Annotated in this window: 56 protein-coding genes and 1 pseudogene; 24 read left to right on the top strand and 33 right to left on the bottom strand. The window is 70.0% G+C overall.

Translation table 11 applies throughout. The features are described from left to right. Positions 1-50: 50 nt before the first annotated feature. Both IEY81_RS20840 and IEY81_RS20835 read right to left on the bottom strand, forming a co-directional pair. A complete protein-coding gene (locus tag IEY81_RS20840; protein WP_189120414.1) occupies positions 51-1,145 on the bottom strand; it encodes a sensor histidine kinase in 1,095 nt (364 codons plus the stop codon). After that, positions 1,138-1,845 carry a response regulator transcription factor gene (locus IEY81_RS20835; RefSeq protein WP_189120413.1) on the bottom strand — a complete coding sequence of 236 codons (708 nt, stop codon included), beginning with the start codon at positions 1,843-1,845 and terminating at the stop codon, positions 1,138-1,140. The genes IEY81_RS20840 and IEY81_RS20835 overlap by 8 nt, the downstream gene beginning before the upstream one ends. Positions 1,846-1,987: 142 nt before the next feature. Between IEY81_RS20835 and IEY81_RS20830 the strand changes: the two genes are divergently transcribed. From IEY81_RS20830 to IEY81_RS20820, 3 genes are read left to right on the top strand one after another with little or no spacing between them, the layout of a single operon-like run. After that, positions 1,988-2,689: a hypothetical protein gene (locus IEY81_RS20830; protein WP_189120412.1), complete on the top strand. Its 702-nt coding sequence runs from the start codon at positions 1,988-1,990 to the stop codon at positions 2,687-2,689. A 4-nt stretch (positions 2,690-2,693) separates the two neighbouring features. Further along, positions 2,694-3,857 (top strand): lipid II:glycine glycyltransferase FemX, encoded by a 1,164-nt coding sequence (locus tag IEY81_RS20825; protein ID WP_189120411.1) that lies wholly within the window; start codon positions 2,694-2,696, stop codon positions 3,855-3,857. Next, the gene (locus IEY81_RS20820) at positions 3,854-4,552 is read left to right on the top strand and encodes a VanZ family protein (protein WP_189120410.1); all 699 of its coding nucleotides are present in this window, start codon (positions 3,854-3,856) and stop codon (positions 4,550-4,552) included. Before IEY81_RS20825 ends, IEY81_RS20820 begins: the two co-directional genes overlap by 4 nt. Here the strand turns inward: IEY81_RS20820 and IEY81_RS20815 are convergent. Together IEY81_RS20815 and IEY81_RS20810 are read right to left on the bottom strand one after the other, a co-directional pair. Continuing rightward, entirely contained in the window at positions 4,462-5,598 is a 1,137-nt protein-coding gene (locus tag IEY81_RS20815; RefSeq protein ID WP_189120409.1) for a hypothetical protein, read from the bottom strand. The two genes, IEY81_RS20820 and IEY81_RS20815, sit on opposite strands and share 91 nt — an antisense overlap. A 254-nt stretch (positions 5,599-5,852) precedes the next feature. Beyond that, positions 5,853-6,275, bottom strand: coding sequence for a hypothetical protein (locus IEY81_RS20810; protein ID WP_189120408.1), 423 nt, complete (start codon positions 6,273-6,275; stop codon positions 5,853-5,855). Positions 6,276-6,583: 308 nt separating this feature from the next. Between IEY81_RS20810 and IEY81_RS20805 the strand changes: the two genes are divergently transcribed. After that, a complete protein-coding gene (locus IEY81_RS20805) occupies positions 6,584-7,129 on the top strand; it encodes a hypothetical protein (RefSeq protein ID WP_189120407.1) in 546 nt (181 codons plus the stop codon). 190 nt (positions 7,130-7,319) lie between these two features. On the opposite strand, the gene IEY81_RS20800 is transcribed toward IEY81_RS20805, so the two are convergent. Continuing rightward, positions 7,320-8,660, bottom strand: a complete 1,341-nt coding sequence (locus IEY81_RS20800; RefSeq protein WP_189120406.1) for a UDP-N-acetylmuramoyl-tripeptide--D-alanyl-D-alanine ligase — start codon at positions 8,658-8,660, stop codon at positions 7,320-7,322. Between the two features lie 208 nt (positions 8,661-8,868). Here IEY81_RS20800 and IEY81_RS20795 point away from each other — a divergent pair, with 208 nt between their 5' ends. Genes IEY81_RS20795 through vanX form a run of 3 tightly spaced genes read left to right on the top strand, consistent with a single transcriptional unit; the run spans position 8,869 to position 11,493 of the window. Then, complete coding sequence (locus tag IEY81_RS20795; RefSeq protein ID WP_229788042.1) at positions 8,869-9,849, top strand: D-isomer specific 2-hydroxyacid dehydrogenase family protein; 981 nt, start codon at positions 8,869-8,871, stop codon at positions 9,847-9,849. Further along, a complete protein-coding gene (vanA, locus tag IEY81_RS20790; protein ID WP_189120404.1) occupies positions 9,842-10,882 on the top strand; it encodes a D-alanine--(R)-lactate ligase in 1,041 nt (346 codons plus the stop codon). The genes IEY81_RS20795 and vanA overlap by 8 nt, the downstream gene beginning before the upstream one ends. After that, positions 10,879-11,493, top strand: coding sequence for a D-Ala-D-Ala dipeptidase VanX (gene vanX, locus IEY81_RS20785; RefSeq protein WP_189120403.1), 615 nt, complete (start codon positions 10,879-10,881; stop codon positions 11,491-11,493). Before vanA ends, vanX begins: the two co-directional genes overlap by 4 nt. Positions 11,494-11,509: 16 nt before the next feature. Here vanX and IEY81_RS20780 read toward each other — a convergent pair whose 3' ends face one another. Next, positions 11,510-12,502: a hypothetical protein gene (locus tag IEY81_RS20780; protein WP_189120402.1), complete on the bottom strand. Its 993-nt coding sequence runs from the start codon at positions 12,500-12,502 to the stop codon at positions 11,510-11,512. Between the two features lie 110 nt (positions 12,503-12,612). Between IEY81_RS20780 and IEY81_RS20775 the strand changes: the two genes are divergently transcribed. Then, complete coding sequence (locus IEY81_RS20775; RefSeq protein ID WP_189120401.1) at positions 12,613-13,242, top strand: TetR/AcrR family transcriptional regulator; 630 nt, start codon at positions 12,613-12,615, stop codon at positions 13,240-13,242. Here the strand turns inward: IEY81_RS20775 and IEY81_RS20770 are convergent. The 6 genes from IEY81_RS20770 to IEY81_RS20745 are packed head-to-tail and all read right to left on the bottom strand — an operon-like array spanning position 13,185 to position 18,458. Beyond that, positions 13,185-13,703, bottom strand: a complete 519-nt coding sequence (locus IEY81_RS20770) for a class III extradiol ring-cleavage dioxygenase family protein (protein WP_229788039.1) — start codon at positions 13,701-13,703, stop codon at positions 13,185-13,187. The two genes, IEY81_RS20775 and IEY81_RS20770, sit on opposite strands and share 58 nt — an antisense overlap. 5 nt (positions 13,704-13,708) lie before the next feature. Continuing rightward, positions 13,709-14,569, bottom strand: coding sequence for a dihydropteroate synthase (gene folP / locus IEY81_RS20765; protein WP_189120399.1), 861 nt, complete (start codon positions 14,567-14,569; stop codon positions 13,709-13,711). Continuing rightward, a complete protein-coding gene (locus IEY81_RS20760; RefSeq protein ID WP_189120398.1) occupies positions 14,569-15,483 on the bottom strand; it encodes a glucosyl-3-phosphoglycerate synthase in 915 nt (304 codons plus the stop codon). Before IEY81_RS20760 ends, folP begins: the two co-directional genes overlap by 1 nt. 34 nt (positions 15,484-15,517) lie before the next feature. Then, a complete protein-coding gene (locus IEY81_RS20755; RefSeq protein WP_189120397.1) occupies positions 15,518-16,030 on the bottom strand; it encodes a DUF3830 family protein in 513 nt (170 codons plus the stop codon). Further along, the gene (locus IEY81_RS20750; protein ID WP_189120396.1) at positions 16,027-17,466 is read right to left on the bottom strand and encodes an amidase; all 1,440 of its coding nucleotides are present in this window, start codon (positions 17,464-17,466) and stop codon (positions 16,027-16,029) included. Before IEY81_RS20750 ends, IEY81_RS20755 begins: the two co-directional genes overlap by 4 nt. After that, entirely contained in the window at positions 17,463-18,458 is a 996-nt protein-coding gene (locus tag IEY81_RS20745) for a D-2-hydroxyacid dehydrogenase (RefSeq protein WP_229788038.1), read from the bottom strand. Before IEY81_RS20745 ends, IEY81_RS20750 begins: the two co-directional genes overlap by 4 nt. Before the next feature lie 95 nt (positions 18,459-18,553). On the opposite strand from IEY81_RS20745, the gene IEY81_RS20740 reads away from it, so the two are divergent. From IEY81_RS20740 to IEY81_RS20725, 4 genes are all read left to right on the top strand, one after another. Further along, positions 18,554-19,264, top strand: coding sequence for a maleate cis-trans isomerase family protein (locus IEY81_RS20740; protein WP_189120394.1), 711 nt, complete (start codon positions 18,554-18,556; stop codon positions 19,262-19,264). Then, the gene (locus IEY81_RS20735; protein WP_189120393.1) at positions 19,261-19,980 is read left to right on the top strand and encodes a maleate cis-trans isomerase family protein; all 720 of its coding nucleotides are present in this window, start codon (positions 19,261-19,263) and stop codon (positions 19,978-19,980) included. The genes IEY81_RS20740 and IEY81_RS20735 overlap by 4 nt, the downstream gene beginning before the upstream one ends. A 169-nt stretch (positions 19,981-20,149) precedes the next feature. Then, a complete protein-coding gene (locus tag IEY81_RS20730) occupies positions 20,150-21,520 on the top strand; it encodes an MFS transporter (RefSeq protein WP_189120392.1) in 1,371 nt (456 codons plus the stop codon). Between the two features lie 140 nt (positions 21,521-21,660). After that, positions 21,661-22,317, top strand: a complete 657-nt coding sequence (locus IEY81_RS20725) for a GntR family transcriptional regulator (RefSeq protein WP_189120391.1) — start codon at positions 21,661-21,663, stop codon at positions 22,315-22,317. A gap of 13 nt (positions 22,318-22,330) precedes the next feature. Here IEY81_RS20725 and IEY81_RS20720 read toward each other — a convergent pair whose 3' ends face one another. Then, on the bottom strand, positions 22,331-23,797 hold the full coding sequence (locus IEY81_RS20720) for an NAD-dependent succinate-semialdehyde dehydrogenase (protein WP_189120390.1): 1,467 nt from the start codon (positions 23,795-23,797) through the stop codon (positions 22,331-22,333). Positions 23,798-23,906: 109 nt separating this feature from the next. On the opposite strand from IEY81_RS20720, the gene IEY81_RS20715 reads away from it, so the two are divergent. Genes IEY81_RS20715 through IEY81_RS20705 form a run of 3 tightly spaced genes read left to right on the top strand, consistent with a single transcriptional unit; the run spans position 23,907 to position 26,044 of the window. After that, the gene (locus IEY81_RS20715) at positions 23,907-25,160 is read left to right on the top strand and encodes an aspartate aminotransferase family protein (protein WP_189120389.1); all 1,254 of its coding nucleotides are present in this window, start codon (positions 23,907-23,909) and stop codon (positions 25,158-25,160) included. A gap of 5 nt (positions 25,161-25,165) precedes the next feature. Continuing rightward, positions 25,166-25,357, top strand: a complete 192-nt coding sequence (locus IEY81_RS20710) for a hypothetical protein (RefSeq protein ID WP_189120388.1) — start codon at positions 25,166-25,168, stop codon at positions 25,355-25,357. A gap of 42 nt (positions 25,358-25,399) precedes the next feature. Next, on the top strand, positions 25,400-26,044 hold the full coding sequence (locus IEY81_RS20705) for a GNAT family N-acetyltransferase (RefSeq protein ID WP_189120387.1): 645 nt from the start codon (positions 25,400-25,402) through the stop codon (positions 26,042-26,044). Between the two features lie 5 nt (positions 26,045-26,049). Here IEY81_RS20705 and IEY81_RS20700 read toward each other — a convergent pair whose 3' ends face one another. Both IEY81_RS20700 and IEY81_RS20695 read right to left on the bottom strand, forming a co-directional pair. After that, positions 26,050-26,802: a DoxX family protein gene (locus IEY81_RS20700; protein ID WP_189120386.1), complete on the bottom strand. Its 753-nt coding sequence runs from the start codon at positions 26,800-26,802 to the stop codon at positions 26,050-26,052. Between the two features lie 47 nt (positions 26,803-26,849). Further along, entirely contained in the window at positions 26,850-27,959 is a 1,110-nt protein-coding gene (locus IEY81_RS20695; RefSeq protein WP_189120385.1) for an FAD-dependent oxidoreductase, read from the bottom strand. Between the two features lie 110 nt (positions 27,960-28,069). On the opposite strand from IEY81_RS20695, the gene IEY81_RS20690 reads away from it, so the two are divergent. Continuing rightward, positions 28,070-29,353: an endo-1,4-beta-xylanase gene (locus IEY81_RS20690; protein WP_229788037.1), complete on the top strand. Its 1,284-nt coding sequence runs from the start codon at positions 28,070-28,072 to the stop codon at positions 29,351-29,353. 3 nt (positions 29,354-29,356) lie between these two features. Here IEY81_RS20690 and IEY81_RS20685 read toward each other — a convergent pair whose 3' ends face one another. Next, positions 29,357-30,073 carry a polysaccharide deacetylase family protein gene (locus IEY81_RS20685; RefSeq protein WP_189120384.1) on the bottom strand — a complete coding sequence of 239 codons (717 nt, stop codon included), beginning with the start codon at positions 30,071-30,073 and terminating at the stop codon, positions 29,357-29,359. A 288-nt stretch (positions 30,074-30,361) separates the two neighbouring features. Between IEY81_RS20685 and IEY81_RS20680 the strand changes: the two genes are divergently transcribed. The 4 genes from IEY81_RS20680 to IEY81_RS20665 all read left to right on the top strand — a co-directional run bounded on the left by IEY81_RS20680 (position 30,362) and on the right by IEY81_RS20665 (position 33,416). Continuing rightward, positions 30,362-30,793, top strand: coding sequence for a hypothetical protein (locus IEY81_RS20680; RefSeq protein ID WP_189120383.1), 432 nt, complete (start codon positions 30,362-30,364; stop codon positions 30,791-30,793). Further along, positions 30,790-31,179 carry a nuclear transport factor 2 family protein gene (locus IEY81_RS20675; protein ID WP_189120382.1) on the top strand — a complete coding sequence of 130 codons (390 nt, stop codon included), beginning with the start codon at positions 30,790-30,792 and terminating at the stop codon, positions 31,177-31,179. Before IEY81_RS20680 ends, IEY81_RS20675 begins: the two co-directional genes overlap by 4 nt. Before the next feature lie 81 nt (positions 31,180-31,260). Next, entirely contained in the window at positions 31,261-32,469 is a 1,209-nt protein-coding gene (locus IEY81_RS20670; protein WP_189120381.1) for an NAD(P)/FAD-dependent oxidoreductase, read from the top strand. Further along, entirely contained in the window at positions 32,466-33,416 is a 951-nt protein-coding gene (locus tag IEY81_RS20665; protein ID WP_189120380.1) for a sigma-70 family RNA polymerase sigma factor, read from the top strand. Before IEY81_RS20670 ends, IEY81_RS20665 begins: the two co-directional genes overlap by 4 nt. Before the next feature lie 7 nt (positions 33,417-33,423). Here the strand turns inward: IEY81_RS20665 and IEY81_RS20660 are convergent, their stop codons facing one another. The 9 genes and pseudogenes from IEY81_RS20660 to IEY81_RS20625 form a co-directional block, all read right to left on the bottom strand. Then, positions 33,424-34,410, bottom strand: coding sequence for a glycine betaine ABC transporter substrate-binding protein (locus IEY81_RS20660; protein WP_189120379.1), 987 nt, complete (start codon positions 34,408-34,410; stop codon positions 33,424-33,426). Continuing rightward, positions 34,410-35,204, bottom strand: a complete 795-nt coding sequence (locus IEY81_RS20655; protein WP_229788036.1) for an ABC transporter permease — start codon at positions 35,202-35,204, stop codon at positions 34,410-34,412. Before IEY81_RS20655 ends, IEY81_RS20660 begins: the two co-directional genes overlap by 1 nt. Next, the gene (locus IEY81_RS20650) at positions 35,201-36,397 is read right to left on the bottom strand and encodes an ABC transporter ATP-binding protein (protein WP_189120378.1); all 1,197 of its coding nucleotides are present in this window, start codon (positions 36,395-36,397) and stop codon (positions 35,201-35,203) included. Before IEY81_RS20650 ends, IEY81_RS20655 begins: the two co-directional genes overlap by 4 nt. Continuing rightward, the gene (locus IEY81_RS20645; protein ID WP_189120377.1) at positions 36,397-37,038 is read right to left on the bottom strand and encodes an ABC transporter permease; all 642 of its coding nucleotides are present in this window, start codon (positions 37,036-37,038) and stop codon (positions 36,397-36,399) included. The genes IEY81_RS20650 and IEY81_RS20645 overlap by 1 nt, the downstream gene beginning before the upstream one ends. A gap of 104 nt (positions 37,039-37,142) precedes the next feature. Then, the gene (locus IEY81_RS20640; protein ID WP_229788035.1) at positions 37,143-38,387 is read right to left on the bottom strand and encodes an extracellular catalytic domain type 1 short-chain-length polyhydroxyalkanoate depolymerase; all 1,245 of its coding nucleotides are present in this window, start codon (positions 38,385-38,387) and stop codon (positions 37,143-37,145) included. Positions 38,388-38,727: 340 nt separating this feature from the next. Beyond that, positions 38,728-39,111 (bottom strand): DUF6508 domain-containing protein, encoded by a 384-nt coding sequence (locus IEY81_RS24360; protein ID WP_229788041.1) that lies wholly within the window; start codon positions 39,109-39,111, stop codon positions 38,728-38,730. A gap of 60 nt (positions 39,112-39,171) precedes the next feature. Further along, positions 39,172-39,660 (bottom strand): annotated as a pseudogene (locus IEY81_RS24355) (O-acetyl-ADP-ribose deacetylase); the annotation flags it as partial. Positions 39,661-39,669: 9 nt separating this feature from the next. Then, complete coding sequence (locus IEY81_RS20630; protein ID WP_189120374.1) at positions 39,670-40,293, bottom strand: hypothetical protein; 624 nt, start codon at positions 40,291-40,293, stop codon at positions 39,670-39,672. A gap of 78 nt (positions 40,294-40,371) precedes the next feature. Next, on the bottom strand, positions 40,372-41,574 hold the full coding sequence (locus IEY81_RS20625) for an MFS transporter (protein WP_189120373.1): 1,203 nt from the start codon (positions 41,572-41,574) through the stop codon (positions 40,372-40,374). Between the two features lie 47 nt (positions 41,575-41,621). On the opposite strand from IEY81_RS20625, the gene IEY81_RS20620 reads away from it, so the two are divergent. From IEY81_RS20620 to IEY81_RS20610, 3 genes are all read left to right on the top strand, one after another. Beyond that, a complete protein-coding gene (locus tag IEY81_RS20620) occupies positions 41,622-42,278 on the top strand; it encodes a FadR/GntR family transcriptional regulator (RefSeq protein WP_189120372.1) in 657 nt (218 codons plus the stop codon). Positions 42,279-42,337: 59 nt separating this feature from the next. Beyond that, positions 42,338-44,032: a dihydroxy-acid dehydratase gene (ilvD, locus tag IEY81_RS20615; RefSeq protein ID WP_189120371.1), complete on the top strand. Its 1,695-nt coding sequence runs from the start codon at positions 42,338-42,340 to the stop codon at positions 44,030-44,032. A 200-nt stretch (positions 44,033-44,232) separates the two neighbouring features. Next, positions 44,233-44,670, top strand: coding sequence for an NUDIX hydrolase (locus tag IEY81_RS20610; RefSeq protein ID WP_229788034.1), 438 nt, complete (start codon positions 44,233-44,235; stop codon positions 44,668-44,670). A gap of 23 nt (positions 44,671-44,693) precedes the next feature. On the opposite strand, the gene IEY81_RS20605 is transcribed toward IEY81_RS20610, so the two are convergent. Both IEY81_RS20605 and IEY81_RS20600 read right to left on the bottom strand, forming a co-directional pair. Then, positions 44,694-45,071, bottom strand: a complete 378-nt coding sequence (locus IEY81_RS20605; RefSeq protein WP_189120369.1) for a nitroreductase/quinone reductase family protein — start codon at positions 45,069-45,071, stop codon at positions 44,694-44,696. Continuing rightward, positions 45,061-45,528 (bottom strand): nitroreductase family deazaflavin-dependent oxidoreductase, encoded by a 468-nt coding sequence (locus tag IEY81_RS20600; RefSeq protein WP_189120416.1) that lies wholly within the window; start codon positions 45,526-45,528, stop codon positions 45,061-45,063. The genes IEY81_RS20605 and IEY81_RS20600 overlap by 11 nt, the downstream gene beginning before the upstream one ends. A 52-nt stretch (positions 45,529-45,580) precedes the next feature. On the opposite strand from IEY81_RS20600, the gene IEY81_RS20595 reads away from it, so the two are divergent. Then, positions 45,581-45,964, top strand: coding sequence for an MmcQ/YjbR family DNA-binding protein (locus IEY81_RS20595; protein ID WP_189120368.1), 384 nt, complete (start codon positions 45,581-45,583; stop codon positions 45,962-45,964). A 20-nt stretch (positions 45,965-45,984) separates the two neighbouring features. On the opposite strand, the gene IEY81_RS20590 is transcribed toward IEY81_RS20595, so the two are convergent. From IEY81_RS20590 to IEY81_RS24350, 6 genes are all read right to left on the bottom strand, one after another. After that, positions 45,985-47,349, bottom strand: a complete 1,365-nt coding sequence (locus IEY81_RS20590) for an NAD(P)-binding protein (RefSeq protein WP_189120367.1) — start codon at positions 47,347-47,349, stop codon at positions 45,985-45,987. A 90-nt stretch (positions 47,350-47,439) separates the two neighbouring features. Further along, complete coding sequence (locus IEY81_RS20585) at positions 47,440-48,654, bottom strand: 2Fe-2S iron-sulfur cluster-binding protein (protein ID WP_189120366.1); 1,215 nt, start codon at positions 48,652-48,654, stop codon at positions 47,440-47,442. Continuing rightward, positions 48,651-49,559: an FAD binding domain-containing protein gene (locus IEY81_RS20580; protein WP_189120365.1), complete on the bottom strand. Its 909-nt coding sequence runs from the start codon at positions 49,557-49,559 to the stop codon at positions 48,651-48,653. Before IEY81_RS20580 ends, IEY81_RS20585 begins: the two co-directional genes overlap by 4 nt. A gap of 4 nt (positions 49,560-49,563) precedes the next feature. Next, positions 49,564-50,343, bottom strand: a complete 780-nt coding sequence (locus IEY81_RS20575) for an enoyl-CoA hydratase/isomerase family protein (RefSeq protein WP_189120364.1) — start codon at positions 50,341-50,343, stop codon at positions 49,564-49,566. Between the two features lies 1 nt (position 50,344). Continuing rightward, positions 50,345-52,747, bottom strand: coding sequence for a xanthine dehydrogenase family protein molybdopterin-binding subunit (locus IEY81_RS20570; protein WP_189120363.1), 2,403 nt, complete (start codon positions 52,745-52,747; stop codon positions 50,345-50,347). Then, a partial coding sequence (locus IEY81_RS24350; RefSeq protein ID WP_229788033.1) for an AMP-binding enzyme occupies positions 52,744-53,382 on the bottom strand: 639 nt, incomplete at its 5' end. The genes IEY81_RS20570 and IEY81_RS24350, both read right to left, overlap by 4 nt.

The raw sequence follows: 53,382 nt of genomic DNA, 5'->3' as shown, positions 1-53,382 counted from the left end.
AGGACTCCCACCGATCAGCCGACTGTCACCAACCTGATGGCCGAGTACAGCTAGTCGCGCACCCGAGGCAGCTCGACGGAGATCCGCAGCCCGCCGCCGGGCCGGGAGAGGACGGCGAGGTTGCCGTCGTGGGCGCGGGTGATGCTCTTGACGATCGCCAGCCCCAGACCGACCCCGACCTGGTCGCCGTGGATGCGCTGGGTGCCGCGCTGGAACGGCTCGGTCAGCGTGGCGACGAGCTCACGCGAGAGCTCCTCACCCGTGTTGGCGACGGTGAGGACCACGCTCTTCTCGTTGGCGCCGATGGTGACGCTCACGGAGCCGTCCTCGGGCAGGTTGTGGACGATCGCGTTGTGGATCAGGTTGGTCACGACCTGGAGCAGCAGGGCGGGTGAGCCGGTGACCGAGGCCTGGTCGCCGGAGGTCTCGATCCGCACGCCGCGCTGCTCGGCCAGCGGCAGCAGCGTCTCGACCGCTTCCTCGACGACCAGGGAGAGGTCGACCGGCTCCCGGACGAACGAGCGCTGGTCGGCGCGGCTGAGCACGAGCAGCGCCTCGGTGAGGTCGATCGCGCGGGAGTTGATCAGCCGCAACCGCTCGATGAGCTCGTCGACGTCCCGGTTCGGGTCCTTGCTGGCGACGTCGAGGAGGGTCTGGGTGATGGCCAGCGGGGTGCGCAGCTCGTGGGAGGCGTTGGCCGCGAACCGCTGCTGCTCGGCCACCTGCGCCTCGAGCTTGGCGAGCATGTTGTCGAAGCCGTCGGCCAGCTCCCGGAACTCGTCACCGCGGCCCTCGAGCTCGATCCGGTGGGAGAGCGACCCGGTCGCGGCCGTGCGCGTGGCCTCGGTGATCTTCGTCAGCGGCGCCAGCATCCGGCCGGCGAGGATCCAGCCACCGTCGAGGCCGAAGACCAGCAGGAAGCCGAGGACGGCCGCCGCCTTCGGGGCGAAGGCCTCGATGAGGTCGGAGCGGTTGGGGACGAAGGGGCCGGGGCGCCCGGGCGCCGTGTACCAGACCCCGTCCGGGACGTACCGGAGCAGGAAGACCCACACCACCGCCAGCAGCAGGACGCCGACCAGCATGATCACGCCGGCGTAGCTGAGGGTGAGCTTGAGACGTACGCTCAGGCCGGGCTGCCTAGCCACGGCCACCGCCGCTCGGGGCAGCCGGCTCCGCGTCCGGGGAGCCCACGTCGATGCGATAGCCGACACCCGGCACGGTCGCGATGATCGGCGGCTCACCGAGGCGCTTGCGCAGAGCCGAGACGGTGATGCGCACGGCGTTGGTGAACGGGTCGGCGTTCTCGTCCCACGCCCGCTCCAGCAGCTCCTCCGCGCTGACCACCCCGCCCTCGGCGCTGGCCAGCACCTCCAGCACGGCGAACTGCTTGCGGGTCAGCGCGACGTAGCGGCCGTCGCGGTAGACCTCCCGCCGGAACGGGTCGATCCGCAGCCCGGCGATCTCCCGCACCGGCGGCCGGTTGTAGGCCCGGCGCCGGTCGAGCGCGCGCAGCCGGAGCACCAGCTCGCGCAGGTCGAACGGCTTGGTCAGGTAGTCGTCGGCGCCCAGCTCGAACCCGGAGGCCTTGTCGTCGAGCCGGTCGGCGGCGGTCAGCATCAGGATCGGCATGCCGGTGCCGGAGGCGACGATGCGCTTGGCGACCTCGTCGCCCGACGGCCCGGGGATGTCACGGTCGAGCACCGCGATGTCGTAGGCGTTGACGCTCAGCAGCTCCAGTGCGGTGTCGCCGTCACCGGCGACGTCGGCGGCTATCGCCTCCAGCCGCAGCCCGTCCCGGATCGCTCCGGCCATCAACGGCTCGTCCTCGACCACCAGCACCCGCATGCGTCTGATCCTAGGTCTGGGACATATCGCAGGCGTATCGATGAGTTCCGGCGGGCCCGAAGCCGCTGTTCGGAGTTGGTCGACGCCGCTACCATCGCGCCCCATCGGCACACGTCCGCCCCCACATGACAGAAGGATCACCGTGGCCGCCTCCCCCACCGGTCAGGAAGACATGGGCTCGATCGCCCCGGCCAAGACCGAGATCGCCGTCGCGGTCCTCGGCTTCGCGCTCTCCTACGCGCTGGTCGCGATCGCGATGACCAGCTCGCGCGACCCCGCCCTGATCGCGCTCACCGGCCTGGCGGGCTCGGCCACGATCGGCTCGGTCGCCGCGACGGTCGCGGTCAGCGTACGCATCCGGGAGCTCGCCGCACTCGGCATCCGCCGCGCGGGGATGAAGCAGGTGCTGACCGGCGCGGTGGTCGCGACCGTCATCTACGTGCTCGGGGCCGCCGCCGGGCTCGTCCCGGTCGCCGTGGCCGGGAGCGCGTTCCGGCCGGACGCGGCGTTCGAGGCGGCTGCCACCGGTGGCTGGGTCTCGCTGTCGCTCACCTTTCTGACCGGCGCGATCCTCACCCCGCTCGGCGGGGAGCCGGCGCTGCGGAGCGACGACCACCGCAACTCGATCCTGCGGCGCCGGCCGGAGTGGTTCCTGATGATCCTCGCCGTCTCGTTCCTCGTCTCGGCCCTCCGCGGCAGCCCGCTGGTCCCGATGGCCTTCGCGGTCGGGATCCTCACCGCGCTGCTCGTGCGCTGGTGCGTGGCCGTCGCCGCTCGCGGTCCGCATATCGTCCGCATATCCAAAATGGCATACACGCTGACGACGCAGGCTCGGGTTGACTGACCTGGTGAGCTTCACCGTCCGTCCGATCAGTCCCGCCGAGCACCTCGACCACGTCCGTTCGCGGCGGTCGGTCAGCTTCCTGCAGACCCCGGCCTGGGGCGGGGTGAAGACCGAGTGGCGCAGCGAGTCGCTGGGCTGGTTCGCCGGCGAGCGCCTGGTCGGGGCCGCTCTCGTGCTCCACCGGCCGGTGCCGCGGCTGGGGCAGTCCCTGGCGTACCTGCCGTGGGGGCCCGACATCGACTGGGCCGGCGGGCTCACCGTCTGGTTCCCGCCGATGGTCTCCTACCTCCGCTCGCAGGGCGCGTTCGCGATCCGGGTCGCTCCCCCGGTGCCCACCGACACGTGGGACGCAGCGCAGGTGAAGGCCGGCATCGCCGACCCGGACGTCGTGCGGCTCACCGATGTCACCGGTTCTGCTCAGAAGGTGGGCACCGAGGTGACCCGCTATCTCCGCGACGCCGGCTGGATCCCGCAGAGCCCCGAGGACGGGTTCGGCGCGGGGCAGCCGCAGTTCACCTACGAGATCCCGCTGCGCCACCCCGACGGCACCGCCCGCTCCGAGGACGACGTGCTCAAGGGCATGAACCAGCTCTGGCGGCGCAACATCAAGAAGGCGGCCAAGGCCGGCGTCGAGGTCACCACCTCGACCGGCGGCGAGGACCTGAAGGCCTTCCACGACCTCTACGTGCACACCGCCGAGCGCGACCACTTCACGCCGCGCCCGCTGGCCTACTTCGAGAAGATGTTCGCGACGCTGTCGACCGAGGACCACCCGGCGACCGGCGAGCAGCGGATCCGGCTCTACCTCGCGCGCCACGAGGGCGACCTGGTCGCCGCGACGATCTACGTCCGCGTCGGCACCCACGCCTGGTACGTCTACGGTGCCTCCTCCACCGAGAAGCGGGACGTACGCGGCTCCAACGCGCTCCAGTGGGCGATGATCCGCGACTCCTTGACCGCCGGCTGCGACGTCTACGACCTGCGCGGGATCACCCCGACCCTGTCGGCCGACGACCCGCACGTCGGGCTGATCCAGTTCAAGGTCGGCACCGGCGGCCGGGCGGTCAAGTACGTCGGCGAGTGGGACCTCCCGCTGCGCCCCCTCGTCTACCGCGCCTTCGACCTCTACATGCGGCGACGCAGCCGCCAGAGCGGGTCGAGTCGATGATCTTCAACAGCACGGGCTCGCTCACCGAGACCGGGATCGTGATCCTCACGGTGCTGGCTCTGCCGGCGGCGGTGCTGGCCATGGCGGTGCTCACCCTGGTGCGCCGCGGCCTCGGCGTCGCGTGGCGGCCGGCGCTGCGTACGTCTGTGGCCGAGGTCGCCATCGTCTACGGCACCGTGCCCGGGGTGATGCTGACGATGGTGCCGGGGTACGCGGACAGCCCCACCGCCGGGGCGGTCAGCCTGGAGCCCTTCGCCGACCTGCCGTCCATGGGCCCCGTCAACATCGTCGGCAACCTGATGATCTTCGCCGCGCTGGGGTTCTTCGGGCCGATCCGGTTCGAAGCCCTGCGGTCGGTCTGGCGGGTGCTGATCCTCGCCGCCGTGGGCTCGGTGGCGATCGAGACGCTGCAGTACGGCCTGCTGCTCGCCCGGGTCTCCTCGATCGACGACGTCATCCTCAACGCCGGTGGCGCTGCGGTCGCTGCCCTGCTGTCGTGGCCGTGGTGGCGCCGGCGTGCTGCATCGTCACCGGCATCGCCGGCTGAGCATGCGAGCGGCCTGGCTCGGTCGCTGTGCCCGCACCAGACCGCTCGCCGCGCTGACTACTCCTCAGGGCTGCTGCGGAGCGCTCGCTTCTGCTCCTCGTCGAAGCGCTTCTGCGCGAGCAGACGCTCGTACTCCTCGTCGCTGTAGTCCGAGGAGTAGTCGGCCATCAGGTCGACCTCCGGGTCACCGTTCTTCTGGTCCTTGCCCCGGCCACGGTTGCCCGCACCGGCACCGCGCATCTGGCCGCGGCTGCCCGCCCCCGCAGCACCGCGACCTCCCGCAACGCGCCCGCCGGCGCCGCCCATCCCGCGGGCACCTGTGCGCGCGCCCTGAGCGGGTGCTCCGGCACGCGAGGCGCCAGCCGCCGTACGCGCCGTGGCAGCCCTCGCACTGCTGGCCGCGCCGGCCCTGCTCGCCGCCGTCGCCGCTCCGGCTCCGAACTTCGCCTTCAGCGCCGCCACGGCACCCGCCGCGAGCCCGGCGCCACCGAGACCGATCCCGAGCGCTGCTCCACCACCGGTGCCGCCGGCGAGCGGCGCCAGCCCCTCGGCGGTCTCGATGCTGGCGTAGCTCGTCGCCGGCGCCGGCGAACCGTCGGCGTTGACCCACTCCCCGGCAGCGTCGTCCCACTCCGGGATGTTCTCCGCGTGTGCCTGCTTGATGATCTCCATCTGCTCGGCCCGGATCTCGTGACCGTAGCCGTCGGCGTAGAGCGTGCCAGGATTCACCGAGTCGTACTTCGCCTGCGCCGCCCGCACCGCGCTGCGCGATCCCAGGCTCGCGTAACCGCCCGACGCCGCCCCAGCGCCGGCCCCGCCGCCAGCGCCACCGCCGCCTCCCGACGACGTCGACGGAAGCTCGGTGATCGCCCGCACCTTCGGCTCGGCCTGGTGATTGCCGTCGTCGATCTGCTGGCAGTGGAAGGCCGCATCGCGCTCCGCGTCCGCGATCGCCTTGGCCTCCTTCGCATGCTCGGCCTTCGCGTCGTCGAACGCCTTCTCGCGCTTCGTCTTCTCGTCCCCGCTGTAACCCTCGGTCGTGTACTTCGGGTCGGACGCGCTCGGGGCCGGGCCGTGTGACATCGGCAGCTTGAGCTCATGCAGGTCGTAGCTCTTCTGCGCCTCGTCATAGCGCTGGGCGACACGCGCCATCGCGACGCGCGCGGCCTTGATGGTTTCCGCTTTCTCCAGCATCTGCTCAGACGCCGTGCTGTAAGAGCTGGCTGCGGATTGAGCCGTGTATGACGACTCCGCGAACGCGTCGCTGCAGGCTTTGGCGAGCGCCTTGAACTGCTGAGCAGAAGACCGAAAGACTCGCTCAGACGCACGCCAGTCGGTGAGGTATGCGTCGATGTCGGTCGCCTCAGCCGCAAGCAGATATTGCTGCAGGCGAATCATGTTCGGACCCTTGACTCGCCCGACGCCACCACCAGCGTCCAGCGCCCCCATCAGGCACCACCCTCTTCGGAAGCCCCCATGATCTCGATACGCGATTGCATCTCCTGGAGCAGCGCGGGCGGGATCGGGAGGAAGGGAATCGGCACAGGCATGGCGTCGGGGCGATCATCCTTGCCCACGTTCATCGAGAACGGCTGGCTGACCATTGCCACCCCGGCAGCCATCGCTCTGCCCCAGGCACCGGCCTCTTCATCAGCTCCGGTCATCTCTTTGGCAGCCCGATCCGTGCCGTCGTAGAACTTGATCAGCGAATCCGAAAGGTGCGACAGCGTCGTGTTGATCCGCTCGCTGGCCAGATCCAGCTGCGCTTTGAGCGACTCGCCGCTCGCACCCTGCCCAAGAAGACCCGGACGCGGCGTATCCACCCTCAGCTTGTCGACATCGACCTTCATGTCAACCAGCATGTTCTTCATACTGTCGACAACCTCTTGGTCGACCTTGGTCTCTTTCCCGCTCCCCACGGAGGCCCCCCTCGCTGGCATTGCGTTGAGACGTCACCGAGCGCACCGAAAGAGAAGTGGCCCGGGACCCACCAACCTTCTGGCGAACATTTTGCATTGCGGCTTGTCCAGTGTCCACGGCATAGGCCCGTCTGAACTCCTGCGTTGCGTCTTTCTGGATCCACTTCTGGCTCGCTACGCTCGCCATCATGCCGACGACTCGGGCACGGGCCCGCCGCTGCGTTATGTCCTCTGTTGCTACCGCCTTCGCCTTCGGTGCGATGCTGACCATGAGCGCTTGTGGCTCGACCGATGATCCTGGCGGTAGCGACACGTCCACCACGTCCAGCCCTTCCAATGAGCCGACGGCGAGTGCCCCTGATCCGAAGGCTGGGTGGCACGTAGCAGAAGACGACGGCGGTCGGTTCTTCGTCCCTCCCGAATGGGACGTGGAAGAGGGCGACACCGGGCTCGAGCTGCAAGCTCCCCGCCAGCGCGAAGGCGGCGTCCGAGTCGGCGGAGGCAGTCTTGGCTCGAGCCCAACCATCGACTCAAGCGATGCCATCGACGACGCCGGCGACACAGCGTTGGAGTTCCACAGAAATGGAAGCGCGAAGGTCGAGCGTCTTCCCGATGTCACCTTTGGCGGCGTCAGGTTCTACCACGTGCGCGGCGAAGACTCAGCGCAGTGGCTCGATGACTACGGAACGGTCGACAACGGTCAGTTGACCACTGTTCTCTGGACGTTCAACCGTGAAATGGTCGATCGCGGACAGACCGACGAGTTGATCGATCAGGTGATGTCGACTTTCGAGCCGACCTCTTGATGACGCTCATCGAATACACATCGTCCGAAGCGAGATCCATGGTCAACCGTTGCCGTAGCGGGCCGGTCGCGACCTCTTTCGTTGAACCACGTGTGGACGGCGGTGGGGCGAACGTGAACGTGACGACCAGCGCGATCGAGCTCTGAACGGGCGGGTCTCGACAAGCTCGACCACCGGTGGCGTGGCGACCTCACAAGCTGGCGGCGACCTGGTCGAGCCGAGCCCCGCGCGAGGCCTTGACCAGCACGACGTCACCGGGTGCGAGGTTGCTGCGGAGCCAGTCGATGGCGGCGGCGTTATCGGCAAGGGCGACGGCGCGGTCGCCCGCGCCGTCGGCGATGGCGGCGGCGGTGTGGCCGACGGTGACGACGAGGTCGGCGCGGGTGGCTGCGTACGCTCCGATCTCGTGGTGGGCGGCGGGGCCGGCGGAGCCGAGCTCGAGCATCTCGCCGAGGACGGCGATGTGGCGCTCGGCGTCGATGGCGGCGAGGGCGTCGAGGCCGGCGCGGGTGGACTCGGGGTTGGCGTTGTAGGAGTCGTCGAGGAGGGTGGCGCCGTTGTCGAGGGCGCGCAGCTCCATGCGCCATTTCGAGATCGACGCATGGCGCAGGTCGGTCGCGGCCTGCTCGAGGGGTACGCCGGCGGCGACGCCGACGGCAGCGGCCGCCGCAGCGTTCAAGGCCCAGTGCGCGCCGATGAGCGGTAGGTCGACGGCCGCTGTCTCCCCGTCGTGCGAGAGCATGAACGACGGGCGACCGAGGCGGTCGAGGGTCAGGTCGCGGACGCGTACGTCGGCCGGATCGCCGACTCCGAAGCCCAGCACCGGACCGTCGGAGAGGGAGCCCATCGCCAGCACCTGAGCGTCGTCCGCGTGCAGGACGGCGACACCGCCGGGCACCAGGCCGCGGACGATCTCGCTCTTGGCGGTGGCGATCGCCTCACGCGAGCCGAACTCCCCGAGATGCGCGCGACCGACGTTGGTCACCACGGAGATGTCGGGCTCCACCAAGCCGGTCAGGTCGGCGATGTCGCCGATGTGGCGGGCGCCCATCTCCAGGACGAGGAACCTGGTCGTGGTGTCGGCACGCAGCATGGTGAGAGGTACGCCGAGCTCGTTGTTGAACGAGCCGGAGGTGGCGACGGTCGGCGCAGTGGTCGACAGCACCGTCTCGATCATGTCCTTGGTGCTGGTCTTGCCCTGAGATCCGGTCACCGCGACCACGGTCAGGTGGTCGCGCAGCAGCGTGATCACGTGGGCGGCCAGACGCTGCAGTGCTTCCTGCGCGTCCTCGACCACGACGGTCGGCAGAGCGGTAGGGCGGGAGCCGAGCACGGCGACGGCGCCGGCCTCGGCGGCCTGGGATGCGTACTCGTGGCCGTCGGTGTGCTCGCCGGCGAAGGCGACGAACAGGCCGCCGGGGCCGGCCCGGCGCCCGTCGATCACGGCCGGGGCGCTCACCGTCACCGAGCCGTCGCCGACAACCTTTCCGCCGACCAACGAGGCGATCTCGTCCAAACTGAGGGGAATCATCCCATCAGGGTTCGATATCGCGCGTTGTCACCGCGTATTCGCTAATCGATATACGGACGATAGCTCTGTCCGGGATCTGTGATCCACATATTGCCGGCATATCGGAAATCGCATACGGGCCGACAACCGCTCATCGGGTTTGCTGAGCGAGATGATGTACCACGAGCCGACCCTGACGGCACCCACAGGGCCGAAGGAGAACACCGTGATCTCGCCGACCGTCGAGATCACCGTCTTCGGCTGCGCCCCTGATGAGGAGCTGGTTTTCGAAACCCTGGCGCCGTCGCTCGGCGTCTCGCTGACCACCACCCCGGAGGCACTGTCGGAGGAGAACGCCGACCTCGCCCGGGGCACCCGGTGTGTCAGCGTCAGCCACAGGACGCCGATATCCAACGCTGCCCTTCTCGCCCTTCAGCGCATCGGTGTCCGATATGTCTCGACGCGAAGCATCGGGTTCAACCACATCGATGTCGACTTCGCAGAAAGCCTCGGGATAACGGTCGGAAACGTCTCCTATTCACCCGACTCGGTTGCCGACTTCACGCTGATGCTGATGCTCATGTCCGTGCGCGCGGCGAAGTCGACGGTCCGGCGCACCGATGAGCACGACTACCGTCCGGCTGCAGCTCGCGGCCGCGAGCTGCGCGACCTCACGGTGGGCGTCGTCGGCACCGGCCGGATCGGCATGGCGGTCATCGACCGGTTGCAGGGTTTCGGATGCGAGATCCTCGCCTACGACGTACGCCCCCGTCCCGCCTCCGCGGCGGTCGAGCTCGTCGACCTGGACACACTGGTCGAGCGCAGCGACATCGTCACTCTTCACGCGCCGCTCAGCGAGGAGTCCCACCACCTGCTGGACCGGCGACGCATCGACCGCATGCGCCCCGGCGCGTACGTCATCAACACCGGCCGCGGCGGGCTCATCGAGACCCCGGCGCTGATCTCGGCGCTCGAGGCGGGCCGGCTGGGTGGTGCGGCCCTGGACGTCATCGAGGGCGAGGAGGGGATCTTCTACTCCGACCTCCGCGGGCGCGAGCTGCCCAACAGCTGGCTGGCACGGCTGCAGGAGATGCCGAACGTGCTGGTCAGCCCGCACATCGCCTACTTCACCGACCATGCCCTCCAGGACACGGTCGAGAACTCCATCGTGAACTGTCGTGAATACGAAAGCAGGTTGCAGCATGTCTAAGCTCAAGGTCGGCATCATCTTCGGTGGTGTCTTCGAGGAGCACCCGGTCTCGGTGAAGTCGGCACAGGAGGTTGCCAAGCACCTCGACACCGACGCGTACGAGCCCTACTGGATCGGCATCACCAAGAGCGGCGACTGGCGACTGTGCGACGGCCCTGCGGCCAGCTGGGAGGACGGTGCCCACCGTCCCGTCGTGCTCTCCCCCGACCGCAGCGTCCACGGTCTGCTCGTCCTGGACGAGGGCAGCTACCAGACCATCCGGCTCGACGTCGTGCTCCCCGTCCTGCACGGCAAGCTCGGCGAGGACGGCGCGATCCAGGGCCTCTTCGAGCTCTCCGGGATCCCCTACGTCGGCTGCGACGTGCAGAGCTCTGCCCTGTGCATGGACAAGTCGCTCGCCTACACCGTCGTCGGCGAGGCCGGGATCCCGACACCGAACTTCTGGATCCTCGGCCCCGGCGACTCGGTCGACGCCGACGTACTCCCCTATCCGGTCTTCGTGAAGCCTGCCCGTTCTGGGTCGTCCTTCGGCGTCAGCAAGGTGACCTCGGCCGCCGAGCTGGACGACGCGGTCGCCACGGCACGGCAGTACGACGAGAAGGTGCTGATCGAGGAGGGCGTGGTCGCCGAGGAGATCGGCTGCGCGATCCTGGGCAACGGCGACGCGCTCGTCACCGGCGAGGTCGACCACGTGGCCCTCTCCCACGGCTTCTTCAAGATCCACCAGGAGGACGCTCCGGAGACCGGTTCAGAGAACGCGACCTTCATCGTGCCCGCCGACATCCCGACCGCGGCCCAGGAGCTGGTCAAGACCGAGGCCCAGCGGGTCTACCGCGCGCTCGGCTGCCGCGGCCTCGCCCGCGTCGACATGTTCCTGAAGGCCGACGGCACCGTCGTGCTCAACGAGGTCAACACCCTGCCCGGGCTCACCTCCTACAGTCGCTACCCTCGGATGATGGCTGCTGCCGGCATCACGATGACCGACTTCCTCGACCGCGCCCTCGCGCTCGCCATGGCGGAGAGCGCCGCATGAGGGACGGTTTCGGCTTCCTCGACGAGCTGGCACCCGGCATCCGCTGGGACTCCAAGTACGCCACCTGGGACAACTTCACCGGCAAGCCGGTCGACGGCTACCTGGTGAACCGCATCGTCGGCACCCAGGAGCTCTGCACCGCGCTGGCCCAGGCACGGGACAAGGCCGCGAACCTCGGCCTCGGCCTCCTGCTCTGGGACGGCTACCGCCCGCAGCGCGCCGTCGACGCGTTCCTGCGCTGGGCCCAGGAGCCCGAGCCAGCGGACGACGCCCGCAAACGCATCCACTATCCCGCGATCACACGACCGGAGATGTTCGAGAAGGGGTACGTCGCGGCCCGGTCGGGCCACAGTCGCGGCAGCACCGTCGACCTGACCCTCTTCGACCTGGGCTCCGGGGAGCTGCTGGACATGGGCGGAGACCACGACCTGATGGACGTGGTCTCCCACCACGGCGCCTCCGGGATCTCCGCGACCGCCACCCGCAACCGGGCTCAGCTGTGCTCGGTGATGGAGTCGTGCGGCTTCAGCCGCTACGACAACGAGTGGTGGCACTACTCGCTGCTCGACGAGCCCTATCCCGACACCTACTTCGACTTCCCGATCGCCTGACCCCAGTCTCGAGGGCTCAGACCGCTGCCGCGTCCTCGAGGTCGCGCTCGGCGGGCGTCGACGCCGCCTCGCTCCCGCTCTCCCGGTGCGGGAGCAGGGTCAGCAGCAGTCCGACGCCCGCCCAGCAGGCGAGCACGATCAGCGGCGTGACGGTCGCAGCCCCGTCGAAGAAGGCGAAGCCGCGCAGCGCCGAGCCTGCAGCGCCCGGAGGCATCAGCTGGCCGAGCCAGCCGAACGGCACCATCTCCGGGGCCGAGGTGATCCCGGACAGCGGGTTGCCGACCAGGAGAACCAGCAGCGCGACGACGCCGATGCCCGCCGGGCCGATGAGGTGGCGCAGGCCGACGATCGGCAGCGCCACCGCGAGGATCCCGAGCGCCACCACACCGGCGTTGGCCAGGTAGCTGCCCTCGAGCGCACCGAGCCAGCCCTGCACGACCCCGGTCATCGCCAGGCCGCCGCCGACGGCGATCAGGAAGGCGGCCGCCACCCGGTCGCGGGTGCGTCGCAGCGCCATCGAGGTGATCGCACCGACCATGATGCCGCCGATCACCAGCGGCAGGGCCGAGGCGCCGAAGACGATCCCCCGCGGGTCGTCCTCCGGGCTCGCGACCGCGTCGGTCACGGTGGGTGGAGCGCCCGTCTCGGCGGCCATGGCGGTAGCCATCTGGGTGAGCTGCTGCGCGACGTTGGCGCTGGCCGCGGAGGCGACCAGGACCTCTGCGCCCTCGGGGCCGGCGACGATCGCTCCGTACGCCTCGCGGTCCTCGATCGCCTCGACGGCCGCGTCTCGGTCCGCGGCAGTGGAGACGTCGAAGGCGTCCTCCCCCGCTCTCGCGGCGAGCTGGGCCTCGATCTGGGTGACGGCCGCCTCGGGGCCGGCCACGACCAACGGCAGCGAGCGGGGCTCGAGCTCGCTGGTCGGCCAGGCGAAGGCGGAGATGAGCAGGGTGAGCAAGGTGATCAGGCCGAGACTGACGCCGATCACGGCTCTCGATGACTTGGGCATGTCAGATCCTCATTAAAAACGAATGTTCATTCTCTTTAGGGGAACTCTCCTCCTCCATCGGCGATTTATCAAGAACGAATATTCGTTTTCTTTTGAGGTATGCTTCCGTCATGCCGAAGATCAGCGAGGAGCACCGGGCCGAGAAGCGCCAGCAGATCATCGCGGCGACGCTGCGCTGCGTGGAGCGCGACGGCTTCCACAAGACGACGATGGCGGCCGTCGTGAAGGAGTCCGGCCTCTCTGCCGGCTCGGTCTACACCTACTTCCGAGGCAAGAGCGACATCATCCGCGCGATCGCCGAGTCCGGACTGACCGCCGTCGCCGAGGCGATCACGTCCTTCACCCCCGACCCCGACTCCGGGGACGCCGCTCCCCCGCCGGAGCGTGCGATCGAGGCCGCGACCCAACACCTCCTCGACCTCTCCGAGGAGCTCGGCGTCGACCTCCCCAGGATCGCGCTGCAGACCTGGGCCGAGGCCGCTCGCGACCCCGAGGTACGCGACCTGATGGCTCCCGAGGCGCGCCGCATCCGGGCGGCCTGGCGCACCTACGCCGAGGGCGCCGTCGCCGCCGGCCGCTTCCACCCGGACGCCGACCCCGAGCGGATCGCGATCGTCCTCACCGGCCTGCTGCCCGGCTTCATCCTGCAGCGCATCATCGTCGGCGACGTCTCCCCGAAGATCTACGGAGCCGGGCTCAGCGACCTGCTGGCAGCGCCGTCCCAGCGGGCGACCCAGTAGCGCACCCCATAGGGGTCGTCGTCGTAGTCGACCGCCACGGTCGTGGCACCGCGGAGCAGCTCAGAGGCTTCCACGACGGGAGCGACGTCAGCCCACAGCTCCTCGGCTGTCTGGAGGTCGAGGCCCGCGAGCGCGTCAGGATCCGGCGCCGTCAGCGAGGCGCCGAGCACCTCGTCGTAGCCGGCTGCGCGCGGATCGAGATGACCCGGCGCCTTCTCGCTGCGGCAGGCGGAGCCGTTGGCGACGATCAGGTACGCCGCCTCGCCGCTGGTCACCGGCGCCGTGCCGACCTCGGCCAGCAGCGAGGCGGCGACCCGGGTGCCCTGTGCACTCGCGACGACGCGTACGTCCTCACCCAGCCAGGCGACCGCCGCCAGGCAGGCGGCGCGGAGCTCCTCGACCGGGTCCTCGAGCGAGGCGTACTCCGGCAGCAGCGCCAGGCAGCCCGGAACCATCGCCATCCGTGTCACTGGATCCCCCTGATCGCTCGCGCCGGACGTCGTCGTCCGGCGATCGTCCAGACCATGTCGACCGTCTGGCGGGTCTCAGGCACCTGGTGGACGCGGTAGATGCGGGCGCCGGCCAGCGCGCAGACCGAGGTCGCCGCCAGCGTGCCGAGCAGCCGCTCCCCCACCGGCACGTCGAGGGTCTCGCCGACGAAGTCCTTGTTGGAGAGGGAGACCAGAACCGGCCAGCCCGTCGCGACCATCTCGCCGAGCCGGCGGGTGATCTCGAGGGAGTGGAAGGTGTTCTTCCCGAAGTCGTGGGCCGGGTCGATCACGATCGAGTCCTTCGCGACGCCGGCGTCGAGCGCACGCTGGGCGTAGCCCAGGGTGGAGTCGATCGCGTCGCGCACCACGTCGTCGTACTCGATCCGGTAGGGCCGGGTGCGCGGCGTCACGCCACCGGTGTGGGTGCACACGATCGCGGCACCGTGCTCGGCCGCGACATCGACCAGCTCCGGGTCGGCTCCTCCCCAGGCGTCGTTGATGACGTCGGCGCCGGCCGCACAGACCGCGTCGCCCACCTCGGCTCGCCAGGTGTCCACGGAGATCACCAGCGCGGGGAACTCCTCCCGCACCCGGGCGACGAAGTCGACCACGCGTGCCTTCTCCTCCGCAACGTCGATCTCGGCGCCGGGCGCGGCCTTGATCCCGCCGATGTCGACGATCTCCGCGCCCTGCGAGGCGACCAGACGTACGCGCTCGAAGGCCGCGTCCTCGGCCCACGTCGCTCCCTTGTCGAAGAACGAGTCCGGGGTGCGGTTGACGATCGCCATCATCAGCGCTTCGTCATCACCGAATTCGTGTCCACCGAGGCGCAGCATCAGGCGATGATACCGCTCGCGGCCTCGCGCACGGGCGGCCGCTCCAGGAGGCTCACGCTCCGCTCGACGACCTCGGTCGAGCCCTCGCTCGGGATGTACTGCCGCAGTCCGACGTCGTCACTCGCCGGGCCGGTGCCGAGGCGGCGCGACATCATGCCGACGATCTGGGTCGCCATCAGACCGAGGTCGAAGAGGTCCTGGTGGCTGTGGTCGCGGCGGCCGAGGTCGACCTGGGCGATCGCGTCCATGCCGCGAGTGTCCAGGGTGTCGACGAGGGCTGCGAGCTCGACGCCGTAGCCGGTCGGCACCTGCAGCCGCTCGAACAGCGATCGCCGGATCGACCACTCCCCCGCCAGGGGCTGGATCAGGTCGCGCAAGGGTGGGCGATGGAGGGCGAGCAACGGGCGCGCGACGAGCTCGGTGACCCGGCCACCGTCGAGCCCGTGCTCTCCTGGACGGCGGTAGAAGCCCTTGACCAGCTCGATCGTCGGATTGTTGACAAGGGGGCCGAGCAGACCGCGTACGAAGTGGGTGTCCCAGTCGGTCAGGTCGGCGTCCATGAAGACGATGAGCTCACCGGTGGTCACGAACTGCGACTTCCACATCGCCTCGCCCTTGCCCGGGTAGGAGCCGAGGTCGGGCCGGATCGCTGCCGAGGCGTAGACGGCGGCACCCGCGTCGGAGGCGATCTGCGCGGTGTCGTCGGATGAGTCGGAGTCGATCACGACCAGCTCGTCGACCAGCGTGGCCGTCTCCATCAGGCTCGTACGCAGCTTGCTGACCAGGTCGCCGACGGTCGCTGCCTCGTTGCGTGCCGGCACCACGAGGCTGACCCGCTGGCCCTGCTTGGCCGCGACGAGACCGGCGAGCGACCAGTCGTCCCAGTGATGGGTGTTGCGCTCGAACCACGACATGCCCAAACCCTAGACCCGGGCGGCACGACGGCTGCTACGGCGCATCCTCGTGGGAGCGGGCGAAGGTGAGGACCTCGTCGGTGGCGCCGTTCATCCACACGTCCTGGCAGGCCTGCGCCATCTCCTCGAGACCCTCGACCACGGTGCCGAAGACGTTGCCGGGCACCCAGCCCTGGTCGCCGTTGACGAGCAGGTTGTTGCGGCCGTAGAAGAGCGCCAGATCGACGATCTCAGTCATCTCGCCCGGGCCCCGGTCCTCCGGGTAGCCGTAGGAGGGGTTGCCGAGGTCGTCGGCGGAGAACGCGAAGTAGCACAGGTCGCCGGGGATCGGGGTGACCGTCGTGTTCTCCTTGCCGGGCTCCTTCGCGGCGAAGGCAGGCACCAGGTTGTAGATCTCGTTGCGGGCGTACTTGCCGTGGAAGACCTGGCCACTCAGCGGCAGCGCGTCCCAGACCGCGCCGGCGGTGCGGGGCGCCTCGTCGTCGAGGAGACGGGCCAGGCAGGAGACCCCGCGGCGTTCCAGGGTGACGGTGATGTAGCGGCTCATCGGGCTCCTCGAGGATTGTCGACAGGACGTACGAACAGCTCGCCGCTGGCCCGCTCGTAGGCGCGCGCCGCGCGCAGCACGCGGGCGTCGTCGTGGCGGGCGCCGACGACCTGGAGACCCACCGGCAGCCCGGCCGCGGTGGTGCCGCACGGTACGCTCGCCGCCGGCTGCTGGGTCATGTTGAACGGGTAGGTGTAGGGGGTCCAGCTCGGCCACCACTGCGAGGGCCAGCCCTGCGGCGCCTGCAGCCCGCGCTCGAAGGCGGTGATCGGCATGGTCGGGGTGACCAGCAGGTCGTACGTCTCGTGGAACCGCCCCATCCGGCGGCCGAGGTCCATCCGGACCGCGGTGGCGTCGAGATAGTCGGCCGCGGAGCCGCGGCCCTTCGTCTCGATGCCCTCGCGCAAGAGCGGTTCGATCCGGTCGAGCGAGCCGGCCGGGTAGGCGTCGAGCACCTTCGCCGCGCCGCAGAACCAGAGCACGTCGAACGCCTCGACCGGGTCGGTGAAGCCGGGGTCGACCTCCTCGACCTCAGCGCCCGCGTCCTCGAGGACGGCGACCGCCGCCCGGACCAGCCGCTCGACCTCGGGGTCGTTCTGGACGTAACCGAGGGTCGGCGAGAATGCGATCCGCAGCCCCTCGACGCCGTCGTCGAGACCGGTCAGGAAGGAGGTCGCCGGGGTCGGCATCGCCGACCAGTCGCGGGAGTCGAAGCCGGCGACGACGTCCAGCAGCGCTGCGGCGTCGGTGACGGTGCGGGTCATCGGGCCGGCGTGGGAGAGGGTGCCGAACGGGCTGGCCGGGAAGAGCGGGATCAGACCGTAGGTGGGCTTGATCGTGACCGTGCCCGTGAAGGAGGCGGGGATGCGGACCGAGCCGCCGCCGTCGGTGCCGAGCGCCCACGGACCCATGCCGAGCCCGACCGCTGCGGCCGCGCCACCGCTGGAGCCACCGGAGGTCAGGCTCGGGTCCCACGGGTTGCCGGTGGAGCCGTGGCGGAGCGAGTCGGTGACCCCCTTCCAGGCGAACTCCGGCGTGGTCGTCTTCCCGGTGATCACCGCGGCCGCCTCACGCAGCCGGGCGACCGCCGGCGCGTCCTCCGGCCACGGTCCGGCCTCGTCGATGAGCCAGGTGGCCCGGAGGGTCGGCATCCCGGCGGTCCACAGGATGTCCTTGACCGAGGTCGGAACGCCGTCGGCGCTGCCGAGGGGCTGCCCGGCCTGCCACCTCTGCGTGGACTCCGCCGCCTGGGAGAGCGCGCCGTCCGGATCGACCCGGACGAACGCGTTCACGGCGGGGTCGCGCTCCTCGATCGTCTCGAGGACAGACCGCGTCGCGTCGAGCGGGGTGAAGGCACCTGAGCGATAGCCGGCGACCAGCTCGGCGGCGGTCAGCGCGCTGAGCCCCAGGTCTGGGTCGGCTATCGGGTGGGTCATCGTCTCGATCCCTCGTCCGTGACGACGAAGCCGTGCCGCTTGTCGACCACGTTCAGCAGCGGCTCGCCGGCGAGCCAGCGCCGGGCGTTGTCGACGAACTGCACCGCCAGCGCCTCCCGCCAGCCCTCGTAGTCACCGGACATGTGGGCGGAGACGGCCACGCCGGGCATCGCCCACAGCGGGCTCTCGGTGGGGAGCGGCTCGACCTCGAAGACGTCGAGCGACGCGGCCGCGACCGGCCCGTCACGAAGGGCCGCGATCAGCGCCGTCTCGTCGACGATCGGCCCGCGGCCGACGTTGACCAAGTGGCTTCCCGGCTTCATCGCCGCGAGCACGTCCTTGCTGATCAGGCCACGGGTGTCCGGGGTCAGCGGGGCGGCGACGATCACGTGGTCAGCCCAGCCGACGTGGGCCTCGAGGTCGGCACTGGCCACGATGTCGCCGAAGTCGGGGTCGTCGCTGCGGGCGGTGCGGCCGGCGCCGCGTACGTCCATGCCGACCGCGCGGAGCAACCGTGCCGTCTCCCTGCCGATGGAACCGGTGCCGACCACCAGCGCGGTCTCGGCGCTGACGAGCCGGGTCTCGCGGCGGTGCCAGGTCCGCGCGGCCTGCAGGTCGTGGCTGGCGTGGAGATCCTTGGCCACCGCCAGGATCGAGCCGAGCACGAACTCCGCCATCGCGCGGTCGAAGATGCCCCGTGCGTTGGTGACCACGACGTCGGCGTCGACCAGCTCCGGAAAGAGGAGCTTGTCGACCCCGGCCGCCGCGACGTGGATCCAGCGCAGCGATCCGGAGCTGGGCCAGGCGTCGTGGACGGCGTCGGAGAAGAAGTCCCACAGCAGAAGAGCCTCGGCGCCGACGAGCGCATCGGCGAGCCCTGCCGCATCGGTGTAAGTGACCTCGGCGTCGGCTTCGATGATCTCCATTCCGACCGGCTTGTCGCCGTCGGACGGGCACAGGACCGTGATGGCGGGGCGCCGGGACGTATGCAAGAAGATCCTCCGTCGAACTCGACATACCACCGCAACAATTCGGGTCTACGCTAGGAGGCCAGATTGCAGATTGTCAACAATCTTAGCGAGGCTCGATGGCTCCAACGGTACGCATCGCGGTGGTCGTTCCCCATGACATGGTGCTCGACCACGAGCTGTGGCGGTGGGCTCCGGCCGACACCACCCTGCTCTTCAACCGGACGCCGTTCACGGATCGGCCGGTCACCCTCGAGATGGCCGAGGAGATCAGCGAGACCGCGCTCCTCGAGCAGGCCGTGCGCGATCTCGCCGCCGCCGAGCCGAACCTCTATGTCTATGCCTGCACGTCCGGCAGCTTCGTCCACGGCCGCCGCGGCGAACGCAGGCTGAGGGCAGCGATGCGCCGCGCCGGCGGTGCTCCCGCGGTCACCACCTCCGGCGCAGTGCTGGCTGCGCTGGCCGAGCACCGCGTCTCCCGGATCGCCGTCGCGACGCCCTACGACGTCACCCTCGCCGCCCGGTTCGCGAGCTTCTTCGCCGAGGCGGGCATCAGCGTGGTGAGCGCGGGCGATCTCGGGCTGAGCCACCACATCTGGGAGGTCCCCTACGAGACCACGCTCGAACTGGTGCGGGCCGCCGACAGCGACGCCGCCGAGGCGGTCGTGGTCTCGTGCACCAACCTGGCGACGTACGACATCATCGGCCGGCTCGAGGCCGAGCTCGGCAAGCCGGTGATCTCCGCCAACCAGGCGACCATGTGGGCCGCCCTCCGCATGGTCGGCCGGACGCCGCCCACTGCCGAGGACCTGTGGGGGCACGCCTCATGACCCGTCCTCCCGTCGTCGGTCTCCTCTACCCCGGTTATGCCGCCGAGGACGACTTCCCGGCCCTGGAGAACGTGCTCAGCGGGACAATCTGGCTCCCGCTCGTCCACACCTCCGTGGAGCGCGACGAGCACACCGTCGAGGCTCTCCTCGACACCGGCTCCCCCGCACGGCTCGCCGAGGGAGCCGACGCCATCGCGGTCCACTCCCCCGACTCGGTGGTCTGGGCCTGCACGTCCGGGAGCTTCGTGTTCGGCCCGGACGGTGCCGTAGACCAGGTCGCCGCGATCTCCGAGCGCGTCGGTGTGCCGGCGTCGTCGACGTCGATCGCCTTCTTGTCGGCGGCCCGCGCCCTCGGGCTGGAGAAGGTTGCGGTCGCCGCCTCCTACCCCGAGGATCTGGCCGAGCACTTCCGCTACTTCCTGGCGGCCGGCGGGCTCAAGGTGGTCTCCTTCGGAGCCAAGGGCATCTTCACCGCCGTCGACGTCGGCCGTCTCGGCCCCGAGGCCGTCATCGAGATGGCCCTCGCCGTCGACGTTCCCGAGGCGGAGGCCGTGCTCATCCCGGACACGGCGATGCACACCCTGACCTGCATCGATGCACTGGAGGAGGCACTGGGGAAGCCGGTGCTGACCGCCAACCAGGTGACCATCTGGGAGGGCCTGCGGCTTGCCGGCGCGTCTGGGCCCCTGCCCGGCCTGGGCACACTGTTCAGGTAACGTCCCGGCTTCACGTAACGACTTGGCCTCACCCGGCGCCACCCCGGCGCGTCCTGGCCCATGGGTCATCGAGGGCGCTAACGTGGCGGAAATTGTTGACAAGCCTACTGTCGACACTGCGGGTCAAAACGGTCCCCAGCCATCAATCACACCGAATAGGTGAGAAGAAATGTCAGGAACACCGTCCACTCCCTCCACCGAGGAACAGCCAGACAAATCGAAGCTCCGCAGAGCCATCACCGGCTCTGCGGTCGGCAATGCCACCGAGTGGTTCGACTACGGCGCCTACGCCTACGTCGCCACGGAGATGACCGACAACTTCTTCCCGGAGTACGGGTTCGTCGGCACCGCCTTGGTCTTTGCCATCTCATTCATCCTGCGGCCTCTCGGCGGCCTCTTCTGGGGTCCGATCGGTGACCGGATCGGTCGCCAGCGGGTGCTCGCCCTCACGATCGTGCTCATGGCGGGCGCGACGTTCTGCGTCGGTCTGCTCCCGACGTATCACGACATCGGCGTCTGGGCGGTCGTCCTCCTGGTCCTGCTGCGCGTGATCCAGGGCTTCTCGACCGGTGGCGAGTACGGCGGTGCGGCCACCTACATGGCCGAGACCGCGCCCGACAAGCGGCGCGGCTTCTACGGCAGCTTCCTCGAGTTCGGCACCATCGTCGGCTTCACCGCCGCGATCGCCGTCGTCTTCATCACCGAGACCATCATCGGTCCGGACGCGATGACCGAGTGGGGCTGGCGCATCCCGTTCCTGATCGGTGGTCCGATCGGCCTGGTCGGCCTCTACATCCGGACCAAGCTCGAGGAGACCCCCGTCTTCCAGGAGCTCGAGGCCGACGCTCACGTCGAAGGCGGTGCCGTCGCAGCCCTCAAGGACCTGCTGAGCCTCTTCTGGCGCCCGGTCCTCACCCTGATCGGCCTCGTCGCGGCGCTCAACATCGCCAACTACACGCTGTTGACCTACATGCCGACCTACCTCACCGAGACGGCCGGGTTCGACTCCGCCGACGCGGACCTGCTGGTGATCTTCGGTCAGGTCGCGATGCTGATCTTCATCCCGATCGCCGGAGCGCTCTCCGACAAGATCGGCCGCAAGCCGATGTGGGCCGGTTCGTTCATCGGCCTCATCGTCCTGGCGGTGCCGATGTTCCTGCTGATCAGCCAGGGGTTCTGGCCGGCGGTGCTCGGCTTCTCGGTCCTGGGGATCGTCTACGTCGCTCAGCTGGCCACGATCAGCGCGACGTTCCCGGCGATGTTCCCCTCGCAGGTGCGCTACGGCGGCATGGCGATCAGCTACAACATCTCGACGGCCGCCTTCGGTGGCACGGCGCTGTACGTCAACGACGCCCTGATCAAGGGCACCGGCAACAACCTGATGCCGGCGTTCTACATGATGGCCGCGTCGGTGGTCGGTCTCGTCGCACTGTTCTTCGTGGTCGAGACCGCGGGGAAGTCGATCCGCGGCACCGAGATCCCGGGCACCCCGGAGTCCGAGGCCGAGCTCGAAGAGCTCGACAAGACCGCGGAAGCGTGACCCGGACGAGCGGGCCGGGCGCGTACGACGTCCCGGCCCGCTCGTCGTTTGTCGGCCAACATGCAATGATTGTCGACAATCAAACACTTTCTGAGTAGCCACCGGAGACCAGGTTGACTGCGACATCGAGCTTCGAACCCGTGCACAGAGAGTCGACGGCCTCGGTCATCGCTCGCCAGCTGCGCACCGCGATCATGGAGCGCGCCCTGCAGCCCGGCGCCCAGCTGAGCGAGACCGCGCTCTCGGCGCAGTTCGGCGTCAGCCGGGGCCCGTTGCGCGAGGCGATGCAGCGGCTGGTCCAGGAGGGCCTCCTCCGCAGCGAGCCCAACCGCGGTCTCTTCGTGATCGAGCTCGACGAAGCCGACATTCGCGACGTCTACGTCGCCAGGGCGGCCATCGAGGGGGCCGCCGCGACGATGATCGCCCGGGCACGCGTCCCAGCCGCGCTGCGTGAGCTCCGCGCCGCGTGCGACGCGATGTCCGACTCGCTCCAGCTGGGCGACCCGGCGGCGCTGAGCGATGCCGACTTCCGCTTCCACGACGTGCTGGTGCAGTGCTCCGGGAGCCGCCGGCTCGCCCGCATGCACCAGACCCTCATCGTCGAGACCCGGATGTGCCTGACCGCGCTGGAGGGCACCTACCAGCAGCCGCTCGAGCTGGTCGAGGAACACAACCAGATCGTCGACGCCATCGAGTCCGGCGACGTGAAGCTCACCATCAAGCGCGTCGAGCAGCACATGGACGAGGCGCTCCGGCGCCTCATCCACGCCGAGGACGACGACCCGGGCTACGTCTAGCCTCGCGCCGCGGTCACATCGCGATCCCGACGTACTTGGTCTCGAGGAACTCCTCGATCCCGGTACGCCCGCCCTCCCGCCCCAGTCCCGAGGCCTTGACGCCGCCGAACGGCGCCGCGGGGTTGGACACCACACCCTGGTTGAGCCCGACCATGCCGGACTCGAGCGCCTCGGCGACCCGCAGCCCGCGGCGCAGGTCGTTGGTGAACACGTAGTTGACCAGGCCGTACTCGGTGTCGTTGACGGCCTCCACCACCTCGTCTTCGGTGTCGAACGGGGTCAGCGGAGCGACCGGCCCGAAGATCTCCTCGCGGCCCATCCGCGCCGAGGCGGCCACCCCGGTCAGCACGGTCGGCGGGTAGAAGTAACCCGGACCGTCAGGAGCCGTTCCCCCGGTCAGCACCCGCGCACCGCCGGCCACCGCATCGTCGACGAGGGTCTGCACCTTCTCCCGGGCAGCCTCGTCGATGAGGGGCCCGACGCGCACTCCGTCCTCGACGCCGCGGCCGACCGGCAGCTCGGCCATCGCCTTGGCGAGCCGCTCGCCGAACTCCTCGATCACCGAGCGCTGCACGAAGATCCGGTTGGCGGCCGTGCAGGCCTCCCCCGTGTTGCGCATCTTCGCGGCCATCGCGCCTGCGACCGCCTCGTCGATGTCGGCGTCCTCGAAGACGACGAAGCCGGCGTTGCCGCCCAGCTCCATGGAGGTGCGCAGCACCTTCTCCGCGCTCTGCGCGAGCAGCACCCGCCCGACCTCGGTGGAGCCGGTGAAGGAGAGCTTGCGGATCACGCCGGAGCGCAGCAGCGGCTCGGTCAGCTCGCCCGGGCGGCTGGTCGGGAGAATGTTGACGACGCCGTCGGGCACGCCCGCCTCGCGGAGGATCTCCCCGAGCGCCAGCATCGAGAGCGGGGTCTGCTCGGCGGGCTTGATGATGCTGGTGCAGCCGGCTGCGACCGCCGGCCCGATCTTGCGGGTACCCATCGCCATCGGGAAGTTCCACGGCGTGATCAGCAGCGCAGGGCCGACCGGCTGCTTGGCGATCAGGAACCGCCCGCCGCCGGCGGGTGCGGTCTGGTATCCGCCGTCGATCCGCACCGCCTCCTCGGCGAAGTGTCGGAAGAACTCGGCCGCGTAGGCGATCTCGCCCTTCGCCTCGGCCAGCGGCTTGCCCATCTCGAGCGTCATCAGCAGGGCCAGGTCGTCGACCCGCTCGTGCAGGAGGTCGTACGCGGCCATGAGCATGTCCGCACGGGCGCGCGGGGCCGTCGCGGCGAACGCCTTCTGCGCGGCAGCGGCGGCATCCAGCGCCCGTCGGCCGTCCTCCGGCGTCGCGTCGGCGACGGCGCAGAGTACCTCTCCGGTCGAGGGGTCGAGCACGTCGAAGGTCGTGCCGCCGCAGGCGTCCACCCACCGTCCGTCGACCAGGAGGCACTTCGGCACCTCGTCGACGACCCGCGTCTCGTCCGGTAGTCCGCCCATGCCGCATCAGCCTCCGTAGGTCAGAAGCCGGCTGTCCGGCTGACAGCCGTCCGACGCTGGCCTACTGTAGTAGCCAGTCGGATTGTCGACAATCAAACAAGGAGTCACGGTGGCCAAGCTCTCCCCCATCCTCAAGCAGGCAACTCCGGTCGTGGCGGCTCGCGGTGAAGGCGTCCAGCTCTTCGACGAGGACGACCGCCGCTATCTCGACTTCACCGCAGGCATCGGCGTGACCAGCACCGGTCACTGCCATCCGAAGATCGTGGAGGCCACCCAGCGACAGATCGCCGACCTGGTCCACGGGCAGTACACGACCGTCATGCACCGCCCGCTCCTCGACCTGGTCGAGCGGCTCGGTCCGGTCCTCCCCGAGGGCCTCGACAGCCTCTTCTTCGCCAACTCCGGGTCCGAAGCCGCGGAGGCGGCGATCCGGCTGGCCCGCCAGGCCACCGGCCGCCCCAACATCGTCGTCTTCCACGGCGGCTTCCACGGTCGCACCGTGGCGGCCGCCTCGATGACCACCTCCGGCACCAAGTTCCGGGCCGGCTTCAGCCCGATGATGGCCGGCGTCGTGGTCTCGCCGTTCCCCGACGCGCCCCACTTCGGCTGGCCGCAGGAGCAGGCGACGGAGTTCGCGCTGCGTCAGCTCGACTACACCCTGCAGACCCAGAGCGCCCCGGCCGACACCGCCGCGTTCCTCGTCGAGCCGGTCCTCGGCGAGGGCGGCTACGTCCCCGCCGACGCCGCCTTCCTCGACGGCCTGCGCGAGCGCGCCGACCAGCACGGCATCCTGCTGATCATCGACGAGGTCCAGACCGGGTTCGGCCGCACCGGCAGGTTCTGGGGACACGACCACTTCGGTGGCCGCCCCGACATCCTGATGACCGCCAAGGGGCTGGCCTCCGGCTTCCCGCTCTCCGCGATCGCGGCGAGCGAGGCGCTGATGGCCAAGGCCTGGCCGGGCTCCCAGGGCGGCACCTACGGCGCCAACGCCGTCGCCTGCGCGGCGGCCCTGGCCACCCTCGAGGTCATCGAGGAGGAGGGCCTGGTCGCGAACGCCGCCGAGCGCGGCGCCGAGCTCCGCTCCGCGCTGGAGCGGGTCGCGGAGAAGCACGACGCGATCACCGACGTACGCGGCCTCGGGCTCATGCTCGGCAACGAGTTCCGCACCCCCGACGGCACACCCGACGGCGCCACCGCCCTCGCCGCGCAGCAGGAGGCGGCCCGGCGCGGACTCCTCCTCCTCACCTGCGGCGCCTGGGGCCAGGTGGTGCGGTTCATCCCGGCGCTCGTGGTCGACTCGGCAGCGATCGACGAGGCCGCAGGCATCTGGGCCCAGTCCGTCGACGCCGTCCTAGGATGAGGAGGATGACGGACGATCTCGAGCGCCTGCTCCGCTGGGAGCGCTCCGGCGCGACCTGGGAGGCGATCTGGCCGCGATCGGGCCAGGTCACCATCGTGCTGCGCACCTGTGACAGCGGCGAGGAGGTCGACCGCTACACCTCGGCGGCCGAGGATCTCCTCGACTACGCGAAGGACCCGACCGGCACCGAGGAGTGATAACTGGTTGATCGCGGCCCGGCGGCTCTCGATGATGACCGGATGACCCTGACCGAGGTGTGGCCGATCTTCGGCCTGGTGATCCGGACCCCGCGGCTGGCGCTGCGTCTGCCGACCGACGCCGAGCTCGCACAGCTGGCGCAGGTCGCCGCCGACGGCGTCCACGAGCCGACGCAGCGACCGTTCCTGACCCCGTGGACCGAGCAGCCACCGCTGGAGCGGGCGCGTCACGTGATGCAGGGCGCGTGGGGAAGCCGCGGCGACTGGACACCGGACGACTGGAGCCTGGGCCTGACCGTCTTTCACGACGGCCGGCCGATCGGGGTCGTGTGGGTCTCGGCGACCGAGTTCGGCCGCCGACGGGAGGTGAGCACCACCTCCTGGCTCGGCCTCCCCCACCACCGTCACGGCTTCGGCACCGAGGCCCGGCTCGGGGCCCTGACTCTCGTCTTCGACCATCTCGGCGGCACCTACGCCACCTCCGAGGCCTTCCCCGACAACGCCGCCTCCGTCGGGGTCTCCAGCAGGCTCGGCTACGAGCCCGACGGCATCTCCCGCGACGTGCGCGACGGCGAGGTGCTGATCTCCCAGCGGCTCCGGCTGAGCCGTGACCGGTGGGAGCTCAACGACCGCAGCAGCGTCACGGTCAGCGGAGTCGAGCCCTGCCTGCCGCTGTTCGGTGTCTGACGAGTTCAGACCAGGAAGCAGAAGACCAGCACGGCCACGCACATGACGAGCGACCCCGAGGCGTTCAGAGCGAGGTTGCGCCCGATGTCGCGCGCCCGGATGTGTGCACAGACGGCGAGCACGAAGTAGACCACGAGGGCCGCGGTGGTGAGCGCCGCGACGTACGGCACCCACAGCCCCGCGAGCAGCCCGGCGGTGGCGGCGATCTTGACCCACGGCATCACCGGCCACAGCGCCCGCGGCAGCCCGACGTCGGTGAAGCACTTCGCGATGAAGTCGACCGGCTTGAAGCACATCACCGCGTCGCCGAGCTGCACGAGCGCCAGCAGCACGACCGGCCACCACGGCTCCGGAAGCTCACGGACGTACGCCGCCACGACCCCGCCGAGATCGTCCTGCCCCGCCGCGTACGTGCCGGTGACGACGAGCGTCGCCGACGCGAGCGTCAGTCCACCGATCGGCCGGCCGAGGCTCCGGTCGCCGACCCTCACGTGCGCCCCGATCGCGAGCACGAAGAAGGCCACGAGGCCCGAGGCCGCGACGATCCCGATCGCCGGCACCGTCAACCCGACCAGCAGGCCGAGGAAGCCCAGCACGTAGGACGTCCCGATGGGGAACCGCAACCACTCCAACGGCACCGACAGCCGTTGAGCCTCGGTCACGGGCATCCGGTGTCCGGTCAGGTTGAGCACCGCCGCGAAGAGGGCGGCGGAGGCGGTGAGGAAGGTCAGCGTGAAGTAGATGGCCGTCATGGTCATTCAGACACCGGAGCGTCGGTCGTTGTGACGCCCGATGGCGAAATCGGCTACCTGCTCAGCAGACCCGCGACCGCACCCAGCCCGGCGAGCCCGGCGTCCCGAGCCTTCAGGAGAGCTCCGTTCTCCACCTGACCGAGCGCCCCGACGAGCCGCGAGGCCCGCACCAGCCGCTGGGTCGCGGGCCGGCGGATGCGGTCGTACGCCACCAGCGCATCGGCGATGCGTGCATGACCGTCGAGCTGCGCGGCGAGGACGGCCGCGTCCTCGATCGCGGCGCACGCACCCTGGCCGAGGTTGGGGGTGGTGGCGTGAGCGGCGTCTCCCAGGAGCACCACGCGGCCGTGGTCGAATCTCTTCAGCGGCAGCCGCAGATCGCTGATGTCGCCGCGGATGACGGCGCTCGGCGGGGTGGCCGCGAGAAGCTGCGGGATCGGGTCGTGCCAGTCGCCGACCAGCGCGGTCACGTCGGCGTGATGGTCTCCGCCGACCTCGCCGGCTGGTCGGTTGGCACTGACGAACCAGTAGGTGCGGCCGTCGACGAGCGGGGCCCAGCCGAAGCGCAGACCGCTCCCCCAGGTCTCTCCACCCGTGGTCGACGCCTCGCCCGGCACCGGCTCCGCGGTCACGCCGCGATAGGCGGTGTAGCCGGCGTAACGTACGTCGTCGCGCTGGTGGAGCTCGTGCCTGATCGTGCTGCGGATCCCGTCGGCGGCGACCACCAGGTCGGCGGGCTCGCCAGGAAGAGTGTCGAGGTCGGCCAGGCCGCCGACTTTCACGCCGGTGCGCACCTCGACGCCGTCGCGCGCCACCAGCGCGTCCACGAGCGCCTCGTGGAGCCGGGCCCGATGGACCATCACCGGGATCCGATCGGCGGCCCCCGGCCCCACCTTCGCCAGCCAGCGGCCGTCGGGCCTGCGCAGGCCTGCCTGGATCGCCGGCCGGACGCCGTCCGCGAGACGGTCGGCGACCCCAAGGTCACCCAGGATCCGCCACGCCCGCGGCCAGATCGAGATGCCGGCGCCCACCTCGCCGAGCTCCGGAGCCCGCTCGAGGACCGTCACCCGCCACCCTGTTCGTGAGAGCGCGAGCGCTGCGGTTAGTCCGCCGATCCCCGCTCCGACCACCAGCGCACGTCGGCTGCTCGAGGATTCGCTCACGCTCTGCAACCTAGCCGACGGACCAACTCGTGCGGACGAATCCTTGCGCTCCTCGAGCGTCCTTCGATAACGATTTACATCCACCCCCTCCGTACTTCAAGGTGTGTCTCGTGAACCAGCCGCCCTCCCCCGCCCCGTCCCTCCGCCACCGCTCCCACGAGATGACGCTGACGCTGCTTCGCCCCGACGGCAGCCCGTGCGCCGATACCGACGTCGTCGTCGAGCAGACCCGCCACGCCTTCGCCTTCGGCAACATCGGCTTCGACTTCATCGGCCTGGCCAACGCCGACACCGCGCAGTCCCCCGGCGCCGTCTTCGGCGGTGCCGACGTGGAGGCCGCCGAACGACTGGTCGACCTGTGGCTGGGCGTGTTCAACACGGCGACGCTGCCGTTCTACTGGTCCGGGTTCGAGCCCGAGCCGGGCGAGCCCGAGACCGAACGCCTGCTCAACGCCGCCCGTTGGTTCCGCGACCGCGGCGTGGCCCTCAAGGGACATCCGCTGGCCTGGCACACGCTCTCCCCTGCCTGGCTGCTCGACACGCCCACCGACGAGGTCGAGAAGGTCCTCCGCGACCGGATCCGCCGCGAGGTCACCGGCTTCAGCGGCCTGGTCGACACCTGGGACGCGATCAACGAGCTGGTGATCATGCCGGTCTTCGACAACGAGGAGCGCCAGAACGCCATCACCCGGCTGTGCCGGCAGCTCGGCCGCGTCCCGATGGCACGCCTGGCCTTCGAGGAGGCGCGGGCGGCGGATCCCGGCGTACGTCTCGTCCTCAACGACTTCGACATGTCCGCGGACTACGAGCGCCTCGTCGAGGGCGTCCTCGAGGCGGGGATCGAGGTCGACGCGATCGGTCTGCAGAGCCACATGCACCAGGGCTACTGGGGCGAGGAGCGGACCCTGGAGGTGCTCGAGCGGTTCGCCCGCTTCGGCCTCCCGCTCCACCTCAGCGAGACGACGCTCCTCTCCGGCGACCTCATGCCGCCCGAGATCGAGGACCTCAACGACCACCAGGTGCCCAGCTGGCCCTCGACCCCGGAGGGCGAGGAGCGGCAGGCCGACGAGGTCGTACGCCACTACCGCACCCTGCTCTCGCACCCGTCGGTCGAGGCGATCACCTACTGGGGCATCACCGACCTCGGCTCCTGGCTCGGCGCGCCGGCGGGCCTGGTGAGGGCCGACGGCACACCGAAGCCGGCCTACAACGAGCTCCACCGCCTGGTGAAGCAGGAGTGGTGGGTGGAGCCGACTCGGTTGCGCACCGACGCACGGGGTCAGGTGACGGTGAGCGGGTGGGCCGGCGACTACCGGGTCGGCGTCGATGATGCGACGGCGGCCTTCGAGATCGCCCCGGAGATCTCGGAGGCCACCGTGACCGTCGCCCGCTGAGACCTACCGCCTCGGCGTCCAGGCGGCGTCCGGGATCCCGCCCCGCGGCAGGGTGAAGCTGAACCCCTGGGCCAGCTTCTCCGGAAGCACCGTCTCGACCGCGGCGATGGTGTTCTCCCGGTTGCCGCCGCCGTCGTGGGCCAGAGCCACCGCACCGGGCTGGATCGCCCCACGCAGGTTGTTGGTCAGCGTGGTCTCGGAGAGGTCGTTGCCGTCCCAGTCGAAGATCACGTTGCCCAGACCGAGCGGCTGCATGCCGAGCGAGGCCGCGACCTCGCCGGTGCTCCCCCAGCTGCCGTTCGGCGCCCGGAAGTAGGGCACCTTCTGGGCCGGGTTCCCGACGGCCTCGCGGATGATCGCCAGGTTGGCCACGAGGTCCTGCTCGACGTCGGCGGGCGACCAGGAGCCCATGTCGGCGTAGGAGGTCGAGTGGTTGCACAGCGTGTGCCCCTCCTCGACGATCCGGCGCAGGATCTCCGCGCCACCGGATGCGTTGATGTTCTCGCCGATGACGCAGAAGACCGCGGCCACCCCGTGGGCGGCCAGGATGTCGAGCAGCCGCTCGGTCTCGCCCGGGTTGGGCCCGTCGTCGAAGGTCATGGCGACCACGTTGCCGGTGCCCCGGGCCTGGTCGACCGGCGTCGACGTCGGGTTCACGGCGCCGCCGGGGATGAAGTCGGACCCGGGGTCGGACTTTCCTCTGCTGCTGTCCGCTGTCATGACATCGCCTCCCGCATCGGTTCCGACGGCCGGCGACGCCGCTCCGGCGACGATCGCTCCCACCGCTCCTGCCGCCACCAGGGCGGCTCTGATCCGCTTCGCGAACCCAGCCCGGGAATCCACCGTGATCTCCTTCGATCGGTCCACGGCGGCGTGCGATCAGCCGCCCTTGGAAAACGTTATCGAAAACCATCGGGGCAGGCTGCGTGCCTGTCAAGGCCCTGGTTCCGGAGGATCTGAGTACGCACGCTCATGCGCCCTGCCAGCCGTCCGGGCGACGATGGACCCATGAAGCTCCTCGTACGCCTCGTCGCGATCCTCGGCGGCGGCCTCCTCTACTCCTTCGTGATGACCACCTTCTTCCCCACCGAGGACGCCGACATCGGCGCCGGCCTGATCTACTTCGGGCTGCTGATCGCCGTCTCGGGCCTGTGGGGCATGTGGGACGGCTCGCGCGCGGAGCGCCTGCCGCCGGTCTTCGTACGCTGGGCGGTGGTCGCCGTCGTGGTCGGGCTCAGCGCTCCGATCGAGATCTGGGCCAAGGAGGGCCGTGACTTCGGCGTGCTGTGGGACGACCTGGCCTTCCTGAGCCCGTTCGTCGCCGGCCTCGTCCTGGCCCCGGCAGCAGTGGGGATCGGCATCGGCTACGCCATCGGCGGCCGAAGCGCTTCGCCTCTAGGCTCTCCTCACCAGCACCCGACCCCAGAAGGAGACCGATGACCACGTTCCGCGAGGCGATCGAGGCCAAGGACATGGATGCCGTCGAGGCGATGCTCGCCGAGGACGTCGTGTTCACCAGCCCGGTCGCGTTCAAGCCCTACCCCGGCCGGGCGATCACCGCGGCCATCCTCCGGGGCGTGGTGAAGGTGTTCGAGGACTTCACCTACGTACGCGAGATCCACGACGGCGCCCACCACGCCTACGAGTTCACCGCGAAGGTCGACGGCCTCGAGCTCAACGGCTGCGACTTCCTCACCTACGACGAGGACGGCAAGATCGTCGACTTCAAGGTGATGGTCCGTCCGCTGCGTGCTGCCGAGGCCCTCGCAGCCGCGATGGGCGCCCAGTTCGAGGAGATCAAGGCTGCAGCCCGCGGCGATGTGTGACAGATCACACTGACCACGTGTCAGGAATCGGGGCGCTGTCTCGCTCATCTCTCGCAAGCACAGGAGAGAAGGAGCATCGCCATGAACGAACCCACCAGGCACCGCATCGTCGTGCTCGGGGCCGGCTACGCCGGAGCGTACGCAGCGGGGACCCTCGCCCGCCGGCTCTCGGCCGAGGACGTCGAGATCACCGTGGTCAACGCCGAGCCCGACTTCGTCCAGCGCCTCCGGCTGCACCAGCTGGCCGCCGGCCAGGACGTGGCAGCGCCGCAGCTGACTGACGTCTTCGCCGGGACGGGCATCGGCCTCCGTCTGGCACGGGTCACCGACATCGATCCGAACCGCAGGATCGTCGGCTTCGCCGACTCCGACGGGGGCCGCGAGATCGACTACGACACGCTCGTCTACGCGCTCGGGAGCAGCGGGGCCGCACAGGTCCCCGGTGCCGCGGAGCACGCCTTCGACATCGCCAGCCGAGCTTCGGCCCTGCGGCTGCGCCGCCGGCTCGCAAGCCTCAGCGCGGGCGGTCCCGGCGGTGAGGTCGTCGTGGTCGGCGACGGCCTCACCGGCATCGAGACAGCCGCGGAGATCGCCGAGTCCCGGCCGGACCTGACGGTGACCCTGGTGGCCCGCGGCGAGCTCGGCGCCCGGCTCTCTGTGGGCGCACGCCGCCACCTGCGCCGGACCTACGACCGGCTGGGCGTCACCGTCGTCGAGCACACGCAGGTCGAGTCGGTCGAGGCGACTCGAGTCCTGTGCGCGGACGGCACCGTGCTGGCCGCGGACGCCACCGTGTGGACCGCAGGGTTCGCGGTCCCCCCGATCGCCGCCGCCAGCGGTCTCGAGGTCACCGGATCGGGTCAGATCGTCGTCGACCGGAGGATGCGGTCGACCTCGCACCCCGACGTGTACGCCATCGGCGACAGCGCCCACGCGATCGGCGACAACGGCAGGCCGCTGCCGATGTCCTGCGCGTCGGCGGGCTTCACCGGCCGCCAGGCCGTCGAAGCGATCGTCGGCGAGCTCACCGGACGTAGAATCCCGACCACGAAGCTCGTCTACCCCGGCAACCACATCAGCCTGGGTAGGAAGGACGGGATCCTGCAGATGGTCGACGACGAGGGCCGCGCGACCGCCAAGCACGTGACCGGCCGCAGGGCCGTACGCTTCAAGGCGGCCGTCCTGCGGGTCTCGCTGTGGGCGACCTCGCACCCGACCTTCGGTCTGCCGCGCCGCCGCCATCGTCTGGTCGCTCGTCCGGCATCCGTCGCAGCGCAGGTCGCGGCGTGAGCCACCTCGCCGACCGCCTCGACGGAGAGCGCTTCGAGGCCAGCCGCGACCGGCTGGCCTCGTTGGCGTACCGTCTGCTGGGGTCGGCGTCGGAGGCGGAGGACACCGTCCAGGACGCGTACCTGCGGTGGCAGGGCGCCGACCGGCGGCTGATCGAGGTGCCCGAGGCATGGCTGACGAAGGTGGTCACCAACCTCAGTCTCGATCGGCTGCGCTCGGCACGGATGCGCAACGAACGCGCCAGCGCCTGGTTGCCCGAGCCCGTTCTCGACGGCGACCCGATGCTGGGACCTGCCGAGACGGTCGAGCAGCGCGAGATGGTCTCGCTGGCGGTGCTCACCGTGATGGAGCGGCTCTCCCCCGTCGAGCGTGGCGTCTACGTCCTGCGCGAGGCGTTCTCCTACACCCATGCCGAGATCGCCGAGATCCTCGAGATCAGCGAGGCCGCCAGTCAGCAGCACCTGCACCGCGCACGCCGCCACGTCGCGGCCGGGCGCCGTCGTGACGCCGCCGAGGTCGATCCCGCCTCGGCCCGGAGAACCGTCGAGGAGTTCCTCCGGGCGGCCACGTCGGGCGAGATCGATCGTCTGGTCGCGTTGCTCACCGACGACGCCACCGCCGTCTCGGACGGTGCCGGGATCGGCGCGCGGGTCCTGCGCTACGACGACCCCCGCAAGATCGCGGCGATCGCCCGCGCGGGCTTCCGGCCATCGCCCGCGAAGCGTCGTCTGGCTGGCGGTACGCCCTCGATCCACTACGCCCTGGTCAACGGGGCACCCGCGATCGTGGCCGTGGTCGGCGACCACGTGGTCGGCGTCGTCGGCTTCGACATCGTCGGCGGCCGGATCGCGACCGTCCGCGGGGTCGCCTCGGCGCAGCGGCTGGGGCGGCTCGGGACCGCGTGGGCGGAGCACGACCCCGGGTCACCGATCATCGCCGAATGGTGACCCTTCGTCAGCGGACGAGACCCTCCTCGCTCAGCCACTCCCAGGCGACCTCGGACGCGTCTCGGCCGTCGACGTCGACCTTGGCGTTGAGACTGGCGATCACCTCGTTGGTGAGCTTCTCGGTGACCGGCGCGAAGAGCTTCTCGATCTCGGGGTGCTCCTCGAGCGTCTGCTGGCGCACGACCAGCGAGGCGTTGTACTTCGGGAAGAAGCTGCGGTCGTCCTCGAGGGCGGTCAGGTCGAGGGCCTTGATGCGGCCGTCGGTCGTGAAGACCTCGCCGAACGTGCACTGCCCCTTCGCGGTCGCGTCGTATATCGCGCCGGTCTGCAGCGTACGCAGGTTCTTCCGTGGGATCCCGCCGGGCTCGTCGAGCGGCAGACCGTAGGTCTCGAGCATGCCCTTGAGCCCGTCGGGGCGGTTGGTGAACTCCGACTCGACGCAGTAGGTGCGCTCAGCCGCCGGCACCTTGTTCATCTCCGAGAGCTTGGTGATCTTGTACTTCTTCGCGCTCTCGGCGCTGATCGCCATCGTGTAGGTGTCGTTCATCGGCGTGGGCGGCAGCCAGACGAGGTCGTTCTGCTCGAGGTCGGCGTCGCGCGTCGCGACGTACTGCTTCTTCTCGTCGGGGATCGGCTCGGCCTCGTTGAGATAGGTCAGCCAGGCGGTGCCGGTGTACTCCCAGGTGAGCTCGACCTGGCCGTCGAGCTGCGCCTCGCGGGAGGCTGCGCTGCCGGGGATGTTGGTGAGGTCCTGGACGTCGGCGCCGGCCGACTTGAGCAGGATCACCGTCATCTTGCCGAGCAGGATGTTCTCGGTGAAGTTCTTCGAGCCGACCGAGAGGCTGCCACCGCTCAGGTCGATCCCCTCGACGGGTCCGGCCAGCGTGCCGCTCTTCGTGAAGCCGCCTGCGGTGCCCAGACCGATGCTGCACCCGGACAGCGCGAGCGCGACGCCGGCGCTGATGGTCGCGAGAGCGAGTCGTTTCGTACGCATCAGATCCCCTTCGGTCGGAGGACGACCTCGAGCACACGGCCGACCCACTCGATCAGCAGGGCGAGCAGGGCGATCAGCAGCGCCGCGGAGACCATGACCGGGAAGCGGAAGAGGTTGATCCCCGAGGTCAGTGCGCCGCCGAGGCCGCCGGCACCGATGAAGGTGACCAGGGCGGCGGTGCCGACGACGAGCACGAGCGCGGTGCGGATGCCGGCCATGATCACGGGCAGCGCGAGCGGCAGCTCGACCCGCAGCAGGACCTCCGGTCCGGACATCCCGATGCCCCGGCCGGCCTCGACCAACGTCGGATCGACGCCCTGCAACCCGGTGATGGTGTTGCGCAGCACCGGCAGCAGCCCGTAGACCACCAGCCCGAGCACGGCCGTCCAGAAGCCGAAGCCCAGCCAGATGGCCAGCAGCACGATCAGGCCGATCGAGGGCGCCGCCTGGCCGGCGTTGGCGACGGCCACGACGGCGGGCGCGATCGCTCTGGCCCGTCCGCGGGTCAGCAGGATCCCCAGCGGCACCGCGATGACGACCACGATGACCGAGGAGACGAGGGTGATCACGACGTGGTCGCGCAGCTGCTCCCAGATCGCGCCCCAGGCCAGCGTCGACTCCTCGATCGGGTCGAGGTCGGCGGTCTGGCGCCAGGTCACGAAGCCGATGAACAGCACGGCGACCACGATCGGCAGCACGAACAGCATCGCCGCGCTCTCGCCGCCGGGGAGCTGCAGCCGGGAGCGGCGTACCTCCTCGCCGGTGTCGGCCGGCGGCGCCTCGAGGGTGGTCACGGCTCGGCCCGCCCGGTGTCCGCGGCGACTTCCTCGGCGGCCGCCTTCTCGACCGTGCGCATGTGGTCGGTGACGCTCTCGAAGTCCGCGACTCCGAGGTATTGGTCGCGTCTACCGCAGACGATCGCTCCGCCGTAGCTCGAGGCCAGCATGACGTCGAGGGCGTCGTTGAGGGTCGCCCGCTCGTCGAGGGTCACCAGCTTCTCGCGGTCGCCGTCGAGGACGGTGTCGCGGCGGGCGACCTCGCGCAGGAAGCGCCACGCGACCGGCCTGCGCCGGGAGTCGAGGATCACCAGGCTGCCGTCACCGGCGGCCTCCGCACGCGCGATCGCCTCCCGGCTCGGCTCACCGACGGTGGCCGTGGTGGGGTGACGCAGCTCGATCTCGGAGACCCGCGACAGCGTCAGCTGCTTCAGCGCGGACCCCGAGCCGACGAAGTCGTCCACGAAGTCGTTGGCGGGCGCGGCCAGGATCATCTCGGGGGTGTCGTACTGTGCGATGCGGCCACCCTCCTGGAGGATCAGCACCCGGTCGCCGAGCTTGATCGCCTCGTCGATGTCGTGGGTGACCATCACGATCGTCTTGTGGAGCTCACGCTGGATGCCGAGCAGCTCGTCCTGGAGCCGCTGCCGGGTGATCGGGTCGACGGCGCCGAACGGCTCGTCCATCAAGATCACCGGCGGGTCGGCGGCGAGGCCGCGGGCCACGCCGACGCGCTGCTGCTGGCCGCCGGAGAGCTCCCGGGGGTAGCGGTCGCGGTAGCGGTCGGGCTCGAGGCCGACCAGGTCGAGGAGCTCATCGACCCGCTCGGCGATGCGTGCCTTGTCCCAGCCCAGCAGCTTCGGCACGATCTCGATGTTGGTGGCGACCGTCATGTGCGGGAAGAGCGAGCCGCCCTGGATGACGTAGCCGATGTGTCGCCGCAGCTCGTCGGCGCCGCGCTTCGAGATGTCCTCACCGCCGAGCCGGATGGTGCCGGAGGTCGGCCTGATCAGCCGGTTGATCATCTTCAGCGAGGTGGTCTTGCCGCAGCCCGAGGGGCCGACGAAGATCACCATCTCGCCGGCGGGCACGGTCAGGCTCAGCGAGTCGACGGCGGCCATCTTCTGGCCGGGGTAGCGCTTGACCACCTCGTCCAGCTCGATCTCGATACCGCTGACGTCGTCAGCACCGTGGGTAGGCGTGGTGGTCATCAGACTCGGATTCCCTTCGAGGTTGTCAGGCGCCCGACGAGCACGAGCAGCAGGTCGAGGAGCAGCGCCAGGACGACGACGCCGAGAGTCCCGACCAGGGCGTAGTTGAGGGCGTTCTTGCCACCGATCTGGGCAAGGCCGCTGAAGATGTAGCTGCCGAGACCGGGGCCGAGGACGTACGCAGCGATCGCCGCGATGCCCATCGACATCTGCAGCGAGACCCGGATGCCGGCGAGGATCACCGGCCAGGCGAGAGGGAGGCGTACCCGGGCCATGACCGCCGCCTCTCCCATACCCATCCCCCGCGCCGACTCGATCAGCACCGGCTCGACCCCTTGGAGGCCGACCACGGCGTTGCGCAGGATCGGCAGCGTCGCGTAGAAGCAGACGCAGATGAAGGCGGTGGTGCTGCCGATGCCGGTGGCCGGCATCAAGAGCCCGACCAGGGCGAAGCCCGGGATGGTGAGGCCGATCGCGCTGAGCATGTTGGCCACGCTGTCCAGCCGCGGGACCTTGGTGACGAGCATCGCGAGCAGGATCGCGATGACGGTCGCGGCGGCGACCGCGAGCACGACCAGGTAGGCGTGCTGGAACCCGTCGTAGAGGATCTGCTGATGTCGTTCGACGATGAAGTCCCACACGTCTCTCAGACAACCACACCCTCACCTCGATGTCGTTGATGCATCACCGAACTGTGACCTTTTGCCTTGGCGAACGGAGGCAAACGGACGCCACTTGCCTCGAGTCAGCAGGTGGTGACCACGTCGAACCGACCGCCGGACGACTCCTGCAACCTCGTCACGGTGGCGTCGCCCTGACCCATGTAGTCCTCCGAGACGTTCGCGTAGAACGGATTGAAGGGGTCGCTGCCGAAGGAGTGCGCACGCCCCGCCGCCTCGTGCTCCGCGTTGGTCGCGGCGCCGCAGTAGAGGCCCGGCTCGGTCGGCGGGTCCGTGGGCTCCTCGGTCGGCGGGTCGGTCGGGTCGGTCGGGTCGGTGCTCCGATCCACCCGGCGGTTGTTGTCGAAGAAGAAGTCCGTGACGTACGCCGGGTAGTCGATCGAGTTCGTGGTGACGTACGCAGCCCCGGGGCCGCCGCCGGCAGGCCAGTTGTGTCCCATCCCGGTGTTCTGGATCAGCGAGACCCGCGGGCCGCTGCCGTCGGACCAGAGCGTCCCGGAGCCGGCGGTGTTGTTGCCCGCCAGGCCGGACAGGGAGAAGTCCGACTGCGACCCGGCACCGTAGATCCCGGCCATGACCTGCGCGTTCAGGGTGTTGTAGCCGGGCGCGACGGTGGTGTCGTTCGAGCCGTAGATCACCGAGGTGAGCTGGCTGTCGAATCCCGCGGACGCGGAGCCGGCGAAGGTGCGGCAGGTGCTGGTCGCCTGCGACTGCGTGACCGCCACCGACCCGATCTGCGCCGCGGTGGTGCCGACCGTCGGGCCGGCGTTGATCCCGATCCCGGCGAACACGTCGGGAGCCAGGCAGCCCATCACCATCGTCTCGCCGCCACCCGAGGAGAGCCCGGAGAGGTAGACCTGGTCGGGGTCGATGTCCAGCGCGGGGTCGGCGAGCAGGTCATCGACCAGCTGGAGGAGGTTGTCGTCGTGGCGTCCCGGCGACGTCCGGGAGTGGTTGCTGTCGTAGTAGTCCCAGCAGCCGAGCAGCACGCCACCGTTCGGCGCCGCGGGCACGGCGACCACCATGCCCCGCGCCTCCGCGGTCGCTGCCCAGTTGCCGCCGTCGCGCAGGTTGGCCGAGGTCTGGACGCAGCCGTGCAGACTGACCATCAGCGCCCGTCCCGCTCCGAGCGTGGGAGCGGTGCTCGGGACGTACAGCTGCGTCGTCATCCCGCCCGCCGTCCGCGCCGACCACGACCCTGACGCCGCTGCCGGAGCCTGACCCGACGGCGCCACCGCGACCGCGGCTCCGCCCGCCAGCACCAGCGCGAGGCCCGCGAGCACGGCCCCCGCCCGACGCCTGCTCCACACGGTTGAGATCCGAGACCCGAGACGCATGAGGTTCCTCCTGAGCGAGACCGCCCGCCGCCTGCCGACGGGTAGACCGAACCTAGGAGTGCCGCCCCCGCACGTCTATGTCCGCCGGGGCCACAATCCGGCGCCCGGATGTATCGGCCGGGTCAGCGGTAGAGCTCCTCGTCGATGCTCGCCAGCCTCGACGGGCGGAGCAGGCGAGCCTGCCCCGTCGGTCGAGCCGTGAGCGCCAGCGAGCGTGTCGAGACCAACACAGTCGACTTCGCGCTCGGGTATCGCAATGGTCTCGACAAGCTCGACCACCAGGGACCGGTTCGGGGCGGGGACAGTCTCACTCTCAGCAGCCGTTCTCGACCCAGGTACGCAGCCGATCGACGATCGCGTCGACGGAACCGTCCTGCACAGCACGCCCGAAGACACCCTCGTTGAACCGCTCGCCGCGGAGGTAGACGGTCGCCAGCCGGGCTGCGTCGGCGACCGGCGCGCCGGCCAGGCGGGCAGGCTCGGTGAGGAGCGGGTTGCCGCGCATCCACTTCATCCAGTCGACGACGACGCTGGGGAGCGATCGGCGGAGGTGGCTGACCCGGTCGCTGTAGACGGGGTACGGCATCTGGATCGCGCCGGTCTCGGACTTCTGCCCACCGCCCCACGAGACCTCGCGGTCCTCGTCGGTGAGCGACTCGGCGACCTCGAACAACTCGCGCCAGCTGTCCTCCGGCACGCTCTTCAGCTGCTCCTCGATCTCTGCATCCGACGGATCGAGCGACTGGTGCGCGCGGTCGAAGGTGTCGTGCGCCTCGTGGTCGAAGAGCACCAGACGCACCTCCTCTACGGCGGTCGGCGTCCGCGCGAGCGTCCACAGCGAGACGTACGCCGCCTCCTCGAGCGGATAGCGGTAGACACCGGTCGAGATCGCCGGGAACGCCACCGTCCGCGCCCCTACCTCGTCAGCCACCCGCAGCGACTCGCGGAAGCACGACGCCAGCAGCCCGATGTTGTCCTGACCCTCGGTGTGCACCGGTCCGACCGTGTGGACCACCCAGCGCGCGGGCAGGTCGCCGGCGGTGGTCGCGACCGCCTGACCGGTCGGGAGCCCGCCACCGAGGTGTCCTGCGCGCAGCTTTCGACACTCCTCGAGGATCGCCGGGCCACCGCGCCGGTGAATCGCCCCGTCCACCCCTCCCCCGCCCAGCAGCGACGAGTTCGCGGCGTTCACGACGGCGTCGACCTGCTGCTCGGTGATGTCCCCGCGGACGATTGTGATCCTCATCCGATCAACCTAGCCATCTGCGCGCGCCGACCGCGACAGCGCCTCGACACCCCAGCAGACCAGGATGCCGAGGATCGGGATGCCGACGTTCGACACGGTCGATACGACGTCGAACACGAACTCCGTGCCGATCAGGTTCTGGAACAGCCGCCACGACCACTGCGTCCATACCAGCGTCAGCACCACGGGCACCACCAGACCGACCAGCCACAGCCAGCCGCGCCGCCGGGAGACGCCCCACGCCGTCACGAGGCAGACGACCGTGATCACGGTCTGGATGCGGATCAGCCACGACCACCACTCGCCGTAGGTCAGGTCGAACGATCCTCGGGCCTGCAGGAAGTTCACCACCAGCCAGAACGAGTCGAAAAGCCACGGCGCCAGCAGCAGGAGCGGGGCGGTGAGCCGGCGCAGCAGCGTCCGTCCGCGCCAGACCAGCACCCCCGCGTACACCAGGTAGACGATCGTGAACAGCAGACCCTGCACGGCGTACGTCTCCGGGTAGCCGAGCTTCCAGCGCAGCTGGCTCAGGATCACCAGCCGCAGGGCCTCCGCTCCGAGCACGATGCCCAGGGCAAGGATCGACAGCCCGACCCGGTCGTTCTGCTGCGTACGCTCCGCCGTCACCGTCATGGCGACGAGTATCGCGGTCCTTCGACGCTCCCGCCGTCGAAACGCTGCCGTGTCGGAGCCCGACCCGGGGCTCGGCGGTCAGTCCTCCTCGCGTGCTCCGATGAGGATCGGGCGGCCCGCGACGTACCCGGCACAGATCTGGACGACGGCGACCCCGAGCAGCAGCGCGATCGGGACGGACCAGGAGCCGGTGGCCTCGCGCAGCAGACCGAGGACGAACGGGCCGCCGGCAGCGAGCAGGTAGCCGATGCTCTGCGCCATCGAGGAGAGCGCGGTGGTGCCGGCGGTGGTGGCGGTGCGGATGCTGAACAGGGTCAGCGTCACCGGGAAGACCGCGCCGCCGACGCCGAGCAGCACCGCCCAGAGCCACGCGCCCGAGACGGGGGCGATCCAGAGGCCGGTGAACCCGGCGGCGAGCATCGCGGTCAGGCCGGCGACCAGGTGACCCTGCGTCCTCGCCCGGATGGCGAGGGTCGGGGCGAGGAAGAAGACGGGTACGCCGACCAGGATGCTCACCGCGAGCAGCAGGCCTGCCGTCGCGTGGCTGAAGCCGGCGTCGGCGTACATGCTCGGCAGCCAGCTCATCACGACGTACGCGAACAGCGACTGCGTCCCGAACAGGATCGTCACCGCCCAGGCCACCGGCTCGCGCCAGAGCGAGACCCGGATGTGGCCGCCGCGGCGCAGGTCGCGGTCGCGCAGGTGTGGCAGCCATGCCAGCAGCGCCAGGAGGGCGAGCACCGCCCAGACGCCGAGGCCGACCCGCCAGCTCCCGGCCGCGTGCGCGATCGGGACCGTGACGCCGGCGGCGATGGCGGACCCGAGCGACAGCACCGCGCTGTAGGCGCCGGTCACCGCGCCCACCCTGGTCGGGAAGTGCTCCTTGACGACCGCAGGGAGCAGCACGTTGGCGAAGGCGATGCCGGCGCAGGCGACGAAGGTGCCGAGGAGCAGCAGCCAGGGCGCACCGATCGCCCGGACCAGCAGTCCGACCGTCAGGAGACCGAGCGCGATGCCGACTCCGCGGTGCACACCGAAGCGACGCGCCAGGCTCATCCCGGTCGCGCCGACCACGGCGAAGCAGAGCACCGGCAGCGAGGTCAGGAAGGAACGCGTGCCCGCCGAGAGCCCGTCGAGGCTGTCGAGCAGAGCGCCGAGCGAGGTGATGGCCCCGCGCAGGTTCGCCGCCACCAGCAGGACGGCGACCAGCATCAGCACGGTCGACCAGCCAGCGGCCTTCGACGAGGCCGGCTCGGCGCGGGACTGGAGTCGAGAGGTCACAGACCCTACGATGCCAGACATCGGATGATTGGACGAAAGGACGGCACGTGCCGCTCTCCACCACCACGCCCCGCTCCCTGGTCGACCAGGCGATCGACGGGATGCGCTCCCTCCTCGCCGACGGCGAGTGGAACGTCGGCAGCCGCATCCCGCCCGAGCCCGAGCTCGCCGCGGCGCTCGGCGTCAGCCGCAACACCGTGCGGGAGGCCGTTCGGGCACTGGCCCACACCGGCGTGCTGGAGGTGCGACGCGGCGACGGGACGTACGTCGCCGCCTCGAACGAGGTGGCAGCGATGATGCGCCGCCAGGTCAGCCGGGTCGACCACCGGCACGTCCTCGAGGTCCGCCATGCCATCGAGACCAGCGCCGCCGCGCTCGCCGCCGAGCGGCGCACCGAGGAGGATCTGCGCTCGCTGACGGCTCTCATGGAGCGCCGCGAGGCGGCCGTCAGGGCGGCTGATGCCGAGGTGTTCGCCGCAGCCGACGCCGACTTCCACGTCGGCGTGGTCGCCGCGACCCACAACCCGCTCCTCATCGAGCTCTACGCAGGTTTCGAGGAGACCCTGCGCGCGACCATCCACCTCGACGACGAGACGACCGAGCTCGCCGACGTGCACGTCGCCGTCTTCGAGGCCGTCCGAGCCCAGGACCCCGACGCCGCCGCGGCCGCCGTCACCGGGCTGCTGCACACGCTCGCCCACTGAAGCCCGACACCACCGGCAACGAGGCTCTTCCGCCTCACCGCCCGGTTAGCCTCATAGGTGTGAACGCATCGAACCCCGAGACCCCTGACATCAAGCCCAGGTCGCGCGCCGTCACCGACGGCCTGGAGGCCACCGCTGCCCGCGGGATGCTGCGGGCTGTCGGCCTCGGCGACGACGACTTCGCCAAGCCGCAGATCGGCGTCGCGTCGTCCTGGAACGAGATCACGCCCTGCAACCTGTCCCTCGACCGGCTCGCGAAGGCGGCGAAGAACGGCGTGCACGCGGCCAGCGGCTATCCGCTGGAGTTCGGCACCATCTCCGTCTCCGACGGGATCTCGATGGGTCACGAAGGCATGCACTTCTCGCTGGTCTCGCGCGAGATCATCGCCGACTCGGTCGAGACCGTCATGAACGCCGAGCGGCTCGACGGCTCGGTGCTGCTCGCGGGCTGCGACAAGTCGTTGCCCGGCATGCTGATGGCGGCCGCGCGACTCGATCTCGCCTCGGTCTTCCTCTACGCCGGCTCGATCATGCCCGGACAGGTCGACGGTCGCGACGTCACGATCATCGACGCGTTCGAGGCCGTCGGAGCCTGCCTCGCGGGCAGGATGAGCCGCGACGAGGTGACCCGCATCGAGAAGGCGATCTGTCCCGGAGAAGGCGCCTGCGGTGGGATGTACACCGCCAACACGATGGCTGCGGTCGCCGAGGCGCTCGGCATGTCCCTGCCCGGCTCAGCCGCTCCCCCGGCGGTCGACCGACGCCGTGACGGCTTCGCCCACCGCTCGGGCGAAGCGGTGGTCGGGCTGCTGCGCAAGGGCATCACGGCGCGCCAGATCATGACCAAGGAGGCGTTCGAGAACGCCATCGCCGTCGTGATGGCCCTCGGCGGCTCCACCAACGCCGTGCTGCACCTGCTGGCGATCGCCAACGAGGCCGAGGTCGATCTGACGCTCGACGACTTCACCCGGATCGGCGACAAGGTCCCCCACCTCGCCGACCTCAAGCCGTACGGCCGCTACGTCATGAACGACGTCGACAAGATCGGCGGGATCCCGGTCGTGATGAAGGCGCTCCTGGACGCTGGGCTGCTCCACGGCGACTGCCTGACGGTGACCGGGAAGACCATGGCGGAGAATCTCGCGGAGCTGAGCCCGGCCGCGCTCGACGACGACGTGATCCACTCCTTCGAGCGGCCGATCCACCGCACCGGCGGTCTCACCATCCTCAAGGGCTCGCTCGCACCCGAGGGAGCAGTCGTCAAGACCGCCGGCTTCGACGACACCGTCTTCCGCGGCACCGCCCGGGTCTTCGACGGGGAGCGGGCCGCGATGGACGCCCTCGAGGAGGGCCGCATCGTCGCCGGCGACGTCGTGGTCATCCGCAACGAGGGCCCGAAGGGCGGCCCCGGCATGCGCGAGATGCTCGCCATCACCGGAGCCATCAAGGGCGCCGGCCTCGGCAAGGACGTACTGCTGATCACCGACGGCCGGTTCTCAGGAGGCAGCACCGGGCTCTGCGTCGGCCACATCGCCCCTGAGGCCGTCGACGCCGGCCCGATCGCCTTCGTCCGCGACGGCGACCCCATCGTCCTCGACGTCGTCAGCCGCATCCTCGACGTCGAGGTCGAAGCCGAGGAGCTGGAGCAGAGGAAGGTCGGCTGGGAGCCCCTCCCGTCGAAGTTCGCGCGCGGAGTGCTCGGCAAGTACCGACGTACGGTGCAGTCGGCGGCGGTCGGTGCCGTCACGAGCTAGGTGACCGCCCGGGCCCGTCGAAGTCTGCCCGGCGTGGCGTCGCTTCCCGGCGCCTGACCACGGCGAGTTCGGCTACCCTCGTCGCCGTGGGATCTCGGCCGACCTCTGACGCATCTGTACGTCCACCACATCCTCGTGCTCCCGAGGTGAGCGGCACGGGACGGCGCGTCGACTGGCACAACGATCCCTCGGCTCCCGAGGTGAACAGCATCAGGCCCAGCGCCGGGGCGTTCGTGCTCGACGACCCGGGCAGGATCCTGCTGGTCCGCCGCAACGACACCGGCAACTGGACGATGCCGGGCGGAGCCATGGAGCCCGGCGAGTCCCTCACCGCGGCCGCGGTCCGCAAGACGCTCGAGGAGACCGGCGTGACCATCGAGGTGACCGGCCTCGTCGGCATCTGGACCAACCCGCGCCACCGCATCGAGAACACCACCAACGGCGAGGTACGCCAGGAGTGCTCCATCATCTACGCCGCGCGCTACCTGGCCGGAGAGCCCACTCCATCGGCTGAGAACACGGACGCCGAGTGGATCTACCCCGAGATGGTCCCCAGCCTCCAGATGGACCGCAGCCAGCGCGTGCGGATCGACTGGGCCCTCAACCGCAACTTCCCCCACCTGGACCCCAATCCCTGAGGGAGGCTGCCGCCCGGGCGTTCTCAGGACGTACGCAGCAGCCTGAACTCGTTGCGCCGGAGCACCTGCAGCACCAGCTTGGCGGGATACCCGAATGCGTCCCGTCCTGCGTCCGACGGATAAGGCTCGATCGCAGAGATCTGATGCCACTGCCCCTCGACCAGCAACTCGCATCCTCTGGCTGCGACGATGTTGCGATACCAGTTGACGTCCTCGCCGTAGGTCAGCTCGGCGATGAAGCCTTCCGGGACCCGCGCGACGATGATCGGGGTCTCGTAGGTCTTTCCCGACTTCCGGCCGACGTGGCGCACCAACGAGAACGGGCCGCGGCCGGTGCGGGCAGATCGCGTGGTGACTCGGTTGAGCGTGTTCTTCAGCAGCCACAGCCAGCTACGACGCATCGCCATCTCCTAGGAGTCTCAGGCAGACCATCGGAAGTCCCTCGACCTCGTGGCCGACGGCGGTCTCGATCGCGCCGCGCAGCCGTGCCCAGGCCTTCGGGTGTGCCTGCTGATAATTCTGCAGCGCAGCGGCCGACTCCGCCTCGGAGAGGAACCGCGCCTCGGTGTCGATGTTGTGACGAAAACCGATGCTGACCCGGCACGACGGCTCGGCGAGAAGGTTCTGGTACCACTGCGCCCGCTCGCCGAAACCGCTGACCACGACGATCTCGCTCGCGCTCGGACGTTCGACGACCTCCAGACACACGTATCTCAATGCTCCCGAGCGGCGTCCGACGTGCTCGAGCATCAGCATCCGGGACCCGAAGAGCCATCCGGCGCGATGACGGTAGAGCCAGATCGGCGCGCGGACGACCGCCCGGGTACGCAGCAGCCGGGACACGATCCGATCGATCATCGACGTCACAGACGCGACACTACCCACCCGACTCGGCGACTAGGCTGGGGCGATGGCGACACTCGAAGATCTCGCGCAGGTGCTGGCCGACCTGCCGGAGGTGACGCAGGGGGAACGGCACGGCCACCCGACCTGGTCCGTTCGTGGCAAGGGGTTCGCCTGGCTGCGCAAGTTCAGCAAGGCCGACATCAAACGGTTCGGTGACCAGAAACCGCCCGCCCAGCCGATCCTCGCGGTCAACACCGCGGACCTCCACGAGAAGGAGGGCGTGCTCGCCGCCGGCATCGACGGGGTGTTCACCATCCCCCACTTCGACAACTTCCCGGCCGTGCTGGTCGAGCTGATCGTCATCGACCCGAAGGATCTCCGCGACCTGGTCGTCGACGCCTGGCTCTCCGCTGCGCCGGCCGACCTCGCCGAGACCTTCGACGGCTGACCGACCGCTGCGGAAGACGGTCAGAGCAGCCGCTCCAGCTGGGCGACGCCGGGCTTCAGGTGCTTCGCGAGGCGCTCGCGCGCGTCGTCCAGCACAGCAGAGGCGGGATCGCCCGGCGGCACCCGCGCCGGGTTCAGCGCGACCTGGTCCGCCCACTCCTTGATGTCCGGCTCGGCCGAGAACGACATGACCGCCTGGGTGCCGAGCACGTTCATCCGTGCCCACGCCGCCATCGAGTCCGGGTACGGGCTCGGCGGGCAGAGCCTGTTCTTCTCGGCGTCGGAGTCGCGGGTCGCCTCGACGTAGCCGGCCAGCGCGGCGGCGAAGCACGGGAAGCCGGCCCGGATCGGCTGCAGCGTGATCGCCTCGGGCCGCCAGATCGGGATGAGCGGCGGATACTTCAGCCCGTCGGCGGCACAGTGGACGACCACGGCGTCCTCGGCGATGCCGACGGAGCCGCCACCGAAGGTGAGCGAGCCGCGCTCGACGTGGTGCAGGTGGCCGCGGCGTACTACGTTCTCGACCGTACGCAGCTGCGCGAGCTCCCACGTCGCCAGCGTCGGCGTCTTGGCCATCGTCGGCATGACAGCGCGGTCGATGCGGAGCATGATGCCGGCGTCCTCGAGCCGGAGGAACAGCTCCTCGAGCGACGTCGACTGCTCGGCGGCATGCATCATGTCGGCGGCCATGCCGATGAAGACCGCGGGCTCGGGCTGCACCACGGCCCGGTTGAACATCCACGGGTCGCGCGGCCGTACCCAGCAGATCGAGTCCGGGTCGACGCCACGCGAGAGCAGCCAGATGCAGGCGTCGGTCGCGGTCTTGCCGGAGCCGACGACGACGTACTGGCTCGGCGCCTCCTCGAGCCGTGCGAGCTCGTTGACCGGGAGCACCCGGGCATCCTCGGTGAAGCCGAACGGCGGCGGCTTCTCGGCGGGGATGCTGGGCGCCAGGTAGCGCGCGTCGACCACGCGAGCCCCGGGCATCTCGGTCCGTTCCCCGGAGACGCGCGAGACGACGGCACCGTCCCCGGCGTACTCGCTGTTCGCCAGGAACTCCACCCTCCCGGACTCCACCAGCCGATCGAGGACACGCGCGTAGTAGGCGCAGATCTCCGCCTGGGTGGCGCGCTCGTGCAGCCCCTCCTCGGGGCCGCGCTGCTGGATCCCGCCGCTGCCGAGCGGGGTCGAGGCGACCCCGTAGAACGGAGACGCCTGGTGGAGCCGGACGAAGGGGTAGGCCTCGAGCCAGTGCCCGCCGACGCCGTGGCGCCGGTCGAGCAGCGCCACCCGCACCTCGGCATGGTCGATCAGAGCGTCGGTGAAGGCCATCCCCATGGCGCCGGCGCCCACCACGATGTAGTCGACATCCAGCGTTCGACTCATACCTCCACGAAAGCACGGTGACGCCCCCGCGGTAATAGGCAGAAGGGGCTATACCGCCTGTCCGCTCATCACGAGCGGCGCCTACGGAGGTCACCGTCGGTGCGCACCGCGGGTGGTCAGCCTTCGGACGAAGGCTCGGACCCGGTCGAGGATCGTCGCGACCAGCAAGGAGATCGCACCGGGCGGACGCGTACCCGCGGTCGGCTCCTCCTCCCCCGCCGCAGCCCGATCCACGGCACGCGCGAACTCCTCGAACATCCGGCGGCTCACATCACCGGCCAGAGAGCGGCCGAAGCCGGCGATACGTCCGGTCAGGAAGACGCTGGCCTCGGCCCGAAGCGCAGTTCCACCGCCCTCGACCGCGGTCGCCGACATGACGATGCGGGCCTGCGCCCCGCCACCGGTGTCCTTGCCCTGCGCTCGCATGACGATGCGATCGGCCGTCTGCTCCTCGATGTGGGCGATGCCGGTGAAGGCCATCCGCATCGGCCCCAGGGCGATGCGTGCCCGACCCCGGTACCAGTCGGCACCGAGCTCGTCGGTCAGCTCCGCGCCCGGCAGGCAGCGCGCGAGCAGGCGGATGTCGCCGAAGACGTGTGCCACCTCGTCCGGGCCGGAGGCCAGCTGGCTGGTGACATCGATGTGAATGGTGGGCGCGCCGGCCGGGAGCTCGATCTCCTCGGGTCGCTCGGTGGGCTCCTCCTCGACGTCGCTCTCGGCCGCGACTGCCGCTGGGGTCGTCGCACTCGTACGCCCGACGAGAGTGCGCTGCCCGCAGTTCCCCGGACCGGGGAGGGCGCCACGGTGAGCCTGAGCGACATCGTCGACGGCGTCGATGATGTTGCGGTACCCCGTGCACCGACACAGCACTCCGGAAAGCTCGGTCGACAGGTCGTCCCGCTGCACCTCGGGCTCGTGGGTGAGCAGGTCGTACGAGCTCATCAAGAAGCCGGGCGTGCAGAAGCCGCACTGCAGCCCGTGGTGGCGGCCGAAAGACTCCTGCAGGGGGTGCAGCTCGTCCGGCCAGCCGAGCCCCTCCACCGTGGTGATCTCCGCACCGTCGAGCTGGACCGCGAACAGCAGGCACGCGCGCGCCGCGTCGCCGTCGACGAGCACCGTGCACATGCCACAGATCCCGTGCTCGCAGCCGACGTGGGTGCCGGTGAGGCCCAGGTGATCGCGCAGGGCATCGGACAGGGTGACTCGAGCCGGCAACGACAGCGCCACCTCGGTGCCGTTGACGGTGAGATTCACATCGACGGCCTGGTCGGCCTCGGTACGGGCATGCGGCTGCGGCAGATTCATCGTGATCGTTCCTCGGATTCGGAGAGTCTGGCTGACACGTAGGCGCGGCTCACCTCGCGAGCGGCGAGAACGCTGATCAGACGTCGGCGGTACCCGGGGCTGGCGTGACTGTCGCCCCCGGTGTTCACGGCGACGGCGGCGACACCTGGGGTGTGCGCGGCCAGTGCTGACTGCAGATCCGGTCGCGACGGATCCGAGCCGGTCTTCTCGAGGGCGGCGCGAAGCTGCTGCGACACATCCACGGTGACCGGTACGTCCGAGACGCCGAAGCACGTCAGTCGCGCGTCCACCGACCCCTCCGACGTCCTCACCCGCACGGCCACGCCTGCCAAGGCGAAGTCGCCGTGGCGGCGGGCGAACTCGCCGAACCCGAACCCCTCGCCCGGCTTCGCGACCGGGAAGACCACGTCCGACAGGAGCTCGTCCGGTTCGGCGACCGTCGACAGCGCGCCGGTGAAGAAGTCGGCGGCAGACACCTGCCGAGTGCCGCGCTGGCTCGTCAGCACCATCGTCGCCTCCAGGCAGGCGGCCACTGCGGGCAGCTCGGCCGAGGGATCCGCGTGCGCGATGCTGCCGCACACGGTGCCCCGGCTGCGTACCTCGCGGTGACCGACCCATGGCAGGGCCAGCCGGACCAGCGGGACCCCGGCGGCGATCTGCTCCCGTTGCATCCGCCTCTGGCGCACGGTGGCACCGACCCGGAGAGCCCCGCGGTCCAGGGCGAGCCCGTTCAGGTCCCGCACCGCGTTGATGTCGATCAGCTGAGCCGGCCGTCCCAGTCGCATCGCGAGCACCGGCACCAGCGACTGACCACCGGCGATCACCTTGGAGCCTTCCTGGGAGAGCTCGGCCACCACATCGGCGACCGTGCCGGGACGGACGTACGCGAAAGGCGCGGCCTTCACAGGATCACCGGCCCTCGAACCGCGGCGGACGCTTCTCCCCGAAGGCTGCGACTCCTTCGGCGAAGTCATGACTGGCCCTGAGCATCGAGTAGGCCTTCCGCTCGAGCTCGATGCCGGTGTAGAGCGGACCGTCGACCCCTCGGTCGAGCACTTCCTTCGCGGTCCTCATCGCCAGCGGTGAGTAGCTGAGCAGCTTGCTCACGACCTCGTCGACGGTCTTCTCCAGCTCCTGTGCGTCGGCACAGTTGTGTGAGGTCAGGCCCCAGTCGAGTGCCTGCTGTCCGGTGATCCGCTCCCCGGTCAGAATGTGGTACTTCGCGCGAGAGAGGCCGATCAGTCGCGCCAGCCGCTGCGTGCCGCCGCTGCCGGGGATCATGCCGAGCTTCATCTCCGGCAGCGCGAACCGGGAGCGGTCCGTCGCGATGCGGATGTCGGCCGACAGCGCGAGCTCCAGCCCGACGCCGAAGCAGTACCCGTCGATGGCGACGACGACCGGCTTGGGGCTCCGGGCCGCGGCCGTGACGTCCTGCCCGAGATCGGTGAGGTCGACGGGCTCGACCTCCATGAACCCGGCGATGTCACCGCCCGAGGTGAAGTGCTCCCCCTCGGCGCGGATCACCACGACCTGGACGCGGTCGTCCGCGTCTGTCTCCGCGAACCGTTCCGCCATGACCCTGCGGGTCTCCATCGTGATGATGTTGTAGCGCCCGTGGTCGAGCACCAGGTGGGCGACGCGCCCTTCGTGGGTGTGCTCGAGCCGGATCTCGCCTCCGGTGAGTGGCATGTCAGTTTCCCTTCGATGTGGTGAGCAGTTCGTGCAGTACGTTTCCGTGCAGCGGCAGCGAGTCGACCGTGATGCCCTCGCGCTGGAGCGCGTCGGCCACGGCGTTGGCGATCGCCACCGGGAGACTCATCGAGCTGCCTTCTCCGCATCCCTTGGCGCCGAGCCTGGTCAGCGGCGACGGCGTCTCGAGGTGGTCGCTGGTCAGCGGGAAGACCGACTCCGCCGATGTCGGGCAGAGGTAGTCCATGAACGTGCCCGCGGTGGGCTGTCCAGCGTCGGAGTAGGTCATCTCCTCGAAGAGCGCTCCACCGAGCGCCTGGGTGATCGCGCCGTGCACCTGACCCTCCAGGAGGGTCTTGTTCAAGATCGTTCCGGCGTCGTGGACGGTGGAGAGGTCTTCGATCTTCACCGTCAGGGTCTCCGGGTCGATCCGCACGACCACGACGTCGGCGACGAACCCGTAGCAGAGGCTGGAGTTGATCTGGTCGGTGCGGGAGGCGGCCTTCGACTGCGGAGGCGTGTAGGCAGCCTCCTCGTAGAGCCGGGCCGAGAATCCGTCGGGCAGCGATCCGGGGTCCCAGTGGATCAACCCGGCCGCGTGTCGGAACGCGACCGAGCGGTCCGGGTCGCCGATGACCCTCACCATCCCGTCGGCGAGCTCCAGCCGCTCGGCTTCGACCTCGAGGAGCACGGCGGCGGCCACCTTGATCGACTCGGCGATGCGGTCGGCGGCCTCGAGCAGCGCGCTCGTCAGGAGAGGGGAGAATCTCGACGAGTAGCTCCCCGAGCTGATCGTCCACGGCGTCGAGGCGGTGTCCATCTCCACCCGGGGGCGAACCTGTTCCTTCGGCAGCCCGAGACGCTCGGCGACGATGTCCCGGGCGACCGTGGCATGCCCCTGCCCCTGTGGCACGGTGCCGAGAAGCACGCCCACGACCCCCTGGGGATCGACCGTGACCCGGACGTGCTCGGTCGAGCCCGACTTACCGCGCTTGGCGGTGCGGTCCTGGACCGGGGTCGCCAGCCCGACGTACCCGATGTTCGTGGCCGACGGGTCGACGACCGTCGCGATCCCGATCCCCATCCACTCGCCGTTCTCGCGAGCGACCCGCTGCTCCTTGCGGAGCCGCTGGTAGTCGACGTTGTCGAGGGCGAGCTCGAAGGCTCGCTCGTAGTCCCCGGAGTCGTAGATGCCGCCGCTCGGTGTGGCGTACGGGAAGGCCTTCGCCGGGATCAGGTTGCGACGGCGCACCTCCGCGGGGTCGAGGTCGCGCTCGCGCGCGATGTCGTCGATGAGCCGCTCGAGCCCGAAGTAGAGCTGCTGACCCCCGAATCCGCGGTTCAGTCCCGTGGGCGTCTTGTTGGTGACCACCGCGCGCGCTCTGATGTGCACCGCGTCGATCGTGTACGCGCCCGTGATGTTGCCGAAGCAGCGGTAGAGGGTGCTCGGCTCCGGGGGCCGTAGATAGGCGCCGACGTTGTCGATGAGGTCGACCCGCAGCGCGCTGATCACCGCGTCGTCGTCCACCGCGGCCTCGAACGTCATGATGCGGTCGGAGCCGGCCGAGCTCGCGAGCAGGTGCTCGAGCCGGTCCTCGGACCACCGCACCGGACGGCCTGCGTGCTTGCTGGCCAGAGCCATCAGCGCGATGTACGGGTAGACACCCGACTTGATCCCGAAGCTTCCGCCGATGTCCGCCGGCACCACCAGGCGCAGCGAGGAGGTGGGGATGCCGAGGGCTCCGGCGACCACCGGCGCCATCGAGAACGGGCCGTGGAAGTTGGCGTGGGCGGTGATCTCAGGTCCGTCGGGCCCGTCCCGCCAGTCGGCGACGACGACGTAGCACTCCATCGGCATCGAGGAGTAGCGCGGGAACGAGTAGGTGCGGGTGACGACGTGCGGCGCTTCGGCGAAGGCCTCGTCGACGCTGCCGAAGGTGAACTCCCGGTCGGTCGCGACGTTGCTGTCCGAGCCGTCGTGCAGCAACGGGGCGTCCGGCAGCAGAGCCTGGTCCGTGCGGACCACGACGGGAAGCGGCTCGTAGTCGATCTCGACGAGCTCGGCGGCGTCCTCGGCCAGGTAGCGGTCGGAGGCCACCACGACCGCCACGGGTTCTCCCACGAAGCGGGTCTTGTCGGTCGCGGTCGGATAGTAGGGGTGGGGCGTCTTCACCGAGAGCGGGAACGGCTTGAGCGTCGCGAGCACCTCCTCAGGTCCGATCACCGCCGCCACACCAGGCATCCGACGGGCCTTCTCGAGGTTGACCGACCTGATCCGGGCATGGGCGTGGGGACTGCGGACCACCGCTGCCACGAGCGTGCCCGGGAGCGGGTCCAGGTCGTCGAGGAAGCGGCCCTGACCAGTCAGCAGCGCAGCGTCCTCGACACGAGCGAGTCCAGTCACAGCGGCGTACCTTCCTCGGTGTCGGCAAGGGTTTCGAACTCACCTGCGGTGAGACGGCGCCGCAGGATCTTCCCAACGGCGGACTTGGGGATCTGGTCCACCACGACGTAGCGCTTGGGGCGCTTCAGGGACGGCAGGCCCGCCTCGTCCCGGGCGAACTGCTCGACCTTGGCCAGCGTCGTCGCGGCGGGGTCCTCAGGGCGCCCGACGATGAACGCGGTGACAGCCTGACCCCACTTGTCGTGAGGCGTCGCCGCGACGATGACCTCCTGCACGTCGGGCGAGGCGGCGAGGGCGTGCTCGATCTCCTCGGGGTAGAGGTTCTCGCCGCCGGAGTTGATCATGTCGTCGACGCGACCCGAGACCCACAGGTCGCCATCCTCGTCGGCGACCGCGAGGTCGTTGGTGTAGTACCAGCCGTCGCGGATCGCCTTGGCGTCGGCGTCGGGGCGGTTCCAGTAGCCGGCGAACGCCTCCGGGCTCTCCAACGACGCGATCACCTGCCCCCGTTCCCCCTCCGGCACGATCTGGTCGGGGGTCGCGTCCGGATCAGGGTCGACGAGCCTGATCCGAGAGAAGAGCCCTGCGCGACCGGCACAGCCGGGCTTGCTGATGTTCTCGGGCCCGACGGAAAA

The sequence above is a fragment of the Nocardioides luteus genome (assembly GCF_014648595.1).
Classification (GTDB): domain Bacteria; phylum Actinomycetota; class Actinomycetes; order Propionibacteriales; family Nocardioidaceae; genus Nocardioides; species Nocardioides luteus.
The sequence above is the reverse complement of the archived record's forward strand: the minus strand, read 5'-3'. Positions and strand labels throughout refer to the sequence as shown.

Bases quoted from the DNA above. Each gene is read 5' to 3' on its own strand.
- IEY81_RS20835 (WP_189120413.1), bottom strand. From the start codon at position 1,845: ATGCGGGTGCTGGTGGTCGAGGACGAGCCGTTGATGGCCGGAGCGATC.
- IEY81_RS20820 (WP_189120410.1), top strand. From the start codon at position 3,854: ATGATCTTCAACAGCACGGGCTCGCTCACCGAGACCGGGATCGTGATC.
- IEY81_RS20815 (WP_189120409.1), bottom strand. From the start codon at position 5,598: ATGCTGGAGAAAGCGGAAACCATCAAGGCCGCGCGCGTCGCGATGGCG.
- IEY81_RS20810 (WP_189120408.1), bottom strand. From the start codon at position 6,275: ATGAAGAACATGCTGGTTGACATGAAGGTCGATGTCGACAAGCTGAGG.
- IEY81_RS20805 (WP_189120407.1), top strand. From the start codon at position 6,584: ATGCTGACCATGAGCGCTTGTGGCTCGACCGATGATCCTGGCGGTAGC.
- IEY81_RS20800 (WP_189120406.1), bottom strand. From the start codon at position 8,660: ATGATTCCCCTCAGTTTGGACGAGATCGCCTCGTTGGTCGGCGGAAAG.
- vanA (WP_189120404.1), top strand. From the start codon at position 9,842: ATGTCTAAGCTCAAGGTCGGCATCATCTTCGGTGGTGTCTTCGAGGAG.
- vanX (WP_189120403.1), top strand. From the start codon at position 10,879: ATGAGGGACGGTTTCGGCTTCCTCGACGAGCTGGCACCCGGCATCCGC.
- IEY81_RS20780 (WP_189120402.1), bottom strand. From the start codon at position 12,502: ATGCCCAAGTCATCGAGAGCCGTGATCGGCGTCAGTCTCGGCCTGATC.
- IEY81_RS20775 (WP_189120401.1), top strand. From the start codon at position 12,613: ATGCCGAAGATCAGCGAGGAGCACCGGGCCGAGAAGCGCCAGCAGATC.
- IEY81_RS20770 (WP_229788039.1), bottom strand. From the start codon at position 13,703: ATGGCGATGGTTCCGGGCTGCCTGGCGCTGCTGCCGGAGTACGCCTCG.
- folP (WP_189120399.1), bottom strand. From the start codon at position 14,569: ATGCTGCGCCTCGGTGGACACGAATTCGGTGATGACGAAGCGCTGATG.
- IEY81_RS20760 (WP_189120398.1), bottom strand. From the start codon at position 15,483: ATGTCGTGGTTCGAGCGCAACACCCATCACTGGGACGACTGGTCGCTC.
- IEY81_RS20755 (WP_189120397.1), bottom strand. From the start codon at position 16,030: ATGAGCCGCTACATCACCGTCACCCTGGAACGCCGCGGGGTCTCCTGC.
- IEY81_RS20750 (WP_189120396.1), bottom strand. From the start codon at position 17,466: ATGACCCACCCGATAGCCGACCCAGACCTGGGGCTCAGCGCGCTGACC.
- IEY81_RS20740 (WP_189120394.1), top strand. From the start codon at position 18,554: ATGGCTCCAACGGTACGCATCGCGGTGGTCGTTCCCCATGACATGGTG.
- IEY81_RS20735 (WP_189120393.1), top strand. From the start codon at position 19,261: ATGACCCGTCCTCCCGTCGTCGGTCTCCTCTACCCCGGTTATGCCGCC.
- IEY81_RS20730 (WP_189120392.1), top strand. From the start codon at position 20,150: ATGTCAGGAACACCGTCCACTCCCTCCACCGAGGAACAGCCAGACAAA.
- IEY81_RS20720 (WP_189120390.1), bottom strand. From the start codon at position 23,797: ATGGGCGGACTACCGGACGAGACGCGGGTCGTCGACGAGGTGCCGAAG.
- IEY81_RS20710 (WP_189120388.1), top strand. From the start codon at position 25,166: ATGACGGACGATCTCGAGCGCCTGCTCCGCTGGGAGCGCTCCGGCGCG.
- IEY81_RS20705 (WP_189120387.1), top strand. From the start codon at position 25,400: ATGACCCTGACCGAGGTGTGGCCGATCTTCGGCCTGGTGATCCGGACC.
- IEY81_RS20700 (WP_189120386.1), bottom strand. From the start codon at position 26,802: ATGACCATGACGGCCATCTACTTCACGCTGACCTTCCTCACCGCCTCC.
- IEY81_RS20685 (WP_189120384.1), bottom strand. From the start codon at position 30,073: ATGACAGCGGACAGCAGCAGAGGAAAGTCCGACCCCGGGTCCGACTTC.
- IEY81_RS20680 (WP_189120383.1), top strand. From the start codon at position 30,362: ATGAAGCTCCTCGTACGCCTCGTCGCGATCCTCGGCGGCGGCCTCCTC.
- IEY81_RS20675 (WP_189120382.1), top strand. From the start codon at position 30,790: ATGACCACGTTCCGCGAGGCGATCGAGGCCAAGGACATGGATGCCGTC.
- IEY81_RS20670 (WP_189120381.1), top strand. From the start codon at position 31,261: ATGAACGAACCCACCAGGCACCGCATCGTCGTGCTCGGGGCCGGCTAC.
- IEY81_RS20660 (WP_189120379.1), bottom strand. From the start codon at position 34,410: ATGCGTACGAAACGACTCGCTCTCGCGACCATCAGCGCCGGCGTCGCG.
- IEY81_RS20650 (WP_189120378.1), bottom strand. From the start codon at position 36,397: ATGACCACCACGCCTACCCACGGTGCTGACGACGTCAGCGGTATCGAG.
- IEY81_RS20630 (WP_189120374.1), bottom strand. From the start codon at position 40,293: ATGACGGTGACGGCGGAGCGTACGCAGCAGAACGACCGGGTCGGGCTG.
- IEY81_RS20605 (WP_189120369.1), bottom strand. From the start codon at position 45,071: ATGCGTCGTAGCTGGCTGTGGCTGCTGAAGAACACGCTCAACCGAGTC.
- IEY81_RS20600 (WP_189120416.1), bottom strand. From the start codon at position 45,528: ATGATCGATCGGATCGTGTCCCGGCTGCTGCGTACCCGGGCGGTCGTC.
- IEY81_RS20595 (WP_189120368.1), top strand. From the start codon at position 45,581: ATGGCGACACTCGAAGATCTCGCGCAGGTGCTGGCCGACCTGCCGGAG.
- IEY81_RS20590 (WP_189120367.1), bottom strand. From the start codon at position 47,349: ATGAGTCGAACGCTGGATGTCGACTACATCGTGGTGGGCGCCGGCGCC.
- IEY81_RS20585 (WP_189120366.1), bottom strand. From the start codon at position 48,654: ATGAATCTGCCGCAGCCGCATGCCCGTACCGAGGCCGACCAGGCCGTC.
- IEY81_RS20575 (WP_189120364.1), bottom strand. From the start codon at position 50,343: ATGCCACTCACCGGAGGCGAGATCCGGCTCGAGCACACCCACGAAGGG.